Origin of the sequence: Streptomyces sp. NPDC005181, from assembly GCF_040608395.1 — a bacterium.
In the GTDB taxonomy this organism is placed as follows: domain Bacteria; phylum Actinomycetota; class Actinomycetes; order Streptomycetales; family Streptomycetaceae; genus Streptomyces.
In genome coordinates this window covers 1-57671 of record NZ_JBEXID010000009.1, presented here as the reverse complement: position 1 = coordinate 57671, position 57671 = coordinate 1, and the positions used below count along the sequence as shown (strand labels likewise).

45 protein-coding genes, 1 tRNA gene and 6 pseudogenes (1 of these 52 running past the window's edge) are annotated in these 57671 nt (G+C 70.3%); 25 read left to right on the top strand and 27 right to left on the bottom strand.

Annotated elements, in window-relative coordinates; all coding sequences use genetic code 11:
- A protein-coding gene (locus ABZV38_RS09130) for an HNH endonuclease family protein (RefSeq protein WP_356326216.1) crosses the window boundary here: on the top strand, positions 1-631 show its 3' portion. The gene continues 11 nt to the left of window position 1, outside the view; 631 of the gene's 642 nt are visible here — the last part of the coding sequence; the start codon falls outside the window, past its left edge; its stop codon occupies positions 629-631.
- A 274-nt stretch (positions 632-905) separates the two neighbouring features.
- On the opposite strand, the pseudogene ABZV38_RS09125 reads toward ABZV38_RS09130, so the two are convergent.
- Positions 906-1385: pseudogene (locus ABZV38_RS09125) on the bottom strand (HNH endonuclease); the annotation flags it as partial.
- 118 nt (positions 1386-1503) lie between these two features.
- Here ABZV38_RS09125 and ABZV38_RS09120 point away from each other — a divergent pair.
- From ABZV38_RS09120 to ABZV38_RS09110, 3 genes and pseudogenes are all read left to right on the top strand, one after another.
- Positions 1504-1674 (top strand): annotated as a pseudogene (locus ABZV38_RS09120) (helix-turn-helix domain-containing protein); the annotation flags it as partial.
- Positions 1675-1837: 163 nt separating this feature from the next.
- Entirely contained in the window at positions 1838-3505 is a 1668-nt protein-coding gene (locus ABZV38_RS09115; protein ID WP_356326119.1) for an IS200/IS605 family accessory protein TnpB-related protein, read from the top strand.
- A 12-nt stretch (positions 3506-3517) separates the two neighbouring features.
- A pseudogene (locus tag ABZV38_RS09110) lies at positions 3518-3889 on the top strand (TetR-like C-terminal domain-containing protein); the annotation flags it as partial.
- Here ABZV38_RS09110 and mfd read toward each other — a convergent pair.
- The 3 genes from mfd to ABZV38_RS09095 all read right to left on the bottom strand — a co-directional run bounded on the left by mfd (position 3867) and on the right by ABZV38_RS09095 (position 11152).
- Positions 3867-7397 (bottom strand): transcription-repair coupling factor, encoded by a 3531-nt coding sequence (gene mfd / locus ABZV38_RS09105; protein ID WP_356326118.1) that lies wholly within the window; start codon positions 7395-7397, stop codon positions 3867-3869. The pseudogene ABZV38_RS09110 and the gene mfd sit on opposite strands and share 23 nt — an antisense overlap.
- Positions 7398-7781: 384 nt before the next feature.
- Positions 7782-10367: an FtsX-like permease family protein gene (locus ABZV38_RS09100; protein WP_356326117.1), complete on the bottom strand. Its 2586-nt coding sequence runs from the start codon at positions 10365-10367 to the stop codon at positions 7782-7784.
- Positions 10364-11152: an ABC transporter ATP-binding protein gene (locus tag ABZV38_RS09095; RefSeq protein WP_356326116.1), complete on the bottom strand. Its 789-nt coding sequence runs from the start codon at positions 11150-11152 to the stop codon at positions 10364-10366. Before ABZV38_RS09095 ends, ABZV38_RS09100 begins: the two co-directional genes overlap by 4 nt.
- Positions 11153-11585: 433 nt before the next feature.
- Between ABZV38_RS09095 and ABZV38_RS09090 the strand changes: the two genes are divergently transcribed.
- The 3 genes from ABZV38_RS09090 to ABZV38_RS09080 all read left to right on the top strand — a co-directional run bounded on the left by ABZV38_RS09090 (position 11586) and on the right by ABZV38_RS09080 (position 15433).
- Positions 11586-13175: an MFS transporter gene (locus tag ABZV38_RS09090; protein ID WP_356326215.1), complete on the top strand. Its 1590-nt coding sequence runs from the start codon at positions 11586-11588 to the stop codon at positions 13173-13175.
- Positions 13176-13322: 147 nt separating this feature from the next.
- Positions 13323-13808, top strand: coding sequence for a DUF485 domain-containing protein (locus tag ABZV38_RS09085; RefSeq protein WP_356326115.1), 486 nt, complete (start codon positions 13323-13325; stop codon positions 13806-13808).
- Complete coding sequence (locus tag ABZV38_RS09080; protein ID WP_356326114.1) at positions 13805-15433, top strand: cation acetate symporter; 1629 nt, start codon at positions 13805-13807, stop codon at positions 15431-15433. The genes ABZV38_RS09085 and ABZV38_RS09080 overlap by 4 nt, the downstream gene beginning before the upstream one ends.
- 88 nt (positions 15434-15521) lie before the next feature.
- Here ABZV38_RS09080 and ABZV38_RS09075 read toward each other — a convergent pair whose 3' ends face one another.
- The 3 genes from ABZV38_RS09075 to ABZV38_RS09065 form a co-directional block, all read right to left on the bottom strand.
- Positions 15522-16415 (bottom strand): cellulose-binding protein, encoded by an 894-nt coding sequence (locus tag ABZV38_RS09075; protein ID WP_356326113.1) that lies wholly within the window; start codon positions 16413-16415, stop codon positions 15522-15524.
- Positions 16416-16607: 192 nt separating this feature from the next.
- Positions 16608-19067, bottom strand: coding sequence for an SUKH-4 family immunity protein (locus ABZV38_RS09070; protein WP_356326214.1), 2460 nt, complete (start codon positions 19065-19067; stop codon positions 16608-16610).
- A gap of 5 nt (positions 19068-19072) precedes the next feature.
- Positions 19073-20050, bottom strand: a complete 978-nt coding sequence (locus tag ABZV38_RS09065) for an SMI1/KNR4 family protein (protein WP_356326112.1) — start codon at positions 20048-20050, stop codon at positions 19073-19075.
- A 290-nt stretch (positions 20051-20340) separates the two neighbouring features.
- Here ABZV38_RS09065 and ABZV38_RS09060 point away from each other — a divergent pair, with 290 nt between their 5' ends.
- Together ABZV38_RS09060 and ABZV38_RS09055 are read left to right on the top strand one after the other, a co-directional pair.
- The gene (locus ABZV38_RS09060) at positions 20341-20862 is read left to right on the top strand and encodes a YwqJ-related putative deaminase (protein ID WP_356326111.1); all 522 of its coding nucleotides are present in this window, start codon (positions 20341-20343) and stop codon (positions 20860-20862) included.
- A gap of 10 nt (positions 20863-20872) precedes the next feature.
- Positions 20873-21427, top strand: coding sequence for an SUKH-3 domain-containing protein (locus ABZV38_RS09055; RefSeq protein ID WP_356326110.1), 555 nt, complete (start codon positions 20873-20875; stop codon positions 21425-21427).
- Between the two features lie 70 nt (positions 21428-21497).
- On the opposite strand, the gene ABZV38_RS09050 is transcribed toward ABZV38_RS09055, so the two are convergent.
- Positions 21498-22814, bottom strand: a complete 1317-nt coding sequence (locus ABZV38_RS09050; RefSeq protein WP_356326109.1) for a histidine kinase — start codon at positions 22812-22814, stop codon at positions 21498-21500.
- A gap of 155 nt (positions 22815-22969) precedes the next feature.
- On the opposite strand from ABZV38_RS09050, the gene ABZV38_RS09045 reads away from it, so the two are divergent.
- The 7 genes from ABZV38_RS09045 to ABZV38_RS09015 all read left to right on the top strand — a co-directional run bounded on the left by ABZV38_RS09045 (position 22970) and on the right by ABZV38_RS09015 (position 28042).
- On the top strand, positions 22970-23221 hold the full coding sequence (locus tag ABZV38_RS09045; protein WP_356326228.1) for a hypothetical protein: 252 nt from the start codon (positions 22970-22972) through the stop codon (positions 23219-23221).
- 52 nt (positions 23222-23273) lie between these two features.
- Positions 23274-23344: transfer RNA gene (locus tag ABZV38_RS09040), tRNA-Gln, on the top strand.
- A 109-nt stretch (positions 23345-23453) separates the two neighbouring features.
- The gene (gene glmU, locus ABZV38_RS09035) at positions 23454-24902 is read left to right on the top strand and encodes a bifunctional UDP-N-acetylglucosamine diphosphorylase/glucosamine-1-phosphate N-acetyltransferase GlmU (RefSeq protein WP_356326108.1); all 1449 of its coding nucleotides are present in this window, start codon (positions 23454-23456) and stop codon (positions 24900-24902) included.
- A gap of 120 nt (positions 24903-25022) precedes the next feature.
- The gene (locus tag ABZV38_RS09030) at positions 25023-25997 is read left to right on the top strand and encodes a ribose-phosphate diphosphokinase (RefSeq protein ID WP_356326107.1); all 975 of its coding nucleotides are present in this window, start codon (positions 25023-25025) and stop codon (positions 25995-25997) included.
- A 182-nt stretch (positions 25998-26179) separates the two neighbouring features.
- A complete protein-coding gene (locus tag ABZV38_RS09025) occupies positions 26180-26764 on the top strand; it encodes a 50S ribosomal protein L25/general stress protein Ctc (protein ID WP_356326106.1) in 585 nt (194 codons plus the stop codon).
- Positions 26765-26891: 127 nt separating this feature from the next.
- Positions 26892-27485: an aminoacyl-tRNA hydrolase gene (gene pth / locus ABZV38_RS09020; protein ID WP_356326105.1), complete on the top strand. Its 594-nt coding sequence runs from the start codon at positions 26892-26894 to the stop codon at positions 27483-27485.
- Between the two features lie 86 nt (positions 27486-27571).
- Positions 27572-28042, top strand: coding sequence for a hypothetical protein (locus tag ABZV38_RS09015; RefSeq protein WP_356326104.1), 471 nt, complete (start codon positions 27572-27574; stop codon positions 28040-28042).
- Positions 28043-28072: 30 nt separating this feature from the next.
- On the opposite strand, the gene ppc is transcribed toward ABZV38_RS09015, so the two are convergent.
- Positions 28073-30802: a phosphoenolpyruvate carboxylase gene (gene ppc, locus ABZV38_RS09010; protein ID WP_356326103.1), complete on the bottom strand. Its 2730-nt coding sequence runs from the start codon at positions 30800-30802 to the stop codon at positions 28073-28075.
- A 362-nt stretch (positions 30803-31164) separates the two neighbouring features.
- Between ppc and ABZV38_RS09005 the strand changes: the two genes are divergently transcribed.
- Positions 31165-32151: a fatty acid desaturase gene (locus tag ABZV38_RS09005; RefSeq protein ID WP_356326102.1), complete on the top strand. Its 987-nt coding sequence runs from the start codon at positions 31165-31167 to the stop codon at positions 32149-32151.
- Positions 32148-32834: a TetR/AcrR family transcriptional regulator gene (locus ABZV38_RS09000; RefSeq protein WP_356326100.1), complete on the top strand. Its 687-nt coding sequence runs from the start codon at positions 32148-32150 to the stop codon at positions 32832-32834. Before ABZV38_RS09005 ends, ABZV38_RS09000 begins: the two co-directional genes overlap by 4 nt.
- A gap of 95 nt (positions 32835-32929) precedes the next feature.
- Here ABZV38_RS09000 and ABZV38_RS08995 read toward each other — a convergent pair whose 3' ends face one another.
- Positions 32930-33295 (bottom strand): VOC family protein, encoded by a 366-nt coding sequence (locus ABZV38_RS08995; RefSeq protein WP_356326099.1) that lies wholly within the window; start codon positions 33293-33295, stop codon positions 32930-32932.
- Positions 33295-34089, bottom strand: coding sequence for a trans-aconitate 2-methyltransferase (locus tag ABZV38_RS08990; protein ID WP_356326098.1), 795 nt, complete (start codon positions 34087-34089; stop codon positions 33295-33297). The genes ABZV38_RS08995 and ABZV38_RS08990 overlap by 1 nt, the downstream gene beginning before the upstream one ends.
- 88 nt (positions 34090-34177) lie before the next feature.
- Between ABZV38_RS08990 and ABZV38_RS08985 the strand changes: the two genes are divergently transcribed.
- Positions 34178-34675 carry a MarR family transcriptional regulator gene (locus ABZV38_RS08985; RefSeq protein WP_030976849.1) on the top strand — a complete coding sequence of 166 codons (498 nt, stop codon included), beginning with the start codon at positions 34178-34180 and terminating at the stop codon, positions 34673-34675.
- On the opposite strand, the gene ABZV38_RS08980 is transcribed toward ABZV38_RS08985, so the two are convergent.
- Positions 34634-35419 carry a response regulator transcription factor gene (locus tag ABZV38_RS08980; protein ID WP_356326213.1) on the bottom strand — a complete coding sequence of 262 codons (786 nt, stop codon included), beginning with the start codon at positions 35417-35419 and terminating at the stop codon, positions 34634-34636. The genes ABZV38_RS08985 and ABZV38_RS08980 overlap by 42 nt on opposite strands.
- Before the next feature lie 277 nt (positions 35420-35696).
- Here ABZV38_RS08980 and ABZV38_RS08975 point away from each other — a divergent pair, with 277 nt between their 5' ends.
- Positions 35697-36140 carry a GNAT family N-acetyltransferase gene (locus ABZV38_RS08975; RefSeq protein ID WP_356326097.1) on the top strand — a complete coding sequence of 148 codons (444 nt, stop codon included), beginning with the start codon at positions 35697-35699 and terminating at the stop codon, positions 36138-36140.
- A 9-nt stretch (positions 36141-36149) separates the two neighbouring features.
- Here ABZV38_RS08975 and galK read toward each other — a convergent pair whose 3' ends face one another.
- The 8 genes from galK to ABZV38_RS08935 form a co-directional block, all read right to left on the bottom strand.
- The gene (galK, locus tag ABZV38_RS08970; RefSeq protein ID WP_356326096.1) at positions 36150-37316 is read right to left on the bottom strand and encodes a galactokinase; all 1167 of its coding nucleotides are present in this window, start codon (positions 37314-37316) and stop codon (positions 36150-36152) included.
- Positions 37313-38317: a UDP-glucose 4-epimerase GalE gene (gene galE / locus ABZV38_RS08965; protein WP_356326095.1), complete on the bottom strand. Its 1005-nt coding sequence runs from the start codon at positions 38315-38317 to the stop codon at positions 37313-37315. Before galE ends, galK begins: the two co-directional genes overlap by 4 nt.
- Positions 38314-39357: a galactose-1-phosphate uridylyltransferase gene (galT, locus tag ABZV38_RS08960; protein WP_356326094.1), complete on the bottom strand. Its 1044-nt coding sequence runs from the start codon at positions 39355-39357 to the stop codon at positions 38314-38316. Before galT ends, galE begins: the two co-directional genes overlap by 4 nt.
- 616 nt (positions 39358-39973) lie before the next feature.
- Complete coding sequence (locus ABZV38_RS08955; protein WP_356326093.1) at positions 39974-40669, bottom strand: LuxR C-terminal-related transcriptional regulator; 696 nt, start codon at positions 40667-40669, stop codon at positions 39974-39976.
- Between the two features lie 297 nt (positions 40670-40966).
- Positions 40967-42823, bottom strand: coding sequence for a PQQ-binding-like beta-propeller repeat protein (locus ABZV38_RS08950; RefSeq protein ID WP_356326092.1), 1857 nt, complete (start codon positions 42821-42823; stop codon positions 40967-40969).
- 85 nt (positions 42824-42908) lie between these two features.
- Positions 42909-44759: a PQQ-binding-like beta-propeller repeat protein gene (locus ABZV38_RS08945; RefSeq protein WP_356326091.1), complete on the bottom strand. Its 1851-nt coding sequence runs from the start codon at positions 44757-44759 to the stop codon at positions 42909-42911.
- Positions 44760-45077: 318 nt separating this feature from the next.
- On the bottom strand, positions 45078-46892 hold the full coding sequence (locus ABZV38_RS08940) for an ABC-F family ATP-binding cassette domain-containing protein (RefSeq protein ID WP_356326090.1): 1815 nt from the start codon (positions 46890-46892) through the stop codon (positions 45078-45080).
- A 74-nt stretch (positions 46893-46966) separates the two neighbouring features.
- Entirely contained in the window at positions 46967-47143 is a 177-nt protein-coding gene (locus ABZV38_RS08935) for a hypothetical protein (protein ID WP_356326227.1), read from the bottom strand.
- 10 nt (positions 47144-47153) lie between these two features.
- On the opposite strand from ABZV38_RS08935, the gene ABZV38_RS08930 reads away from it, so the two are divergent.
- Both ABZV38_RS08930 and ABZV38_RS08925 read left to right on the top strand, forming a co-directional pair.
- A complete protein-coding gene (locus ABZV38_RS08930) occupies positions 47154-47240 on the top strand; it encodes a lipoprotein (protein WP_356326212.1) in 87 nt (28 codons plus the stop codon).
- Between the two features lie 10 nt (positions 47241-47250).
- Positions 47251-47529 (top strand): annotated as a pseudogene (locus tag ABZV38_RS08925) (lipoprotein); the annotation flags it as partial.
- Positions 47530-47697: 168 nt separating this feature from the next.
- Here ABZV38_RS08925 and ABZV38_RS08920 read toward each other — a convergent pair.
- From ABZV38_RS08920 to rsmI, 7 genes and pseudogenes are all read right to left on the bottom strand, one after another.
- A pseudogene (locus ABZV38_RS08920) lies at positions 47698-49026 on the bottom strand (acyltransferase family protein); the annotation flags it as partial.
- Between the two features lie 73 nt (positions 49027-49099).
- A complete protein-coding gene (locus tag ABZV38_RS08915) occupies positions 49100-49993 on the bottom strand; it encodes a 4-(cytidine 5'-diphospho)-2-C-methyl-D-erythritol kinase (RefSeq protein WP_356326089.1) in 894 nt (297 codons plus the stop codon).
- Positions 49990-50955, bottom strand: a complete 966-nt coding sequence (gene rsmA, locus ABZV38_RS08910) for a 16S rRNA (adenine(1518)-N(6)/adenine(1519)-N(6))-dimethyltransferase RsmA (protein WP_356326088.1) — start codon at positions 50953-50955, stop codon at positions 49990-49992. Before rsmA ends, ABZV38_RS08915 begins: the two co-directional genes overlap by 4 nt.
- The gene (locus tag ABZV38_RS08905) at positions 50952-52136 is read right to left on the bottom strand and encodes a ubiquitin-like domain-containing protein (RefSeq protein ID WP_356326211.1); all 1185 of its coding nucleotides are present in this window, start codon (positions 52134-52136) and stop codon (positions 50952-50954) included. The genes rsmA and ABZV38_RS08905 overlap by 4 nt, the downstream gene beginning before the upstream one ends.
- Before the next feature lie 262 nt (positions 52137-52398).
- Complete coding sequence (locus ABZV38_RS08900; RefSeq protein WP_356326086.1) at positions 52399-53247, bottom strand: TatD family hydrolase; 849 nt, start codon at positions 53245-53247, stop codon at positions 52399-52401.
- 32 nt (positions 53248-53279) lie between these two features.
- Positions 53280-53690: a hypothetical protein gene (locus ABZV38_RS08895; RefSeq protein ID WP_356326084.1), complete on the bottom strand. Its 411-nt coding sequence runs from the start codon at positions 53688-53690 to the stop codon at positions 53280-53282.
- A 160-nt stretch (positions 53691-53850) separates the two neighbouring features.
- Positions 53851-54744, bottom strand: coding sequence for a 16S rRNA (cytidine(1402)-2'-O)-methyltransferase (gene rsmI, locus ABZV38_RS08890; protein WP_356326082.1), 894 nt, complete (start codon positions 54742-54744; stop codon positions 53851-53853).
- A 53-nt stretch (positions 54745-54797) separates the two neighbouring features.
- Between rsmI and ABZV38_RS08885 the strand changes: the two genes are divergently transcribed.
- From ABZV38_RS08885 to ABZV38_RS08875, 3 genes and pseudogenes are all read left to right on the top strand, one after another.
- On the top strand, positions 54798-56576 hold the full coding sequence (locus ABZV38_RS08885; protein WP_356326080.1) for a phospholipid carrier-dependent glycosyltransferase: 1779 nt from the start codon (positions 54798-54800) through the stop codon (positions 56574-56576).
- 48 nt (positions 56577-56624) lie between these two features.
- Positions 56625-56699, top strand: a pseudogene (locus ABZV38_RS08880) (2-phosphosulfolactate phosphatase); the annotation flags it as partial.
- 268 nt (positions 56700-56967) lie between these two features.
- Positions 56968-57531: an SUKH-4 family immunity protein gene (locus ABZV38_RS08875; protein ID WP_356326078.1), complete on the top strand. Its 564-nt coding sequence runs from the start codon at positions 56968-56970 to the stop codon at positions 57529-57531.
- Positions 57532-57671 lie beyond the last annotated feature (140 nt).

Here is a 57671-nt window from a genome sequence, read left to right as displayed (position 1 = left end):
TCCGGCAGGACCTTCCCTCCAAACCGGCGCAGCTGCCGACGGAGCAGCGCTGCAAGCCGTCGGAGAACTCACGGTAAAAGGGCGGGCACCCAAGACGGGATACGACCGAGAGAAGTTCGGCCCCGCCTGGGCGGACACCGATCACAACGGCTGCGGAACCCGTGACGATGTCCTCGCGCATCAGTTGACGTCCGTATCCCGGGATTCGGACGGGTGCAAAGTGCTGCGCGGAGTCCTCGATCCCGATCCCTACACCGGAACCCGTATCACCTACATACGCGGTCACAGCAAGGTCGACATAGACCACCTCGTCGCACTTTCGGACGCCTGGCAGAAGGGCGCTCAGCAGTGGAGCGACAGCAAGCGGCGGGCTTTCGCGAACGACTCACTCAATCTCGTGGCTGCCGATTCCTCCACCAACCGCCAGAAGGGGGACGGGGATACGGCAACCTGGCTACCGCCCAACAAGTCCTATCGCTGTGACTACGTGGCGGGGCAGGTCGCGGTCAAGACGAAGTACAGGCTGTGGGTGACACAGCCAGAGAAGGACGCGATGGCGAAAGTGCTCACAGCCTGCCCGAATAAGAAGCTTCCTTCGGGCGGCAATCCGACGGAAGCTGCTGTTGGTTGAGACACCGGACCTCCCTGCCGACGACCTCCATGTGAGACACCCTCGCTTGGGACACTGCTGGTAAGAACGCCCAACGGATCTTCGCCCGGCACATCCACGGCTGGACCTTCGCCACCACCCATCGCACCCTTCTGGCCACCGAAACCGCAATCGTCACGATCATTCAGCGCGTCGCGCTCAGGGTGTTCTGATTCCAGACGCCATCCGTGTCAGCGCCATACCGCTGACGTCACTACAACGGGGAACGTGAGCTCTTGGTCGTCGCGGCTACGGATACCACGTGGTCTATCTGCACCTCAGCGGCCTCTTCCTTGCGCCACTCGATGGTCGTGCCGGTGTATGGGTCCTGCAGCACCATGGCGATGACCACGCAGTCGGAGCCGGCTCGGAAGCGGAGGTTCTGGCCATCGCGACGAATGAGATCGTTTCGAGTGTCACACCCGTTCCTCGCCAGCGGCACGCCGTCGGCCGTGTCCATCCAGGCGTAGCCGAACTTGTTCCGGTCGTAACCCGTCTTGGGCCCCCGCCCCTTCGTGGACAGCTCCTCGATGAGCTTGCGGGCGGCAGCTTTGTCCGCCCCCGTCGTCACGGGCGCAAGCCCGGGCTTCGTACCGTCGGGGTTGCTCAGCGGGCCGGCACCGAAGCCGCCCGGCGACTGCCCGCCGCCCGCCGAGCCGCTGCCGCCGGCGGTCACGTCATGGGGCTCGCAGCCCGCCAGTGCCAGGACCGCCGCCGTGCCCAGGGCAGGCAACATCACTCGGTACGCGTGGGGAGGTATCACTCGAAAGCCGTCCTGACGGGGAAAGTCGAACCCGGGAATCCTACGGACGTCTTCCCCGCTGACGGACGTTCATGGCCGCGATACCCGAGGGATGCGGCCCGAATCACATTCCCCCCCGTCCGCACTCGACGTCATCCGCACCGAGGGCCCGGGCGCCCTGAGCCTGCGCGACCTGGCCCGCCGGGCTGGCGTCTCCCACGCCGCCCCCGCCCACCACTTCAAGGACCGCACGGGCCTGCTCACCGCCATCGCCGCCGAGGGGTTGTGAGCTGCTGTCGGCTAGCTGAGCTGGAGTGAGTTGTAGTGAGTCCTGTCGGTGGCTTGGTGGAGTGGGAACGGGAGTTCCGGGGTCGAATGGGTGACCTTGGTAGCTGGTGCTCGTTGGGCTGGGTGACGGATGTCCGGCCTGGGTGGGGGGTGATGTGGTGGGTGGGTTGCGGGAACCGGCGGCCTCCTTCGTGGTGCCCGGGCCTCGCGGGGCGGCGGTCCGGGACCGTCTGGGGCACCTCACGCCCCAGGACGAGAGGGTGCTGCGTGCGGTCGGTGAGCATCAGGGCGCGCTGGCTTCCCGTGATCTCAAGGCCCGCTGTGCGGAGGGTCTGGAGCACAGTGCGGACACCTGGACAGCGCGTAAGCGGGACCTGACGAAGGAATCGTCGTCGCGGATCGCGGGTGCCATCACCAAGGCCACACATGATCAGTGGGCGCTGGCCCGCCGTTGCCAGGCGGCGCATATCCGGAAGCTGGCAGCCGGGATCAAGACGTTGCGGCACCGCCTGTCCCTCCCGCTCGGTGGGCCCGGGACGAGGCGGGCCGCGGGTGGCTACCGGTCGAAGAACGAGTGGTTCCGCAAGTCCCGCCGACTCGCGGCACTGGAGGCGCGGCATGCTGCCGCTGTCGCCGACTGGCAGGCCGGACGGGTCCGGGCGGTGCGGGGCGGTAGACGTCTCCTCAACACCCGCCACCACCTCACCCAGGCTGGGCTCACCGAGGCCCAGTGGCGGGAACGGTGGGAGGCGGAACGCTGGTTCATCGCTGCCGACGGTGAGTCGGGGAAGCGGTTCGGGAACGAGACGATCCGCGTCACCCCGGACGGCGAAGTGTCCATCAAACTGCCCGTTCCGCTCGCGCACCTGGCCAACGCCAAACACGGCCGGTACATCCTCACCGCCCGTATCGGGTTCGCGCACCGGGGTGCGGAGTGGGCCGACCGCATCACCGCGAACCGGGCAGTGGCCTACCGCATCCACCTCGATACGGAGCGCGGCCGCTGGTACCTCACCGCATCCTGGCAACGCCCCGTCGTGAAGACGGTCCCACTCGTCGCCGCATGCGCCCGGGGCGTGATCGGCGTCGACACCAACGCCGATCACTTCGCCGCCTACCGGCTCGACCAGCACGGCAACCCCATCGGTGACCCGCACCGCTTCCCTTACGACCTATCCGGTTCGGCCGGCCACCGAGACGCGCAGATCCGGCACGCCCTGACCCGCCTGCTGCACTGGACCCAGCAGGTCGGTGCGAAAGCCATAGCCATCGAGGATCTGGACCTCACCGCCGAGAAGACCCGGGAGAAGCACGGGGGCCGGAAGCGGTTCCGGCAGCTCATCTCCGGCATGCCGACCGGCAAGCTCAAGGCCCGGCTGGTGTCCATGGCCGCCGAACAGGGCCTTGCGATCGTCGCGGTCGACCCGGCCTACACCAGCATGTGGGGTGGCCAGCACTGGCAGAAACCGCTGGCCGCCCCACGCCGCACCCTGTCCCGTCACGATGCCGCGGGCATCGCGATCGGACGACGCGCCCTCGGACACCCGATCCGGGATGGGGTATCCCCTGCTCGAACGGAGTTGAGAGCTTGGGGAAGGACGGCACCGCCCCCGCACGACCGGAGTGATCGTGCGGGGCATCGGACCGTCCAGGCCGGACCAGGCGCCCGAAGGCGTGAGGGATCCCGCCCGCCCACCACGGACCGGCTCCCTGGAGGGCCGTCGCCGAGCGGGAAGCGAACGCGGGGGACCAGTGCATCCAACACCGTTCGGGATGCGCCCAGCACGCAGCAGTGGGTCCAAGACTCACTTACGCACACTGGTTAGGAACGGAACGGGCTCTTCGCCGACGCCCTCGCCGACGCGCCGGACCTACGCGAGAGGGGCGTTCGGTACGTGCGGTTCGCGACCGGCCACCCCGCGCACTTCCAGGTGATGTTCCAGCCGGAGCTCCACCACCCGGACGACCCGGAACTCCTCGCGGCGAAGACCCGCGCGGCACAGGCGCTGCGCGCAGGGGCCACCGGCCTCCCCGCCGGGGGACGCGGTGACGACCCGCGGCTCGCCGGCATCGCCGCCTGGTCCCTGGCCCACGGCTACGCCACGCTGCTCCTGAGCGGCAATCTGAACGACCCGCTGGGCGACCGGAACCCCGAGGAGGTGTTCCGGTCGCTCACCGGGCTGTTGTTCACGACCCCAGAATTGTCGTGAGGAACTCCCCGGTCCAGGCCAGCAGCTCGCGGCCGACGACCGGCTTGCCGCCGATCTTGCCGGTGGTCGGCCGCGGGACCAGGATCTGGTGGAGGGCCGGCTTGATCACCGTCTTCGGGTAGAGGCGCTTCAGGCGCAGCTCCTGGGACTCGCGCAGCTCCACCGGGGCGAACCGGATGTTCGGGCCCTGGAGCACGATGTCGCCGACGCCGCAGGCGCGGGCCAGCATCCGCAGGCCCGCGACCAGGAGGAGGTTCTCGACCGGCTGCGGGAGCTTGCCGTAGCGGTCGGTGAGTTCCTCGCGGACCGCCTTGATGTCGTCCTCCGTGGTGGCGGACGCGATCGCGCGGTACGCCTGGAGGCGCAACCGCTCGCCGGGCGCGTAGTCGTGCGGGACGTGTGCGTCGACCGGAAGCTCGATCTTGACCTCCAGCGGCGGCTCCTCCTCCACGCCGCCTTCGAGCGAGGCCCGGTAGTCGGCGACGGCCTCGCCGACCATGCGTACGTACAGGTCGAAGCCGACGCCCGCGATATGGCCGGACTGTTCGCCGCCCAGAAGGTTTCCGGCGCCGCGGATCTCCAGGTCCTTCATGGCCACATACATGCCCGCACCCATCTCCGTGTGCTGGGCGATCGTGGCCAGGCGCTCGTGGGCCGTCTCGGTGAGCGGCTTCTCCGGCGGGTACAGGAAGTACGCGTAACCGCGCTCCCGGCCACGGCCGACGCGGCCGCGCAGCTGGTGGAGCTGGGAGAGGCCGAAGTTGTCGCCGCGCTCCACGATCAGCGTGTTGGCGTTGGAGATGTCGATGCCGGACTCGACGATCGTCGTGGAGACCAGGACGTCGAACTTCTTCTCCCAGAAGTCGACGACAACCTGCTCCAGAGACTGTTCCGACATCTGCCCGTGTGCGGTCGCGATCCGGGCCTCGGGGACGATCTCACGGAGGCGGGCAGCCGCGCGGTCGATGGACTCCACACGGTTGTGGATGTAGAACGCCTGCCCCTCACGCAGCAGTTCACGACGGATGGCCGCGCCGATCTGCTTCTCCTCGTACGGGCCGACGAAGGTCAGGACCGGGTGGCGCTCCTCGGGAGGGGTGGTGATCGTCGACATCTCACGGATGCCGGTGACAGCCATCTCGAGCGTACGGGGGATCGGCGTCGCGGACATGGTGAGGACGTCGACGTTGGCCCGGAGCTTCTTCAGCTGCTCCTTGTGCTCGACGCCGAAGCGCTGCTCCTCGTCGACGATGACCAGCCCCAGGTCCTTGAACTTCGTATCCGCGGAGAACAGGCGGTGCGTGCCGATGACCAGGTCGACGGAGCCCTCGCGCAAGCCCTGAAGGGTCGTCTTGGACTCGGAATCGGACTGGAAGCGGCTCAGCGCCCGCACGCTGACCGGGAATTGGGAGTAGCGCTCGGTGAACGTGCCGTAGTGCTGCTGGACCAGGAGCGTCGTCGGGACGAGAACAGCCACCTGCTTGCCGTCCTGCACCGCCTTGAACGCGGCACGCACCGCGATCTCCGTCTTGCCGTAGCCGACGTCGCCGCAGATCAGCCGGTCCATCGGGACCGACTTCTCCATGTCTTCCTTGACCTCGGCGATCGTGGTGAGCTGGTCCGGCGTCTCCGCGTACGGGAAGGCGTCCTCCAGTTCGCGCTGCCACGGGGTGTCGGGGCCGAAGACATAGCCGGGCGCCGCCATCCGTGCCGAGTACAGCTTGATGAGGTCGGCGGCGATCTCCTTGACCGCCTTCTTGGCGCGCGCCTTGGTCTTCGTCCAGTCGGCGCCGCCGAGCCGGTGCAGGGTGGGGGCCTCGCCGCCGACGTACTTGGTGACCTGCTCCAGCTGGTCGGTCGGGATGTAGAGGCGGTCGCCGGGCTGGCCGCGCTTGGCGGGCGCGTACTCGACGAGGAGGTACTCGCGAGTGGCGCCCTGCACCGTACGCTGCACCATCTCGATGTAGCGCCCCACGCCGTGCTGCTCATGGACGATGTAGTCGCCCGTCTCCAGCGTCAGCGGGTCGATGGTCTTACGGCGGCGGGCCGGCATCCGGCCCAGATCCTTGGTGGCGGTGCGCTGACCGGTCAGGTCCGTCTCGGTGAGCACGGCGAGTTTCAGCGCCGGGTCGACGAAGCCGTGGTCGATCGCACCGCACGAGACATGGACGACGGACGGCGAGATCTCCGCCAGGTCCGCGTCGAGACGGGCCGGGATGCCTTCGCCGCCGAGCACCTCGACCGTACGGGAGGCGAGCCCCTGGCCCTCGGTGACGTACACCGTGCGCCAGCCGTCGGCGAGCCAGCCCTTGGTGTCGGCGAGCGCCCGGGCGGTGTCGCCGCGGTACGACTCCGGGGCGTGCATCGTGAGCTTCAGCGTGTCTTCGTCGAGCTCGGCGTCGGCGGTGAACGGGGAGACCGACCACCACATCATGTCCAGCTCGCGGGCCCGGTCGCGGACGTCCGCGATGGCCCACAGGGAGGCGGCACCGACATCGATCGGGGCCTCGCCGCCACCGGCCGTCGCCGCCCAGGACGCCTGCAGGAACTCCTGGCTGGTGGCGACCAGGTCCGCAGCCCTGGTGCGGACCCGCTCCGGGTCGCAGACCAGCGCCATCGACCCCTTCGGCAACACGTCGAGCAGCAGCTCCATGTCGTCGACGAGGACCGGGGCGAGGGACTCCATGCCCTCCACTGCGATGCCCTCGGCGATCCTGCCGAGCAGTTCTCCCAGCTCCGGGTGGAGTGCGGCGAGCGCGGCGGCCCGTTCGCGTACCTCGTCGGTGAGCAGCAGCTCACGGCAGGGCGGCGCCCACAGCCCGTGCTCGGCGATCTCCAGCGACCGCTGGTCGGCGATCTTGAAGTAGCGGATCTCCTCGACGTCGTCGCCCCAGAACTCCACCCGGAGGGGGTGCTCCTCGGTCGGCGGGAAAACGTCCAAGATGCCACCGCGGACGGCGAACTCGCCGCGCTTCTCGACCAGTTCGACCCGGGAGTACGCGGCTGCCGCGAGCGCATCGACGGTCTTGCCGAGATCGGCGCTCTGGCCGATGCGCAGCGCCACGGGCTCCAGGTCGCCGAGTCCCTTGACCTGCGGCTGCAGCACGGAACGCACCGGTGCGACGACGACGGCGACCGGGCCGGTCTCCGGGTCGTCGGCCCTCGGGTGGGCGAGCCGGCGCAGCACGGCGAGCCGGCGGCCCACCGTGTCGGAGCGCGGGGAGAGCCGCTCGTGCGGCAGGGTCTCCCAGGACGGGAACTCGGCGACGCTGTCCGGGGGCAGCAGCGTCCGCAGGGCGGCGGCCAGGTCCTCGGCCTCCCGCCCGGTCGCGGTGACGGCAAGCACCGTCCGCCCGGCCTCGCGGGCCAGTGCGGCCACGGCGAAGGGGCGGGCGGCGGCAGGGCCGACGAGGTCGACATGCATCCGATGGCCGTCGGTGGCGGCCTTCACCGCTTCGGCGAGTGCCGGGTCACGTACGACGACATCCAGCAGACCGTGCAGGCTCATGAAGGGCTTCCGTCCGGGTTACGAGGGCGAGGTTCCGGCAGCCGGCTGCTGCCAGGGGGCAACGCGAAGGGCCCGACACGTTTCACGGGCCGGGGGTTCCCAGCGTACGACTCCCCTGTGACACCCGCGCCCGCAATCCGGCTCGGCGGGCCGGATCCGGTCGCCCTCCGGCGGAGACCGGCAACGTCCGGCGGCACGTCGTACCCCAGCCGTACCCCAGGCACACCGTGGCGGTACCCCCTGAGGGTGAACACGTTCTCCGGCGTCTTCTCCCGGCGGCCCAGGGGCGCCACACCGGGTGCAGCGGCAACGCATCCAGCCCCGGGGTGTTTGGAGGAACACCCCGGGGCCGGACCCGTCATCCTACGTGGATCTCCGCGGCCGCTATTCGGTGGCGATCGCGTTCAGCACGTTCATCCGGCCTGCCCGGAACGCCGGGACCAGGGCCGCGAACAGGCCGACGAAGGCCGAGCCGACGAAGACCGTGAGGATCGTCGGCCACGGGATCTCCAGCACACCGAGGCCCTCCAGGGCCAGCAGCTTCTGGGCGGCCGTGCCCCAGCCCATGCCCAGGCCGAGGCCGAGCAGGGCGCCGAAGAGGGCGATGACCACCGACTCCAGGCAGATCATGCAGCGCAGCTGGCGGCGCGAGAGACCGATGGCACGCATCAGGCCGATCTCCCGGGTCCGCTCGACCACCGACAGGGCCAGGGTGTTCACCACTCCGAGCACCGCGACGATGATCGCGAGCGCCAGCAGACCGTAGACGATGTTCAGCAGCTGGCCGATCTGGTCCTTCAGGTCCTGCTTGAAGTCGGCCTGGTTCTGAACGGTGTACTGCGGGTACGCGGCGAGGGCGTCCTTGAGGGCGGCGTACGCCTCCTTCTCCTTGCCGTCCTGCGCCTCGGCGAACATGAGCATGTTCTTCGGCATCTTGTCGGCGGGGACGTACTTCTCGGCGGTCGTGATGTTGGTGTACATCGCGCCCTTGTCGACGTTCGTGTCGTCCGAGGTGATCGCGGCAACCTTCAGCTTCGCCGTCTCTCCGTCCTTGAACGCGACGGTGATCCGGTCACCGACCTTGACCTTGTGCCGGGTGGCGTACGCATCGCCGACCGACATGGCGTCCTCGCCGTAGGCGTCGGCCAGGTTCCCGGAGACCGTCTCGCGGCGCAGGTCCTCCCTGTACGTCGGGTCCGCGGCGACGACACCATCGTCCTCGACCGCACCGTCGGGGGCGGTGAGCTCGGCGCTGACCGACTTGTAGTGGGTGATGTGCTCGATACCCGGGACGGCCTCCAGGGCCTTCGCGGCCTGCGGCACGATCGGCTGGGGCGGATTGCCGCTCGGCTGGACGATGAAGTCCACGCCGACCGACCTGTCGAGCTCCTCGGTCGCCGAGGCGACCATCGACGAGCCGACGACAGAGAGGCCGGCGACCAGCGCGAGGCCGATCATCAGGGCCGCTCCGGTCGCTCCGGTTCGCCGCGGGTTGCGCAGCGCGTTGCGCTCCGCCAGCCGTCCGACCGGGCCGAACATCCGCAGCACCACCGTGCTGAGCGCCCGGACCACGAAGCCGGCCAGCAACGGGCCGATCACGATGAAGCCGATCAGGGTGAGGACCACACCCGCACCGAGGAAGAGCGATCCGCTGCTCGCCTCGGCGGCCTGCGCCGCGGTGTACAGGGCGGCGCCACCGGCGGCCGTGAGGACCAGACCGATCAGGGCCCGTACCCGGCCGGCGCGGCCGTCCGCCGGGGTTCCGGCGTCGCGCAGGGCAGCCATCGGGGAGATCTTCCCGGCCCGGCGGGCCGGGACGTACGCGGCGACGACGGTGACGACCACGCCGAGCGACAGTCCGAGCATCGGAGTCGTCCAGGCGATCGTGAGGTCCTCGGTGGACAGGTTCATGCCCATGGAGTTCATGAGCTTCATCAGGCCGACGGCGACACCGATTCCGGCACCGACACCGAGGACGGAGCCGACGATGCCGAGGAACAGCGCCTCGACCAGCACGGACCGGTTGACCTGCCCGCGGCTGGAGCCGATGGCGCGCATCAGGCCGATCTCGCGGGTGCGCTGGGCCACCAGCATCGAGAAGGTGTTGACGATGAGGAAGATGCCGACGAGGAACGCGATTCCGGCGAAGCCGAGCATCGCGTACTTCATCACGTCGAGGAAGGAGCCCATCGAGTCCTTGTTGGCGTCCGCGGCCTCCTGCTGGGTCTGGAGCTTGTACGCGGCGCCGTCACCGAGGGCGGTGGCGACGTTCTGCTTCAACTGCGTGTCACTGACACCGGGTTCGGCGGTGACGGAGATGTGGGTGAAGACACCGGGCTTGCCGAGCAGCTTGGCCTGCGCGGTGGCGGTGTCGAGGTAGACGACGGCCGCACCCGGGTTGGTGACCTTGAAGGAGGCGATACCGCTGATCTTCGCCTTGATGTCGCCGGTGACGGCGATGGTGCGCAGCTCGTCACCGATCTTCAGGTGGTGCTTGGCCGCGGTGTCGGCGTCGACCATGACCTCGGCCGGTCCGCGCGGTGCGTGTCCGGAGGTGATCTCCATCGAACGCAGGTCGTTCTGCGTCCAGTTGCCCGCGATCGTCGGGGCGCCGGTCGAGGAGCCCATGTTCTTGTTGTGGCTGTCGACGACGGTGACGGACATGCTGGTGACCGCGCCCTCGGCGGTCTTCGCCCCGTCCGCCTTCCCGGCCTGCTCGACAGCGGCGGCGGGCAGCGAGACGGGCCTGCCGTTCTGCGGCATTTCGTCGGCGTTCCGTGCGGTCCTGGGGCTGACGGTGACATCGGCCGAGGTCGCCGCGAACAGCTTGTCGAACGTGGTGTTCATCGTGTCGGTGAAGACGAGCGTGCCGCACACGAACGCCACCGACAGCAGGACCGCCACGGCGGAGAGCGCCATCCGTCCCTTGTGCGCAAAGAAGTTGCGCACCGAGGTCTTCCAGATGGTCATGACGTCCGCCCGCGCGCGTCGAAGTCCTTCATGCGGTCGAGGACCTGGTCGGCCGTCGGGTTGTGCATCTCGTCGACGATGCGGCCGTCCGCGAGGTACAGCACCCGGTCCGCGTAGGAGGCGGCCACCGGGTCGTGGGTGACCATGACGATGGTCTGGCCCAGCGCGTCGACCGACTTGCGCAGGAAGGTCAGCACCTCGGCGCCGGCCCGCGAGTCCAGGTTCCCGGTGGGCTCGTCGCCGAAGATGATCTCCGGGCGGGCGGCGAGCGCCCGGGCCACCGCGACGCGCTGCTGCTGGCCGCCGGAGAGCTCGGCGGGCCGGTGCTTCAACCGATCGGCGAGACCGACCGTCTCCACGACCTGCTGCAGCCAGCCGGCGTCCGGCTTACGGCCCGCGATGTCCATCGGCAGTGTGATGTTCTCCAGGGCGTTGAGCGTCGGGAGCAGATTGAACGCCTGGAAGATGAAGCCGATCCGGTCCCGCCGGAGCTGGGTGAGCTTCTTGTCCTTGAGCTTCGTGATCTCGGTTTCGTCGAGGTGGATCTCGCCCGAGGTCACCGTGTCCAGACCGGCCAGGCAGTGCATCAGCGTCGACTTGCCGGAGCCGGACGGGCCCATGATCGCCGTGAACTGTCCGCGGGCGATGTCCACATCGACATGGTCGAGCGCGACGACCCGGGTCTCCTCCGCCCCGTACGCCTTGACGACCTGCCGCGCTCGCGCAGCGACGGCCGTACGCCCTCCAGTGCCCCCGTGCCTGGGAATGGTTACAGCCGTTGTCACGGTAATTCTCCTCATGTCGGTCGATGACAGGACGTCGTTGTGCACGTACCGAGTACGTCGTTGTGCACGTACTGAGTCTGGGGCCCGGAAGCGGCCGGCGCGCTGGTGCCCAGCGCAGTCTTCAGGTGGGGTTTTCCCCACCCCGCCCCCTGCGGTCAGCCGCAATCGCGTTGTAGGACCACGCTAAGGAACGGGCGCCCTCCGCCACGTCCTCCGCCGGGAGGAACCACCCCTGGCCGGAAGTAAGGAGCTACCCCTAGGGGTCTCCGCCCTTGGGTGGAGCCGGATCTCAGGGGGCTCCACCCAAGGGCGGCCGCGGGCGGCCATGAGCGTTCCGGTGTCCCGGCACGGCAGCGGGTGAGACAGTGTCCCCGGGAAAGTACATGCATAGGGAAGGGATCTTGTGAGCGGCGTGGGCGGCGACACCGAAGCAATGTCCGGGTCCGGACTGGACCCCGCACCCTCCCCCACCGCACCCCGCGGCCGCGGCCCCGTCGTGGCCGCGCTGATGCTGGGCATGGCCCTGTCCGCGATCGACGGCACCATCGTCTCCACCGCGGTCCCGCAGATCGTCGGCGATCTCGGCGGGTTCTCCGTCTTCTCCTGGCTCTTCTCCGGCTATCTGCTGGCCGTGACGGTCACCCTGCCGGTCTACGGCAAGCTCTCCGACACCTTCGGCCGCAAGCCGGTCCTGATCGCCGGCATCATCCTCTTCCTCGCCGGATCGGTCCTCTGCGCCGCCGCCTGGAGCATGACCGCCCTGATCGCCTTCCGTGTCGTCCAGGGGCTCGGCGGCGGCGCACTGCAGGGCACGGTGCAGACCATCGCCGCCGACCTCTATCCGCTCAGGGAACGCCCCAGGATCCAGGCCAGGCTGTCCACCGTCTGGGCCACGTCCGCCGTCGCAGGACCGGTGGTCGGCGGCCTGCTCGCGACGTACGCCGACTGGCGCTGGATCTTCCTGATCAATCTGCCGGTCGGGGCGGTAGCGCTCTGGCTGGTCGTACGCCACCTGCATGAACCGTCCCGCGCCCGCCGCACCGCCGGCGCACCCCGGCTCCGTATCGACTGGGCGGGCGCCCTCGCCGTCTTCGCGACCGGCACCCTGTTGCTGACCGCGCTCGTTCAGGGTGGTGTCGCCTGGCCCTGGCTGTCGGCGCCATCGCTCGGCCTGCTGGGCGCGAGCGCCGCTCTCGCCGCGCTGACCGTCGTCATCGAGCGACGCGCCGCCGACCCGATCATCCTCGGCTGGGTGTGGCGGCGCCGGACCATCGCCTCGGTCAACCTGGCCCTGGGCGCGATGGGGCTGCTGATGGTCGCCCCGACCGTCTTCCTGCCGACGTACGCCCAGTCGGTCCTCGGCCTCGGCCCGATCGCCGCCGGTTTCGTGCTCTCCGTGATGACGCTGAGCTGGCCGGTGTCGGCGGCCCTGTCCAACCGGGTCTACAACCGCATCGGGTTCCGCCGCACCGCGATCATCGGCATGAGCGGCGCCCTGTTGATCCTGCTCTCCTTCCCGCTGCTGCCGTATCCCGGCGAGCCGTGGCAGCCGGCCCTGATCATGCTGCTGCTGGGTGCGGCGCTGGGACTGTTCCAACTCCCGTTGATCGTGGGCGTCCAGTCGACGGTCGGCTGGTCCGAACGCGGCACGACGACCGCCTCGGTCCTCTTTTGCCGGCAGGTCGGCCAGAGTCTGGGCGCCGCACTCTTCGGGGCTGTCGCCAACGGCGTCCTCGCGTCCCGGCTCACCGCCGCGCCCGTCCCCGGGCTGCCCGGCGACCTGGATGCGATCTCGCATGCACTGGACGACCGGGGTGCGCTCTCCGCCGCCGCAACGGACCATCTGCGGCGGGCCGTCGACGCGGCCGTCGACCAGGTGTACCTCGGAGCCGCGGTGGCCGCTGCGGTGGCGCTGCTGGTGCTGGTCTTCGTGGCGCCACGCCGCTTCCCGATCCTCGCCGAGGACACCGATGCCGCCGTCGGAACCGCCGCCGCGAGCACCACCGAAGCGCCACGGGACTAGACAACTGAAGGGTTACCGTAGGTAGTTTCGGCCAACCCCTCCCCAGCGGAGATACTCACTAGTAACGTACGCGCTTCCACCAGCGCACACGCGCTTCTGCCTTGCAGTCCGTCCCCCGGGCCCGAGCCATGCAAGGAGCAGCACCACATGCCGTACGAGCCTCCGCACACCTCTCCCTCCCAGCCGCCGCACCGTCCCCGTTACCAGCCCCGCCACCAACGGCCGCAGCCCTCCCACCGGCCCCAGTACCCGCCTCCCCAGGACCCCGACTTCCTGCTGCCCTGGCAGAGTTCGGCGCCCGCGACCCCACCCCGGTGGCCGAGTCCGCCCGTCACCCCGGTCACCGCCCCCGGCCACCACAGCGATCTGCGCAGACTGCGCGCCGCCTACCGCATACTGCGGCGCGGCGCGACGCTGACCGCACTCGGCTTCTTCACGGTCTTCCTCCTGCTGTCCGGCTTCGCACCGGGCCTCATGACCCACCCCCTCGGCAGCGGCCTCACCACCGGCCTGGCACTCGGTCTGTGCCAACTCCCGGTGACCCTGCTCGCGATCGCCCTGTACGAGCGGACCGCCCGGCGCACGGTCGATCCGCTCGCCGCCGAACTCCGCAGAACAGGAGCGGTCCGATGAACGGATTCGACGAGTCCGCACAGACGATGTCCCTGGTGGCCTTCATCGCCGTGGCCACCGTCACCCTGCTGCTCTGCGTGATGACCGGCCCGGACCGCGACGACCTGGACGAGTTCTACACCGGCTACCGCTCGCTCTCCCCGGTGCGCAACGGCCTCGCCATCGCCGGCGACTACTTGTCCGCCGCGACGCTCCTCAGCACCACCGGAATCATCGCCCTCACCGGCTACGACGGACTCGTCCTCGCGCTGAGCACCGCCCTCTCGCTGGTCCTGCTGATGTTCCTGCTGGCCGAACCGCTGCGCAACGCAGGCCGGTTCACCATGGGCGACATGCTCACCCGCCGCGCCCCCGGCCGCGCGGTCCGCATCACCGCCTGCGGAGTCACTCTGGCAGCGCTCGTTCCGCTGATGGTCGTCCAGCTGGCAGGCAGTGGCGATCTGCTCGCGTTCATCCTCGGGTTCGACAGCTCCGGATTCCGCACCGGTTCGATCATCGTCCTCGGCATCGTGATGATCAGCTATGCGGCGATCGGCGGGATGAAGGGCACCGCCCTGATCCAGATCGTCAAGACGGTCGTCCTCGTGGCCGCCTGCCTCACCATCTCCGCACTGGTCATGAACCGCTTCGACTGGTCCGCCGGCGCCCTGCTCACAGCCGCCCAGCAGGGCAGCGGCGCCGGCGTGGCGTATCTGCACTCCGGCCTGCAGTTCGGCGGCAGCGGGCTCGACATGGTCAGCTCCCAACTGACCGTGGTGCTCGGCGCCGCCTGTCTGCCGCACATCACCATGCGGATGTCGAGCGCCCGCAGCGCACAGGCCGTCCGCCGCTCGCTCTCCTGGGCGGTCTCGGTGGTCGTGGGCCTCTGCCTGCTGCTCACCGTGATCGGTTTCGGCGCGGCGGCACTGGTCGGCCATCAGCTCATCGTGGCCGCCGGAGCACAGGGCAACAGCTCGATCCTGCAGGTCAGCGGCGTGGTCGCGGGCAGCGGCGAGCTCGGTGCACTGGTGGTCACCATGATGACGACGGCCATCTTCCTGACGCTGCTCGCCTCGGTCGCCGGAATGATCCTGGCCTGCGCGAACTCTCTCGCCCACGACCTGTTCGCCCACGGGCTGCACGGGATCCGCGACCGGGACAAGGAGCCGGTCGCGGGCCGCATCGAGATGGGCACGGCGCAGGCAGCCGCAGTCGGTGTCGGCCTGGTCGCGATCACGCTCGCCGTGCTGGCCAGGCACTGGAACGTCCAGGCTCTGGTGACGCTCTCCTTCTGCATCGGGGCGTCTGCGCTGGCCCCGGCGCTCGTCTACAGCATGTTCTGGCGGCGCTTCACCCGTACGGGACTGCTGTGCACCCTCATCGGCGGCACCGTTGCCGTGCTGGTGCTGATCACCGGCACCAATCTGGTCTCGGGCTCGCCCGGGTCGGTCTTCCCCGGCCGCGACTTCAACTGGTTCCCGTTCACCACGACGGGACTCGTGTCGATCCCGGTCGGTTTCCTGGCGGGCTGGCTGGGAACGGTGCTCGGCGGGCGCACGGCAGACGAAGAACGCAGGCTGTACGAGGCCGAGGAGCCGTGGATCCTCGCGGGCGCACCCCCGGCGACAGCACGCCGGTCGGGGTAGGACCGGACCGCACCCGCTCAGGGGCACGGACCACGCCGCCGCTCGGACCTGCAACACCCGGTCCGGCGACGCCCGGGTCCTGCGACGCTCAGCCCTCCGCCGTAGCCCCACGCCCGGTGAGCGCCGCGAGCGAGTTCCGTACGTGCATCATGTGCGCCTGGACCTCCTCGCGGCCCTCGGCGTGCTCCCGCAGGATCCGCTCCGTCTCCCGGACCACCCGCTCCTCGCGCATCCGCGCCGCCGCGATCAGCTCCGCGCCCTGCGCCTCCGCGTCCTCCTGACTGTGCCGCGCGGCCTCCTCCGCCTCGGCCAGCGCCCGCCGCGCCTCGGCCAGGCGGGTCTCCGCCTGCTCGGTCAGCGCGTCGTGATGCGCGGCCTGCGCCGCTTCGGCGTCGGCCAGCTCCAGCTCGGCCGCCTTCCACCGCTCGGCATGCTCCTGCTCCTGGTGGGCCAGCACGCCCGTGGTGCGCCGGCTCGTCTCGGCCATCGCGGCCGCCGCCTCGGATCGCACCTCCCCGGCCTCCTTGCGGGCCGCGGCGAGCGTCTCATCGGCGCTCCGCTGCGCCCTGGACAGCGTTTCGCCGGCGTACGCCTCAGCGGCCGTCCGCATGGCGTCGGAGTCCGCGCGGGCCGTGTCGCGGAACGCACGGGATGCCGCGTCCGCCGCGTCCCGCAGCGCCTGCGCCTCCTCCTGTGCGGCACCGCGTACGGAACCCGCCTCCTCCTCGGCGAGCGCCAGCATCTGCTGCGCCCGCTCGCCGAGCGAGGCGTACGTCTGCGGGGCGAGCGTGGCAACGACCTCGGCAAGCCGGGCCGCCTCGGCCTCCAGCTCCTCGGCCAGCGCGGTCAGCCGGGCCAGCATCTCCCAGGCCTTGTCCCGCTCCGCCGACAGATCGGTCAACGTCCCGTCCACCTGCTCCGGGCGGTAGCCACGCCCGCGCACCACGACAAAGCCGTGCGCGGACACCGGTGCAGCGCTCATCCTGAAGCCTCTCTCCGACTCTCCGACCACCAAGCAATACGTCAAGGATGCGGCAATTGGCAGAGAAGTCGGAATCGTTTCGGTATTTTCCGGACGGAAGCGACGGGTGTCACAGGGCGGTCGTCACAGACGCAGAGACGCCCGGGCCCCTGTCGGGGTCCGGGCGCCTCGTACGCGGCAGGTCGGATCAGGTCAGATCAGCCCGTCCCACATCTGCTCGAGCAGCACCGACCACCAGCTCTCCGGCGACGCCAGCGCCGCCGCGTCCAGCGCCACCAGCTGTGCCTGGAAATCGACGGTCCAGCGGCCCGCCTGCTCCGGGTTGAGACCGAAGCGGAGCCGCCACATCCGGCCCAGGAGCGCCATCGAACGTGTGAACTCCGGCAGCCCGGTGTTCACGAACTGCGGCGGCACCGGCTGCCCGCCCGGACCGGCCTCGACCGGCACGGCCACGATGTTCGCCGTGCCGTACTGGACACAGATGGCCCGCCCGAAGTCGGACCCCATCACGAGGTACGCCCCCGCGTCGGCAGCCGACTGCACCTGCCGCTGCGCGGCCAGCTCGGCCAGCGTCGGCACCACCGGCTGACCCGGCTGCGCCCAGAAGAACGGCCCGAAATCGGCGGGCAGCCCCGCCCACACCAGCGTCCGCGCCACGATCTCGGGCACCCCCTGCCGGGACACCGCGCGCTGGTCGAAACGGAGCACACCCTGCGGCCCGAAGGCCTGCAGCAGCTCCTCCGCCATGGCCTCCGGCGGGACCGGCATCGCGGGCGGCATCTGCGGCAGCGGAGCCCGCACCGGAGCCGGACGCGCCGGACCGTCCGCGACCTGGTGCAGCTCACCCTGGTGCGTGAGCAGATGCTGCATGCCCTGCTGGCGGCTGGCGTGATCGGTGCCGTACGGGGCGACGCTGGTGATCCGTACCTGCGGCCAGGTCTCCCGGATCATGCGCGCACAGTAGCCACCGGGCAGCTCGCACGACTCCAGCTCGGTGTGCAGCTCGATGACCTGCTGCGGCGGCACATTCATGGCCCGCAGCTCGTGCAGCATCTGCCACTCGGGGTGCGGGGTGCCGGGCGCCGAGCGGCGGATCAGCTGCTGCTCGCTGCCATCGGGCGCACGGTAGCGCAGGACGGCCTGGTAGCCGGGGCCGACGGTCGGCTGACCGGCCGGCGCCTGCGGATAGCCGTACGCCGGAGGCGGCGGGGTGTGCGGATTCGGCGGTACGAGCCCGGGGGCGCCGCCCGGCGGCATACCGGGGGCACCGGGCGGACCGGGCGGCTGCGGCGCGGACGGCCCGACCTGGCCGGGTCCCGCGAGCATCGTGGCGGCATGGTGCGCACCGCCACCGGGCGGCGCCAGAGGCGGCGGCGTGGCACCGGGAGCACCGGGCGGGCCAGGAGGCTGCGGAACACCAGGAACACCAGGTGCCCCGGGCGGGCCCGGAGGCCGAGGCGCGCTCGGGCCACCCATGCTGCTCGGGTCGGCGAGCATGGTCGCGGCGTGGTCGAAGCCGCCACCGGGTGGCGGCGTCGAACCAGGAGGACCGGGAGGCGCGGGAGGCGCGGGTGGTCCAGGCGGACCGGGCGGCTGGGGTGCGCCGGGCGGGCCGACCTGGGAGACGAGCTGCGTCGGCAGGTAACCGCCCGCCGGAACGCCGGGCGTGCCCGGGCCCGAGGGCGGCGGCACCGGCGCACCCGGCCTGACACCCGGCGTACCGGGGGCGCCGGGCGGCGGCGGAGTCGTCGAACCGCCCCCGCGCGCACCGCGCGGAGGCATCACGGCCTTACTGGTGGCGGCGTCCGCGATGTCACCGCTCCCCGGAACACCAGGAACACCCGCAACCGGAGCTCCGGGGCCGGGCGCACCCGGCCCCTGCGGGTTCAGCCCCGGAACGACCTCCGTCCGCGGCAGCCGGCTGCCGCCGGACATCAGCGCGGTCGGCGCCTCCGCCGACACCGCCGGCGACGGGGTGCCGTCGTCATCGGCGCCCGAGAGCGGCGGCGCGAACACGGTGGCCGGCAGTGCGACCGCCCCGTCGTCGGAGTCCGCGTTGGTGTCGGTCCCGGCCCACGGGGTGGCCCCGGACGGCGCGTTCGGCGCAGAGGCCGGAACGCCGTCCTGAGCGGTGGGCTCGTACGCGACCTGCCCACCGGCACCGGACCACGGCGCCCCGCCGGACCGCAGCCCGGACCCGCTCACAGCCTCAGAAGAAGAAGGAGCGGGGGAAGAGGGACGGGGCGCGTCCCCGGACCGCCGCTCCGCCCGCTGATCCGGAATCCCCAGCTTGTCCGCCGCCTCCTGGAGCCACTCCGGCGGGCTCAACAGGAACGACGTCTGGTTCAGATCGATGCGCTGTGGCGGCTCCGGCGCGGCCGGGACCGCGCCGAGTGCGCCGTACTCCTCCTCGTACCGCCGGATCACCTCACCCACCGGCAGCCCGGGCCACAGCGTGGCCTCACCGCTGTCCCGGGCGATCACCAGCCGCTGACGGCCGCCGTCCGAGACGGGACCCTCCGCACGATCCTCGGCCCACACCACGAAACCCAGCTCGAACTCGCGGACCCGCACCTCGCGATGCTGGTACGCGGGCACGTCCCCGTTGACCCACTCTTCCGCGCGCTCCTGCGCCTGCGCGAAGGTCACCATCGCGCTCACCCCTCCACCGGGACGGCGTACGCGAAGCCACCGTCCACCATCAGGTTTGCCACGGTCTCCAGCTCCGGCGGGTTGCCCGCCAGCCGCTGCAGGAAGGCGTCGAAGTCCGCACCGCAGGGCAGCAACAGCCGGTCCACGCGCTCCTGCACACCCCAGCCGTCCCGGTCCCTGGCATCGTCGTACGCGCAGAACCAGACCGAGCCGACGCCGTCGCCCCGCACCTTCACCGCGAGAATGCCGCCCTGGACGAAACCGACGCCCAGGTAGTCCTTCGTGAGATGGTCCCGCAGGCACTTGTTGACGTACACCAGGTCGTTCACGGCGGCCTCCTCGCGCACCGTGAAGAACGGCTGGTCGACCAGGAGACCCAACTCCGCGTCGAGCGCCGCACCCACCGGGGCCGAACCGCCCGCCGCCTTCAGGAACGAGCGGTACGCACCCGGCAGCCGGTAACCGAGGTCCTCCTCGACACCCAGGATCTGCTGCTCGCTGACCGCCACCGCACCCTTCGGGAGCCGGAAGTGCGCGGGCCGGGTCTCCTGCAGCGGACGCGTGCCCCGCTTGTTCTGGTCGACCGCAGTGGTGGCGAGACCGCCATGGTGCCGGAGCAGCGCCTTGACCTCGACCGGGACCAGCTCCATCCGTCGGCCGCCCGGCACGTGGTGCCAGGTCCAGCCGTGCGGAGTGGCGACCGCCGGAATCGTGTCCCACAGCTCATGGCCGGTCGCCGCCAACGCCGCGTTCGCCGAAACATAGTCGGTGAGCCGCAGCTCATCGACACCGAAGCCCTGCGGAGGCTCCGCTATCTCGGCGGCGGCGCGTGCGTACGGCGTGAATACCGGACAGCCGTTCTCGTCCACGCGCACACCCCTGGGGTGGCGGGATGCCCGGACCGGATCCGGGAAGTGCACGACCTGCCCGGCGTAGGCCGCGTTCGGTGGCGCGGCTTGCTGCCCGAGCCGACCTGTCGTCATGGCGGTTGCCCCCTGCTGCGTCTGTCTGGTGAGGACCGACCTGCCCATGGGGGCGGTCCAGGCACAGCCTATGCGGTGGCGCAACAAGGGGTCCCGCCCCTCCACTTCACCATCCGCTCCACCCACCGCTTCGATCACGAACCGTCACAACTGGGTGACGGACGAGCGTCGGTCAGGCCACCTTCCGCGACACGCAGACACGTTTCACCGACCCAGCTTCCCCACCACCTGGCACATTTGGCAGGCTGTCACCGCAACTCGGGGGATTGCACGGGAGGGACATCCACACCATGCACACAGCACAAACAGTCACATCCGGGGATCCGCGCCTCAGCTGGAGCAGCACCGAGACCAGCCGCACACCTCGTCTGCTCCACCGCCGCGACGGCATCCTGCCGGCCGTGGCCGCAGCGCTGTCCGTCCGCGGCGAGACACTGACCTGCACGGCCGGCAAAGGCGACCAACCGCCCGTACTGCACCCGCTGGTACAGGACTTCCTCGACACCCTCACCAGCGGCCAGCGCGAACGCTTCACCGGCCGCTGCCCCGAAGCAATACTGCTCTCCCGTCAACTCACCGCCGCCGAAGCCGACCGATCCAAACGAGCCCGGCGCAAACCGCTGACCAGCGGCGAGGCCCGGCGCGCACTGAAACACTCACGGCTCACCGCACGGCGGATCCGCGAGGACGGCGACCCGATGCACGGCAGTTACGCACCGCCCTGCCGCTCCTGCACGGCGATGCTCGCCCATTTCGGCGTAAGCCCCGTCGACCTCACCACCAGCGCGGCGACCACCGCCGAGAAGGGCTGACCGCGCGCCGATGCACGACCGAACCGACGACCTCCCCGTTCCCGGCCTTCCCGAACAGGCCGACCGTACGGCCCACGCGGACCGCGCCACCGCCACCCGCTTCCCCGTCGCCGTCGACGCCGCCCTGCGCTCCGCGGGCTGGCAGCCGGGCCGCTGGGACATCCGGCAGGCAGAGGAATGGGCCGACGCACTGCGCGCCCACACCTCACCTGCCGGACATCAGCACGCAGTCTTCCCAGCGGCCGTGGAGGCGTGGGCGGAATTCGGCGGGCTGCACATCACCGCGTCCGCACCGGGCCGGCAGATCGCACCGGCGTCGGTGCGCATCGACCCCCTGAGCGGACTCCACCTGGCCCGCACCCTCGGCGACCTGGGGCGGGCGCTGGAGACCGAAGTCAGCCCACTCGGCGAGGAGGACGACGGGCAGGCCGTCCTCGCGATCGACACCGAAGGACGGGTGTACAGCATCGACCACACCGGCGACTGGTACCTGGGCGCGAGCATCGACCAGGCGCTGGCAACGCTGGTCGGGGGGGGCCAGCCGGGACGGCTGACTTCGGGCTGAGGGGCTTCCGCACCATCACACCCGTCCTGCTGATGAGGACCGGTCAGGCCGCAGGGCCGAGCCGGCCGAGTCACCCGGCACGCTGGTCCGGCAGCACCGCCGAAACCCGGAAGCCCCCCGCATCCGTCGGGCCCGACACGAACACGCCCCCCAGACCCAGCACCCGCTCCCGCATCCCCACCAGACCGTTGCCCCCGCTCGGCAACCCCGCGTCCGCCGTGGCGCCGTCCGTCGGACCGTTCTCCACCTGCATCGCGACTTCCGAACCTCGGTGCGCCAGCCGCACCCACGTCTTCGCACCCGCCGCATGCTTGTGGACATTCGTCAGAGCTTCCTGCACCACCCGGTACGCCGTCTGCTCCACCTCGGCGGCATACGGACGCGCCTCACCGTCCACCGACAGCTCCACCGTCATCCCGGCCGCCCGGGACTGCCCGACCAGCGCCTCCACCTCATGCAGCCGAGGCCCGTCCTCCACGGCCGCCGCAGCAGCCGCGGCCGCCGCCTGGCCCACCGCGGCCAGCGGCACCTTCGCGACCCGGGCCGTCATCGGATCACCCGTGCGCAGCACGCCGAGCATCTCGCGCAGCTCGGTCAGGGCCTGCCTGCCCATGTCACCGACCAGTGCCGCGTTCCGTACCGCCTTCGCCGGGTCCTTCGGGGCGACGGCCTGCAGGGCCGCGGCATGCACCACCATCAGGCTGACCCGGTGCGCAACCACGTCATGCATCTCCCGCGCGATCCGGGTCCGCTCCTCCGTACGCGCCCACTCGGCCCGCTCCTCGGCCCGGTCGGCAAGCAGCGACAGCTCCCGCTCCAGCGAGTCCGCCCGCTCCCGCAAGCTCTCCATCAGCCGGCGCCGCGCCCCGATGTACAGGCCGAACAGCACGGGCGGGGCCGTCAGCCCCAGCGACATCAAGAGGGACAGCACCGGCACGTACCAGTCGCCGGGACCGAAGTCCCCGGCGTGCACCGAGACGCTCTGCCGCAGCCGTACGTACGTGACGATGAACGTCCCGACCAGGGACATACCCATCAGCACCGCGGTGATTCTGCGCGGTATGTCGGACGCGGCCAGCGTGTAGAGGCCGACCAGGCCCATCAGGAAGCCCATCTCGGCGGGCGTAGTCGCGATCGAGACCAGCACCACGGCGATCGGCCAGCGCCGCCGCACCACCAGCACGGAGCCCGCCAGCAGCCCGAAGACGATCCCCAGCGGCACCGGCAGCCCGGCGTCCTCCGCGAAATTCACCCCTTCCAACGCACATTCCAGCGCGGACAGGAGCGCCAGCCCCACGTCCAGCGCGACACTGCGCCGTCGTTCCCACCACCCATAGCCGCGAGTGGTCGATCCCGCGCCTTCCCGGTGTTCCCCCGTTGCGGTCATGGCATCCAGACTACGGGCGGCCGCATCCCATTTTCGGGCGACCGGGACAGCACGTCCCACGTTCGAACAGGGATGAAATGATCGACGATCGCCCGAAATGGCGAATCGACCACCCTTTCGAACCGGACGTCCGCATTCCGGACAACGCTTGACCCGTGACGGAAATCACCAGCAAATACGCCGACTTCGAGGGCCTCCGCACGCAGGCCCTCACCCTCCGCCGCGCAGGCCTCAGCCGCCGCCAGATCCGCGACCGGCTGCTCATGGACAACAACGACATCCTCAACAGCCTCCTGGAGGGCGAGCCCGCTCCGGAGTGGACGAGGACTACCGGGGCTGTCTGGTCGTACGCGTTCTCAAAAGCGCCGACCTGTACCGTCGCATCGAAGGCTGATGGTGCGGCATAGTAGGGGCTGCAAAACGAGCCGATCATCAAAATCGGACATAAAGGGTGAACCATCCCGGGTCGTCTAATGGCAGGACAAATGGTTTTGGTCCATTGAATGAGGGTTCGATTCCTTCCCCGGGAGCCCATGAGTGCGGGCCCCGACCACCACGGTCGGGGCCCGCACTCATGTCCGCCCCGTACGCCCCCGGTATCCTGCGAATGTCCACCACCCGAAGCCGAGGGGCATATCTGTGAGCGTCAACAGCCCGGCAGCCGTCGTCGTCCTCGCAGCGGGTGAAGGCACCCGCATGAAGTCGAAGACTCCCAAGGTTCTGCACGAGATCTCCGGGCGCTCGCTCGTCGGACATGTCGTCACCGCCGCCCGCGAGCTGGCCCCCGAGCACCTCGTCGTGGTCGTAGGTCATGCGAGCGAGCAGGTCAGCGCGCATCTCGCCACCGTCGACAGCCAGGTGCGGACCGCCTACCAGGCCGTCCAGGGCGGCACCGGCCATGCCGTGCGCGTCGGTCTCGAGGAGCTGGGCGGCACCGTCGAGGGCACCGTGATCGTCGTCTGCGGCGACACCCCGCTGCTCTCCGGCGCGACGCTCACCGCGCTCGCAGCCACCCACACGGCCGACGGCAACGCCGTCACCGTGCTGACCGCCGAGGTCCCGGACGCCACGGGTTACGGCCGGATCGTCCGCGATGCCACCAGCGGTGCGGTCACCGAGATCGTCGAGCACAAGGACGCCACCGACGCCCAGCGCGCGATCCGTGAGATCAACTCCGGCGTCTTCGCGTTCGACGGACGACTGCTCGCGGACGCCCTCGGCAAGGTCCGTACCGACAACAGCCAGGGCGAGGAGTACCTCACCGATGTGCTGTCCATCCTGCGCGAGGCCGGGCACCGCGTCGGCGCCTCGGTCGCGGGCGACCACCGCGAGATCCTCGGGATCAACAACCGGGTGCAGCTCGCCCAGGCCCGCACCCTGCTGAACCAGCGGCTGCTGGAGCGGGCGATGCTGGCCGGGGTGACCGTCGTGGAGCCGGCGACGACGGTGATCGACGCCACGGTGACGTACGTGCCGGATGCGATCGTGCACCCCGGCACCCAACTGCTCGGCACCACGCACCTCGCCGAGGACGCCGAGGTCGGCCCGAACACCCGGCTGACGGACACCACCGTCCACGCGGGTGCGCGCGTCGACAACTCGGTCGCGGACCGGGCGGAGATCGGCGCGGGCTCGACGGTCGGCCCGTACGCGTATCTGCGCCCCGGCACCAGGCTCGGCGCGAACGCCAAGGCCGGTACGTACGTGGAGATGAAGAACGCCACGATCGGCGAGGGCACGAAGGTGCCGCACCTGAGCTATGTCGGCGACGCGACCATCGGCGATCACACCAACATCGGTGCCGCGAGCGTCTTTGTGAACTACGACGGTGTGGCGAAGCACCACACGACGATCGGCTCACACTGCCGGACCGGTTCGGACAATATGTTTGTGGCACCCGTCACGATCGGGGACGGCGTGTACACCGCCGCCGGTTCGGTGATCACCAAGGATGTGCCGCCCGGCTCACTGGCCGTCGCCCGCGGTCAGCAAAGGAATATCGCGGGTTGGGTGGCCCGTAAGCGTCCGGGCAGCGCTGCCGCGCAGGCGGCTCAGACCGCTGCGCAGGAGGCCGACAGCGAAAGCTGACCGGAAACAGGTGCGCCGCGCACGGCGTACCGTGATAGATACTCACCCCATTTCGGCTGGCTCGTTGCACATCGGGACACATGCGTGCAGCGCCAGGAACACGTCTGAGGAGACTGTGCTGTGACCGGGATCAAGACGACCGGCGAGAAGAAGCTGATGTTCTTCTCCGGCCGCGCCCACCCCGAGCTGGCCGAGGAGGTTGCGCACCAACTGGGTGTCGGCCTCGTGCCGACGAAGGCCTTCGATTTCGCCAACGGTGAGATCTACGTTCGCTTCCAGGAGTCCGCCCGCGGCGCCGACTGCTTCCTGATCCAGAGCCACACGGCTCCCATCAACAAGTGGATCATGGAGCAGCTGATCATGCTGGACGCGCTGAAGCGCGCGTCGGCCCGTTCGATCACGGTGATCGTGCCGTTCTACGGCTACGCCCGTCAGGACAAGAAGCACCGCGGCCGCGAGCCGATCTCGGCCCGTCTGGTCGCCGACCTGATGGCGACCGCGGGTGCCGACCGCATCCTCACCGTCGACCTGCACACCGACCAGATCCAGGGCTTCTTCGACGGCCCGGTCGACCACCTCTTCGCGCTGCCGATCCTCGCCGACTACGTCGGTGCCAAGGTCGACCGCTCGAAGCTGACGATCGTCTCCCCGGACGCCGGCCGTGTGCGGGTCGCCGACCGCTGGTGCGACCGTCTGGACGCCCCGCTGGCGATCGTGCACAAGCGCCGTGACAAGGACGTCGCGAACCAGGTGACCGTCCACGAGGTCGTCGGCAACGTCAAGGGCCGGGTCTGTGTCCTGGTCGACGACATGATCGACACCGGTGGCACCATCTGCGCCGCCGCCGACGCCCTGTTCGCGCACGGCGCCGAGGACGTCATAGTGACGGCGACGCACGGTGTGCTCTCCGGCCCGGCTGCGGACCGGCTGAAGAACTCCAAGGTCAGCGAGTTCGTCTTCACGGACACGCTGCCGACCCCGGGCGAGCTGGAGCTCGACAAGATCACGGTGCTCTCGATCGCGCCGACGATCGCGCGCGCGGTGCGCGAGGTCTTTGAGGACGGTTCGGTGACGAGCCTCTTCGAGGAGCAGTAAGCAGCGCTGCGGAAAAGATCCACTTTGGGCGCGGCCTCCCCGCCGGGTAGACTCAGCGAGTTGCTCGGCGAGGGAGGCCGTACTCATGGGTACGGCGGTCCGTTATCGACGCGCTCTTCGTAGCAGGCCTGTCGTGGGCCGGGTGACCGTCCAGTTTTCGTCACCCCACGAGGAGTGCAGTCATGGCCGAGATCAAGCTCGCCGCCCAGCCCCGTACCGAGTTCGGCAAGGGTGCCGCCCGTCGCGCCCGTCGTGACAACCAGGTCCCCGCGGTCGTCTACGGCCACGGCGCGGAGTCGGTCCACGTCACCCTGCCGGCCCACGACCTGCTCCTTGCGCTCCGCACCGCCAACGTCCTGATCGGTCTGGAGATCGAGGGCAAGGACGCGCTGGTCATTCCGAAGGCCGTGCAGCGCAACCCGCTCAAGGGCAACATCGAGCACGTCGACCTGCTGACCGTCAAGCGCGGCGAGAAGGTCAACGTCGAGATCGCCGTGCACGTCGAGGGCGAGCTGGCCCCGGGCGGCAACCTCCTCGAGTACGTGCAGAACACCCTGCTCGTCGAGGCCGAGGCCACCCACATCCCCGAGTCCGTCACGGTCTCCGTCGCGGGCCTCGACGCCGGTGACTCCATCCTCGCCAAGGACATCCCGCTGCCCTCCGGCTCTGTGCTGGCCGGCGACGAGGACGCTGTCGTCCTGCAGGTCGTCTCCGCGCAGGCCGAGGAGCCGGCCGCCGAGGCCGAGGCCGAGGGCACCCAGGCCTGAGCCTCGCCCTCCCCGCTTCACCTGCTTCACTGACGGGGCGGCGGTCCCTTTTTCGGGGACCCGCCGCCCCGTCCGCCTGTATCCGGGCCATCCGGAACCATCCGTACGCGAAGGAGACCGAGCGCAGATGTCCGAAGCCACCGACCCCTGGCTCATCGTGGGCCTCGGCAATCCCGGTCCCGAGTACGCGACGAACCGGCACAATGTCGGCTTCATGGTCGCCGACCTTCTCGCGGAGCGGATCGGCGGGAGGTTCAAGCGGGCGCAGAAGGCCCAGGCGCAGGTCGTCGAGGGCCGTATCGGCTCGCCCGGACCGGCGAACCGCCGCGTGATCCTGGCCAAGCCGATGTCGTACATGAATCTTTCCGGTGGCCCGGTCACGGCGCTGCGCGACTTCTACAAGGTGCCGACCGACCACATCGTGGCGATCCATGACGAGCTGGACATCGACTACGGGATGCTGCGGCTGAAGCTGGGCGGCGGCGACAACGGGCACAACGGGCTGAAGTCGATGACGAAGTCGATGGGCTCCGACTACCACCGGATCCGGTTCGGGATCGGCCGACCGCCGGGCCGGATGCAGGTTGCGGACTTCGTGCTGAAGGACTTCTCGTCCACCGAGCGCAAGGAGCTCGGTTATCTGGTGGACCGGGCGGCGGACTCGGTGGAGTGCCTGCTCGCGGAGGGTCTGGAGCGCGCGCAGAGCGCGTACAACTCATGAGTTAGCCGCGCAATTCGGGGCCATTTCCGGTGCTGGGCCGGCTCTGAGTTGACCGAAAGCGTTCGCTTGGCCAAGGATCGCTCCCCATGAAGCGGAGCCCCTCCCACCGCGCCCTCCTGTACGGCCGCAGCGCAGCCATGGGCTGTATCACGCTGCTGCTGCTCGTCGCGGGCTTCCTGTCGTCCTGGGACTCGGCGCAGCACATCGTCCTCGCCAAGGGCCGTGAGCACGGCACGATGACCGTCACCGGCTGCGGTGCCGACGTCTGTACGGGTCGGTTCGCTCCGGCCGACGGCGCCACCGCCCGTTCGCGCGTGACGACAGGGAAGTCCGTCGCGGTGCGGAAGGGCGGCAGTTTCCCGGTTGTCGTGAAGCCCGGGACGGACGATGTCGTGCGCACGGGGCTTCCTGGTTTTCTGCATGCCTGGGTGCCGCTGGGCGGTGCGCTGCTGCTGGCTGCCCTGGTCATCGGCGGTGGTCTGCGGCTGACCCGGGTTGCCTGGTCCACCGGGATCGCGGGCGCGGCTCTGCTGGTGGCGACGTTCATCGCCCTGTGACAGAACCGCGCCCGCGCAGTGGCCCGGGTGTCAGCCGGTGTTGCGCAGGCCCGCGGCGACACCGTTCACGGTGAGCAGCAGGGCCCGGGCGAGCAGCGGGTCGGTTTCCTCGCCGCGCTCTGCGGCCGCGCGCTGGCGGGCCAGGAGCGAGACCTGGAGGTAGGAGATCGGGTCCAGGTAGGCGTCGCGGATGGAGAAGGTCTGCTGGAGCACCGGGCTGGTGCCGAGCAGTTCGGTCCCGCCGGTGACCTTGAGGACTTCCCGTACGGTCAGCGCGTGCTCGGCCTCGATGTCGGCGAAGACATGCTTCAGCTCGTCGGGGACGAGTGTGTCGACGTAGTGGCGGGCGATCCGCAGGTCGGTCTTGGCGAGTGTCATCTCCACGTTCGAGATGAAGTTCCGGAAGAAGTGCCATTGCTCGTGCATCTCGTCCAGAACGGTGTCCGGGCCGGCTTCGCGCAGCGCCTTGAGTCCTGAGCCGACGCCGTACCAGCCGGGCACGATCTGCCGGGACTGGGTCCAGCCGAAGACCCATGGGATGGCCCGCAGGCCGTCGAGTCCGGCGCCGGAGTCCGGGCGGCGCGAGGGGCGCGAGCCGAGGTGGAGTTCGGCGAGCTGGTCGACGGGGGTGGATGCGAAGAAGTACGCGGGCAGGTCGGGGTCCTCGACCAGCTTGCGGTAGGCGTCGTGCGCGGCGTCGGAGACGGTGTCCATCGCCGCGTCCCAGCGTGCGAGGGCCTCGTCGGACTGGCGGGGCGCGGTGTGCAGCGCGGACGCCTGGAGGGTGGCCGCGACGGTCAGCTCCAGGTTCTCCCGGGCGAGCGCGGGGATGAGGTACTTGTCGGAGATGACCTCACCCTGTTCGGTCACCTTGATCTCGCCCTCCAGCGTGCCCCACGGCTGCGCGAGGATCGCGTCGTGCGAGGGGCCGCCGCCGCGGCCGACGGTGCCGCCGCGGCCGTGGAAGAGCCGCAGCCGTACGCCGTAGCGGTGGGCGACGTCGCGGAGCCGGCGCTGCGCGCGGTGGATCTCCCACTGGGAGGTGGTGATGCCGCCGAACTTGGAGGAGTCGGAGTATCCGAGCATGACCTCCTGGACGTCGCCGCGGAGGGAGACGAGCCGCCGGTAGGACGGGTCGGCGAGCATTTCGTCGAGGATCACGTCGGCGGCGCGCAGTTCGTCGGTGGTCTCCAGGAGCGGCACGATGCCGATCTTGGCCCAGCCGCCGTGCAGGTCGAGCAGCCCGGCCTCGCGGGCGAGTACGGCGGCGGCGAAGACGTCGTCGGCGCCCTGGCACATCGAGATGATGTACGACTCGATGACCTCGGGGCCGAAGCGTTCGAAGGCTTCCCTGATGGTGTGGAAGACGCCGAGGGTCTTCTCGCCCGCGGCGTCCAGCGGGGCCGGGGTCGGGGCGAGCGGGCGGCGCGAGCGGAGCTCCTTGGCCAGGAGCTTCTGCCGGTAGTCGCGCGGCATGTCGGCGTAGCGCCAGGATTCCTCGCCGAGCCGGTCGAAGAGCTGGCCGAGGGCGTGGTGGTGGGCGTCGGCGTGTTCGCGTACGTCCATGGTGGCGAGCTGCAGGCCGAATGCGGCGAGCGTGCGGATGGTGCGGTTCATCCGCCCGTCGGCGAAGAGGCCGCAGCGGTGTTCGCGCAGGGAGGTCTGGATGAGGTCCAGGTCGGCGATGAGTTCGGCGGTGCCGAGGTAGTCGCAGCCGGGACGGTGCGCGGTGCCGCCGGCGAGGCGCTCGCGGGTGTTGACGAGCTTCTGCCGGATGCAGGTGGCCTTGAGGCGGTACGGCTCCTCGGCGTTCAGCCGCTTGTAGCGCGGGCTGATCTCGGGGAGCCGTTCCAGGTCGGCCTCCAGGGAGGTCAGCAGCTCGTCGGTGGCGCCGGTGTAGCGGATGGAGTTGGAGAGCTGACCGCGCAGGTGGTCGACGAGTTCCAGTGCGTCGGTGATGCCGTGTTCGTGCTGGAGGATCAGTACTTCCCAGGTGACGGCGGGCGTCACGTTGGGGTTGCCGTCGCGGTCGCCGCCGATCCAGGTGCCGAAGGTCAGCGGGCGGGTTCCGGCGGGCAGTTCGACGCCGACGCGCTCCAGCTCGGCCGCGAGGTCCTCGAGTACGTCCCCGACGGCGTTGGCGTGCAGCTCGTCGAGGTAGTAGATGGCGTTGCGGGCCTCGTCGGCCGGTTCGGGGCGGACCACGCGCAGTTCGTCGGTCTGCCAGATGAGGTCGATGTTCTCGGCGAGCCGCAGGTCGTGGCGGCGCCGGTCGGCCTCGATGACGGGGGTGTCGAGCAGCTCGGCGATGCGGCGCAGCTTGTTCAGTACGGAGCGCCGTGCGGCCTCGGTGGGATGTGCGGTGAAGACGGGCCGTACGTTGAGGTTCTTGACGGTCTCGCGCAGGTGCTCGGGGTCCGCGTCCTTCAGCCGGTCGGCGGTACGGGCCAGCAGCCCGCCCTGGGCGGCGCGCCGGTCGCGCATCTCGTGGGCGCGGTGGACCTGCTCGGTCACGTTGGCCAGGTGGAAGTAGGTGGAGAAGGCGCGCACGAGCTGTGCGGCGGTCTCCAGGTCCGTGTCGCCGAGGAGTTCGGCGGCGGCCTCGCCGTCGGTACGGGTCAGGGCGCGGACGCGCTCGACGAGGTCGAGGAGCTCCTGGCCCTCCTGGCGTACGAGGGTCTCGCCCAGCAGGTCGCCGAGGCGGCGGATGTCGGCGCGCAGCTCGGGGCTGGCGGCGGGGGTCTGGTCGGCACTGCTCACAGTGTGCGGCTCCTTGCAGTGATTGAGGAGGTGCGTCGCGAAGCGTCTCCCTGCAAGGGTGGCGGCGGGAGACGGGTGGGCACTTCTGTCAGGGGGTCCGGGAGGGTCCGCGACTGCAGTGATGCTGTCACCCGCCCCGGGAAAGCAGAGTGCGGACCGCGCTGTCCGACAGTTCCAGGATAGGTGTCCACGCCGTCGGCGCTGCCCGCGGCCCGGTCGGTGTCCTGTGGGGCCGGGGGCCCACACCCGTCCGGTCCGGCTCTCGTGCTGCGGGCCTCGGCGCTGCCATACTTACGAAGGCGTAGGTTACGGATGCGTAGCCAGAGCTGTCCGTCGTACTCCTCACCCTCCAGGGGCTCCCCATGAACACCACCCCCGATGTGATCGGCGACGCCCGGACACCGGCGGCCGACGGTCCGGTCCTCCCCTCCGCCACGCTCGGCGGCGACAACAAGCGTTCGATCGAGCAGATCGCGCTGCTGCTGTTCATCGTGGTGCCGTTCGTGGCGCTGGTCGCGGCCGTGCCGCTGGCCTGGGGCCGCGGTGTGAGCTGGCTCGATGTGGGTCTGCTGGTCGCCATGTACTTCACCGGCGTCCACGGCATCACGATCGGCTTCCACCGCTACTTCACCCATGGTTCCTTCAAGGCGAAACGCCCGCTCCGTATCGCCCTGGCCGTCGCCGGGTCGCTCGCTGTGGAGGGCCCGCTGGTGCGCTGGGTGGCCGATCACCGCAAGCATCACCGCTTCTCGGATGCCGAGGGCGACCCGCATTCGCCGTGGCGGTTCGGCGAGACGTTCCCCGCCCTGGTGAAGGGCCTGTGGTGGGCGCACATCGGCTGGATGTTCGACGAGGAGCAGACGCCGCAGCACAAGTACGCCCCGGACCTGGTCAAGGACCCGGCGATCCGTGGGATCTCCCGCCACTTCCTCACGTTCACGATCGTCTCGCTGGCGATCCCGCCGCTGGTCGGCGGTCTGGTGACGATGTCGTGGTGGGGTGCGGCGACGGCGTTCTTCTGGGGCTCGCTTGTGCGGGTGGCTCTCCTGCATCACGTCACGTGGTCGATCAACTCCATCTGCCACGCGGTCGGCAAGCGCCCGTTCAAGTCCCGTGACAGGTCCGGCAATGTGTGGTGGCTGGCGGTCCTGTCCTGCGGCGAGTCCTGGCACAATCTGCACCACGCGGACCCGACGAGCGCCCGGCACGGAGTCATGAAGGGCCAGGTGGACTCCAGCGCCCGGCTGATCCGCTGGTTCGAGAAGCTCGGCTGGGCGTACGACGTGCGCTGGCCGGACGCGTCCCGGATCGACTCCCGGCGCGAGACCGCGCGTGCCGACGCGGCATGATTGATGACGTGGCGACCGACGGCAGCACGAGCAGCGAGAAGAACCGTCCCTCCTCCACCCGGCGGACCCGCCGCGTGCGGATGACGGGCAAGGAGCGCCGCGAACAGCTGCTGGACATCGGCCGCATACTCTTCGCCGACAAGGGCTTCGAGGGCACCTCGGTCGAGGAGATCGCGGCCCGGGCCGGCGTCTCCAAGCCGGTCGTCTACGAACACTTCGGCGGCAAGGAGGGCCTGTACGCCGTTGTGGTGGACCGCGAGATGCGCCAGCTCCTCGACATGGTGACCAGCGCACTGACCGCGGGCCACCCGCGCGAGCTCCTAGAGCAGGCCGCGTTCGCGCTGCTCGACTACATCGAGACGTATACGGACGGCTTCCGCATCCTGGTCCGCGACTCCCCCGTCGCCCAGTCGACGGGCACCTTCGCGTCCCTGATCAGTGACATCGCCACCCAGGTGGAGGACATCCTGGGGCTGGAGTTCAAGGCCCGCGGCTTCGACGCGAAGCTGGCCCCGCTGTACGCGCAGGCGCTGGTCGGCATGGTGGCGCTGACGGGTCAGTGGTGGCTGAACGTACGCAAGCCGAAGAAGGCGGAGGTAGCGGCGCATCTGGTGAACCTGGCCTGGCACGGCCTGGAGAATCTGGAGTCGAAGCCTCGGCTGATCGGCCACCGGAAGAACTGACGCGCCGACACGGTGCGTGAACGGGCCCGCCCTGCCGTCAGGGGTTGGGCCCGCTGTGCTGGTGCCTGTGTCCCGTCTCGAACCCGCTCCGACGCTCAGCCGTCCACCGGCTCCAGGAACTCCAGCCGGTTGCCGACCGGGTCGTGACTGAAGAACCGGCGGTGCCCCGGCAGGTCGCCGTCCCAGTGCACCTGTGCGCCGTGCGCCTCCAGCCGCGCCGCGAACGCCTCGATGTCCGTGACGCGCAGCCCCGGGTGTGCTTTCTTCGCCGGGCGGAAATCGGCTTCGATACCCAGGTGCAGCTGCACGGGGCCCGCCTGGAACCAGCAGCCGCCGCGGGTGGCGAGGACGGGGGGCTTCGGGATCTCCGTCATGCCGAGCGTGTCCACGTAGTACGTGCGCAGGGCGTTCTCCGAGCCGTCCGGGGTGGCCAGCTGGACATGGTCCACTGCGGCGATCATCACTTCTCCTTGTGGGCCACGGCGAAGATGCGGCGGAACGGGAAGACCGTGCCGTGCGGGCCCTTCGGGTAGGCGGTGCGCAGTGCCTCGCGGTATTCGGCGAGGAAGGCGTTCTTGGCCTGCGGGTCGTCCGCGAGCGCCGTCAGGATCGGGCGCAGGCCGGTGCCCTTGACCCAGTCCAGGGCGGCGTCCTCGCCCTGGAGGAGGTGGAGGTAGGTGGTTTCCCAGACGTCCGCCGTGACGCCCGGGGCTGTGAGCGCGTCCAGGTAGGCGGTGGGGGTCAGGACGGCGTCGGCGTGGCGCAGGATGCCGCTCAGGCGGGAGCGCCAGCGCGGGGACTCGGCCAGTTCGCGCATCAGGACGTGCGTGGGCTGGTCGAAGTTGCCGGGGACCTGGAAGGCGAACGTGCCGCCGGGGGTGATGGCGTCCAGCCAGGCCGGGAAGCGGTCGGCATGTCCGGGGACCCACTGGAGCAGGGCGTTGGAGACGATCAGGTCGTACGGCTCGGCCGGCGTCCAGGTCGTGGCGTCCGCCTCGGCGAAGTCCAGGGAGGGGGTGGCGTGGGCGCGGGCCTGTTCCAGCATCTGGGGGGAGTTGTCGTAGCCGGTGATGCGGGCCGCGGGCCAGCGGTCGGCGAGGAGGGCCGTCACGTTGCCCGCCCCGCAGCCGAGGTCCGCGATGCGGGGTGCGGGGGCCGGGAGCTCGGGGATGCGGGCCAGGAGGTCGTGGAACGGGCGGGTGCGGTGGTCGGCGTGGCGCAGGTACTGCTGCGGGTCCCAGGTGGGTGTCGTCATGCAGTCAGGATCACCATTCAAGTATCTTGATGTCAAGACACTTGAATTCAAGAGACTTCATGTCGACAGACCCTTTACACTGATCCACATGGAGGACGAGGTCGACCGTCTGGTCGCTGCATGGCGCCGCGAGCGCCCCGACCTCGACGTGGAACCGCTCGAGGTGCTCAGCCGCGTCTCGCGCCTCGCCCGCCACCTCGACCGGGCCCGCCGGATCGCATTCTCCGAACACAATCTTGAGCCATGGGAGTTCGACGTGCTGACGTCGCTGCGCCGCGCCGGCGCCCCGTATCAGCTCTCCCCCGGCCAGTTGCTGACCCAGACGCTGGTCACTTCGGGCACGATGACCAACCGCATCGACCGGCTGACCAAGAAGAACCTCGTCGAGCGGCTCCCCGACCCCAGCGACCGGCGGGGCGTGCTGGTCCGGCTCACCCCCGAGGGGCGCGACAAGGCCGACCAGTCGCTGGCCGGTCTGCTCGCCCAGGAGCGCGCCATCCTGGGCGAACTCTCCCGCCACCAGCGTGGTGAACTGGCCTCGCTGCTACGCCAGCTGACCGCCCCGTTCGACAACATCCCCGGCTAGCTCGGCCGGTCCGACACCCGCCCGTCGGGCCAGCGCGACGGCGGCCAGCGTGGAGTGCACGCCCAGCTTCCCCAGCACGTTCTGCATATGCGTACGCACCGTGTGCGGGGAGAGGAAGAGCCGCTCCGCCACCGCCTTGCGGCCCAGCCCCGCCACCATGCAGCGCAGCACCTCGCGCTCGCGCGGGGTCAGCGACTCGACCAGCCGCTCGCTCTCCGTGCGGTGCTTGCGGGCCGCCGTCAGCTCCCGCAGCACGCCGGTGAGCAGCGCGGGAGGCAGATGCGTCTCGTCGCGGAGCACGCCCCGGATGACCGTGAGCAGCCGTTGCAGCGAACAGTCCTTGGTGACCCAGCCCGACGCCCCGGCCTGCAGCGCGAGCGCGGCCCGGCGCGGATCGTCCTTCTCGGCGAGCACCACCGTACGGGCGGACGGCTGACCCGAACGGACGCCGGCGACCAGCGAGATCCCGTCGACCGGCGCGATCTCGCCGCTGTTCGGTGCGGGGACCGGGACCGGGCGCGAGGCCATGCGTCCGCCGTTCGACGACAGGGTGCCGAGTTCGGCGTCGACGAGTATCACGTCGTACTTACGGCCTTCGGCGGCCGCCCGCTCCAGACAACGCAGCGCGGCGGGGCCACTGCCCGCCGCCGCCACGTCGACGTCCGGCTCGGCCGCGAGGGCTGCCGCGAGCGACTCGGCGAAAATGCGGTGGTCGTCCACCACGAGAACCCGGATACGAACCACAGGCACCCCCATGCTGCGTCTGGTGCGGGGCCACCCCCGGCCCCCCGACGGGGACGGACCGGTGCGGGCACGACGCCCGGAGCGATGGGGTGGGTCTCAGCCCTACGGCCGCCGCCGTCTGCCGACTGCCACCCCGCCCCGGGCGTCGCACCCGACTGTCTCGTACCCCTGAATCAGCACCGGCCCCCACCGGTGCTGTGCATCAGCGTACGGCTGAGGGCCCGGAGCGGAAGGCAATTCACAGAACTGATGGACCTCGGTGTTTAGGGTGTGGTTCATGTTCCGTCTTGAGACAGAAGTAGACAAAGATCGTCGTCTTCTGCTGGGTGAACGGCTGCACCACAGCAACAGGGAGCGCTCCCCGGAGCTCCGCGCCCTGCTCGCCACGCCCGCCGAGCACGAACTCCCGCTGGAGGTATGGGCGATGGACGACCGGGACGGCCTGGCCGGTGGGCTGACCGGCCGCACCTGGGCGTACTGGCTCCATGTGGATCTGCTCTGGGTCGATGACCGGCATCGCGGCTCCGGCCTCGGCTCGCGGCTCCTCGCCGAGGCGGAACGGGTGGCCGTGACGGACCGCGCGTGCACCCGCTCCCGGCTGGAGACCTGGGGATTCCAGGCTCCCGACTTCTACCGGAAGCGGGGGTACGAGGTGATCGGGCAGGTCGACAACTACCCGCCAGGAGTCACCGAGTTCATCCTGACGAAGACCTTCGCCTGACCGACCGGCTCAGCCGGTGCGGCGCGCGCCTGCCGACGGGACCGCCGGGAAGACCCCTGGCGTCGCGCATCCCGCCGAAGTGAACGCCTCCAGCACCGACTTGGTGACCGCGTCCGCGTCCGCCTCCTCCACCAGCACGATCGCCGAACCGCCGAAGCCGCCACCGGTCATCCGCGCACCGAGCGCCCCGGCCGCGTTCGCCGCGGAGACCACCAGGTCCAGTTCGGGGCAGGAGACCCGCAGATCGTCGCGGAGCGAGACATGGCCCGCCGTGAGGACGGGGCCCGCGGACCGCACATCGCCCGCGTCGAGCAGCGCGATGACCTGCTCCACCCGCGCGTTGTCGCTGACCACATGGCGTACGTACCGCACGACCGACTCGTCCGCACCGGACTCGGCAAGGGTGTCGAGCGCGGCGCCGAGACCGTCGTACGGAAGATCGCGCAGCGTCCCGATGCCGAGCGCCCGCGCGCCTGCCTCGCAGCCGGCCCGCCGCTCCGCGTACGCGCCGTCGCCCAGCGCGTGCTTGACGCGGGTGTCGACGACCAGCAACCGCAGACCGTGCGCGGCCAGGTCGAACGGGACCTGGCGCTGGGTGAGGTCGCGGGTGTCGAGGTGCAGGGCGTGGCCCGCGGTGCAGCAGGCCGACGCCATCTGGTCCATGACCCCGCACGGCACGCCGACGAACGCGTTCTCCGCGCGCTGCGCGAGAACCGCCAGTTCGGACGCGGACAGGCCGAGCTCGAAGAGGTCGTTCAGCGCAAGCGCGGTGACCACTTCGAGGGCGGCGGACGAGGAGAGCCCGGCGCCCGTGGGGACGGTCGAGGTCAGCTGGATGTCCGCGCCTGTGACCTGGTGGCCCGCCTCGCGCAGCGCCCAGACGACGCCGGCCGGGTAGGCCGCCCAGCCGTGCCCGGAGTGCGGGGCCAGCTCGTCGACGCGGAGCCGGACGACGCCGCCCGGCACGTCGGTGGAGTGCAGCCGCAGCTCACCGTCGGTGCGCCGGGCGACGGCCGCGCGCGCGGTGTGCGGCAGCGCGAGCGGCATCACGAAGCCGTCGTTGAAGTCGGTGTACTCGCCGATCAGGTTGACCCGGCCGGGCGCCGCCCAGACTCCTTCGGGGGCGGTGCCGTACAGCTCGGTGAAAGCGGTGACCAGCTCAGCGTTGTCGGTCATGGCGTGGTGGGCTCCTCTCGGCGGGCGAACGTCCAGGCGTCGGAGACGATTCCGGCCAGGTCGGCGCGGGACGGCTGCCAGCCGAGCCGCTCCCTGGCAGTGGCGGCGGAGGCGACCAGCACGGCCGGGTCACCGGCGCGGCGCGGGGCCGCGGTCTCGGGGACCGGGTGGCCGGTGACCTTGCGGACGGTCTCGATGACCTCGCGTACCGAGAAGCCGTTGCCGTTGCCGAGATTGCAGATCAGGTGTTCGCCCGCGGTGGCCGCGTCCAGGGCCAGGAGGTGGGCCTCGGCGAGGTCCGCGACGTGGATGTAGTCGCGTACGCAGGTGCCGTCGGGGGTCGGGTAGTCGTCGCCGTAGACGGAGATCGACTCGCGCTGACCGAGCGCGACCTGGAGGACGAGCGGGATCAGATGCGACTCGGGGCTGTGCCGCTCCCCCTGGCTGCCGTACGCCCCGGCCACATTGAAGTAGCGCAGCGAGACCGCGGCCAGTCCGTGCGCGGCCGCCTCGCCGGTGATCATGTGGTCGACGGCCAGCTTCGTCGCGCCGTACGGGTTGGTGGGGGCGGTCGGGTCGGACTCCGTGATCGGGCTGGAGACCGGTTCGCCGTAGGTCGCGGCCGTGGAGGAGAAGACCAGGGTGCGGACGCCCGCGTCACGCATCGCGGCGAGCAGGGCGGTGGATCCGCCGACGTTGTTGACCCAGTACTTCTCCGGGTCGGTGACGGACTCGCCGACCTGGGAGTACGCGGCGAAGTGCAGCACCCCGTCGTAGGAGGAGTCCAGCCAGCGCGCGGCGTCCTGGATGCGGCCCTCGATGAACTCCGCCCCGGCCGGGACGCCCTCGCGGAATCCGGTGGACAGGTCGTCGAGGACGGTCACCTCATGACCGGCTTCGACCAGATGCGCGGCGACCACGCTGCCGACATATCCGGCGCCACCTGTGACGAGGTACTTCTTCCGGGGGCTGAGCCGGGGGTCGCTCTGGGGCTTGCTCACTCGCTCGCTACCTCTCGTAGTCGCTGGGCCGCGGCCTCCGGCGGCACATCGTTGATGAACACGCTCATGCCGGACTCGGAACCCGCGAGGAACTTCAGCTTGCCGGAGGTACGTCGGATGGTGAAAAGCTCGAGGTGGAGCCCGAACTCCTCCCGCCCGGGGACCCCGAACGGCGCCTGGTGCCAGGCCGCGATGTACGGGGTCGGCGGCTCACCGGGGCCGAAGATCCGGTCGAATCGCCTCAAGAGTTCCAGATAGATCTGTGCGAACTCTGTGCGCGCCCCTTCGTCGAGTTCCCGCAGGTCGGGGGCGCGCCGACGCGGGTGCAGATGTACCTCGTACGGCCAGTGCGCCGCGTACGGGACGAAGGCCACCCAGTGCTCGCCGGCCAGCACCACGCGATCCCCGTCGGCCAGCTCGCGGGCCACGATGTCGTCGAAGAGGTTGCCGCCGGTCCGCTCGCGGTGCGCCTCCATCGAGCGGAGCATCAGCTCGGTGCGCGGGGTGACGAAGGGGTACGCGTAGATCTGCCCGTGCGGATGGCCGAGCGTCACCCCTGTCTCGGCGCCCCGGTTCTCGAAGCAGAACACCTGCTTGACCTGCGCGAGCTCGGCGAGTTCGGCGGTCCGGTCGGTCCAGGCGTCGAGGACCAGAGCCGCCTGCTCCTCGGTGAGGTCGGCGAACGACGCGTCGTGGTCGGAGGTGAAGCAGACGACCTCGCAGCGGCCGGAGTCACCGGCGAGCGAGGGGAAGCGGTTCTCGAAGACGACCACGTCGTACTGGTCGTCGGGGATCTCGCTGTGCCGCCCGTCCCGGGACGGGCAGAGCGGGCACTCATCGGCCGGCGGGTGGTACGTACGGCCCTGGCGGTGCGAGGCGATGGCGACGCTGTCCCCGAGGAGGGGGTCGCGGCGGACTTCGGAGGAGGTCGATACGGCGCCGAGCGGCCGCTTGTCGACGGTGTCCCGGACCACGTCGTCGCGGCTGTCGTAGTAGAGCAGCTCCCGGCCGTCGGCGAGCGTCGTAACCGTCTTCTTCACCAGGTTCCTCCAAACATAACCGCACACAACAAACCACAACTCAACACAAGCGTCAATGAGTGGGCCCATGCGGCCGCGCACGTCGACGCGTACGCACGTTCCAGACCCGAACACTCAGGAGTGAGCTGGACCCGATCCACTGGTAATCGCCGAGCAGCCGGCCTTGCGTTCCCCGGCGTGAAGGCAGACATGGGGCGCCGATACCGGCTGTATCCCAACCGCGCGCAGGAACGGGTCCTGGCCCATGGGGGCATGCGGCACGCACCCTGTGGAACATCGCGCTCGAGCAGCGCACCTACGTGTTTGAGCAGCGAGGGAGCACCCTGTTCCCGGCGTTCAAGAAGCGCGGGGCACGGCTCTCGGTCCCACCACCGGGTCAGGCAGCAGAGATCCGCAAAACAGGCAGAAAGGCCGGGCTCACCGAAGTCCCGGGATCAACCCGTCCGACGCGGACCTGAAGAAGGCCGAGGGCGTCCACTTCAGCCTCTGGACCGGGCTGGCCATGCTGACCCTGGGGCTGTTCTTCCTGCTGTGGCTGAAGCCGCGTCCGGCACCGGCGCCGGACGGCGGCCCGGACGCCCGAGCAGTCTCCGCACCGCCCCGCAGGGGCCGGACGTCACCCGGCGTCCGGCCCCTGCGGCGTTCCGCCCACCGCCGCCCGGTCCAGCAGCCCGGTCCGGGCCGCCAGCGCCGCGGCCTCCAGCCGTGAGCCGACCCCCAGCTTCATCAGCACCCGCTGCACATGCGTACGCGCGGTGCTCGGCGCGATCCGCATCCCGGAGGCGATCAGCCGGGTGTCCTCGCCCTCCGCGACCCGCACCAGGACCTCGACCTCGCGCGGGGTGAGCATCTGCAGCAGGCGCTGCCCCTCGTCGTCCGGCTGGACGGCCGGGTTGAGCAGCTCGGCGAAAGCACCCTGGAGCAGTTGCGGCGCGACCGCCGCCTCTCCGGCGCGCGCCTTGACCATCGCCCGCTCGACACCCTCTATCCGCTCGTCGTGCCTGACATATCCGGCGGCGCCGGCCGCGAAGGCCGCCGCGATCCCGCGCGGACTCGGCACCGGCCCGAGCACCACCACCGCCACCTGCGGGCGCTCCTGTTTGATCCGGGCGATCGGGTCGAACGTCCCGGGTTCGGCGGGTGTCGCCGTACCGAACAGACAGACCTCCGGGGCTCTGCTCACCACGAGTTCCGCCGCACCGCTGGTCGGCGCAGCCGCCGCGAGCACCCGGTGACCCCGCAATTTCAGTGCCGAGGCCAGCGCCTCGGCGAGCAGTCTGTGGTCATCGACCACCATGAGCCGCACGCCCATCGAGTTACCCCCCACAGCAATGGAGCCACACCCAGGCGTCGCGCGGCAGACGCCAGTTCGACGACAGGGCCCGGGCCCCCCGGCCCCTTTGACCCGGCAAGCTACACGCTTGTTCGACGTGGCGCGCCCCTTACCAGGCAGAAGGCCCCCGGAATGCCGAATTATGTGCTGTTCGGGTCCGGTTGACTGACAGGAGGCGGGCAGAAGTGGACCGGCGACGGGGCAGAAAACGACCGGCCCTGCCGGTCGAGTGATCGACCGGCAGGGCCGTGGTGCGTCCGTGTACCCGCGCCGGGGTCAGCTGGTGGCGAACGAGACCGCGAGGTACTGCTTGTCGTCGAGCGAGCTCTCGCGCGGCTTGCTCACCATCACCTCGGAGATGTACATCCGGCCGTCCGAGTAGAGGATCTCCGCGTAGTCCATGGAGAAGCTGGTCTCCGCGTCCCGGATGGACTCGTCGCCCGGGTTCTCCATCAGCACCGTCTGCTTGAAGGTGGACCCGTCGATGGAGACGATCTGGCCGCCCTTGTCGTACGGAGGGACCTTGTACGCGATGATGTTGGAGCCGTCCATGCGGATCGGGAACATCGTGTACCGGTCGCCGGCGTCCGCCTTGTCGCTGGTCGGCTTGCCGGTGGTGAGGTCGAACGAGACGATCTCGTTGGTGTCGCCGTACTCGCCGGTGCCCTCGTGCTCCTCGGTCGGCAGGTACAGCCGGTTGTTGCCGACGGTCACCTGCTGGCAGGTCTCGACCTCGGTGGAGCCGCAGCGGGCGGCGTACTTCTCGCCGTCCGCGGCAATCTTGGTGAGGAGCTTGCCGGTCGACGCGTCGATCGAGAAGAAGTCCGAGATCCCGCTGCCGTCACCGGCGGTGTCGCCGACATCGGCCGCGACGACCAGCGGCTTGGTGGAGACGATGCTCGCGTAGTCGACACCGGGCGGCATCTTGAACGACGAGAGCGGGGCGCCCGTCGTCGGGTTCAGCGCCTGGATGACGAGCTGCGGGCTGTCGTACGTACCGCACTTGCGGACCACCGCGAGCGCGTCGCCGCCGCCGTACCCCTTGTCGTAGCAGCCGTCGGTGCCGGCCTTCGGCTTCCAGCGCTCGGCACCGGTGTTCAGGTCGAAGGCGGCGCCGCCCTCGGTGCCGCCCGCGGCGACCGTGGTGCCGCTGAGCGTGATCTCGTCGAACCTGACCGGCTCGTCGCCGCTGGTCGCGGCGGTCACCGACTTGCTCCACATCAGCTTGCCGGTGCTCAGGTCGATCGCGCCGACCTGGTTGCACGGCGGGTACTTCTTCGCCTTGGTCGGCTTGCTCTCCGCGAAGGCGATGGCCGTCTTGTAGTCCTTCGACATGTGCCGGGAGGCGGCGCAGAGCTGGCCCTCCAGCGGGATGGACCAGAGCTTGGTGCCCTTGACCTTGTCGTAGCCGACGATCTCGTCCACGCCGGTCTTCACATACGCCTTGTCGGTCAGCCAGGAGCCGTCGACCGTCGTGACGTCGCCGACCTTCGGCTCCGGCAGCTGGAAGGCGACGGTGGACTTGGTGTTGGCCGGCACCTTCTCCTTGCCGCCGCCACCGATGCCGCCGCCCTCGCCGCCCTTGCCCTCACCGGTGGTACCGGCGGAGTCGGACGCCTCGTTCTTCTTGTCGTCGCCACCGGAGGCGAGGAAGATGCCGGCGCCGATGATCACCGCAACGGCGACCACCGCGGCAACGATGATCTGCATCTGCGTGGTGAACTTCTTGCCACCCTTCCCGCCCTGCTGCGGCGGCGCGTACTGCGGCTGCATCGGGGCGGTCGGGTAGCCGTATCCGTAGCCCTGCTGCGGCGGCTGACCGGGCGGCAGGCCCTGCCCGGCCGGCGGACCCGACGGGTAGCCGTAACCGGGCTGCTGCGGCGGCGTCTGCGGATAGCCGTAACCCGGCTGCTGCGGCGGACCGGCCGGCGGGGTCCGTGGAGCACCGAAACCACCGGCGGGAGGCGGCGTCTGCGGGGCGCCGAACCCGCCCGCGGGCGGGGTGGCCGGCTGCTTGCCGAACGGGTCGGCGGGCGGCGGGGCCGGTGCCCCGAACCCACCGGGCGGGGGATCCTGCGGGGCGCCGAACCCGCCCTGGGGCGGCTCGTTGGGCGGCTGGGGCGGCTGAGTCATCGCGTACGTACCTCGAAGAAAGGGGAGTCGGTCGGTCGGGACCTGTCGCGGTCGGTCAGGGACCGTCGGGTGCCTGCGTGAGCCATCACTTGCCGAAGGCCATCATGGTCTTCGTCTCCAGCTCTTCCTTGTCGTTGCTCGCGCTGACCCGCCCGCTCGCGATGAAGGAACGTCCGTCCGCGTAGACGATCTTCGCGTTGTAGAACGAACTCTCGATCTGGGACGTCGACTCCGGGTGCCGGAGCAGCATCTGCGGGGTGCCACCGGTCGGGGCGAGGGTGGCGATCCCGCCGCCCTTGTTGTATCCGGCCTCCACGTAGAGCAGCACATTGCCGCCCTCCATCCGCAGCGGCTTCACGGTCTGCTCGGCCGGGGCCGCGGCCTTCCACTTCGGCTTGCCGGTGTTCAGGTTGAACGCGACGACCTTGTTCGTACGGGCGGTGCCGCTGGAGTCGGGTTCGGTCGACATGTAGAAGGTGTTGGCGTCGGCGGCGACACCGACACAACCGTCCAGCGACTTGCCGAAAATGGCGAACGTGCTGCCGCAGTCGGGGGCGAACTTGTCGCCCTTGTCGCCGACCAGCTGGGAACGGAGCGTGCCGTTCTCCTTGACGGCGAGGATGCTCCACTTCTTCTTCTCGCTCTGGGTCAGCGAGACGACGAGCGGGCTCACCGAGTAGACCCGGTCGATCTCCCAGCCACGGGCCGGCCGGTACGTCCACTTGGGCTTGCCGGTGGTGGGGTCGACCTCCTGGATCTGGTGCTGGGGGTTGTCGATGTCATCGGTGCGGCAGCTGGAGGCGGCAATCAGCTTGGGGCCGCCGGCGAAGGCGAACGGCTGGCAGTTGCCCGCCTGCTTGCCGAACAGTTCCTTGCCGTCGCTGACCCGGAAGGCGTTGGAATTGCCGGTCCGGCCGACCGTGACGGTGTCTGCGCTGATGGCGAGAGAGATGTCCGACATCAGGTCGAAGAGGCCGCTCTTCTTGATCGACTTCTTCCAGCCGGCCTTGCCGGTGTTGAGGTCGATCATCTGGAGGTCCGAGCAGTCCGCCTTGTCGGTGGTGCCGTTCTTGACCCCGATGACGATCTTGCCGTCGGTGGTGGTCTGCGAAGGCGCGGCGCACATGTCGGCGGGCAGCTTCAGCGTCCACTTCTGCTTGCCGTCGGCGGCCGAGTAGCCGGAGACCGCGCGGTACATGCCCTTGACGACGGTGTCGCCGACGACCCAGGGGCCGTACACGTCCGCGCCGTTGCGCGGCAGGTCGACGTCGTTCTTCTGCAGCCAGAGGACCTTCGCCTCGCCCGGCTTGCGCCCGGCGTTGAAGTCGTCATCGGCCGCTCGTCCGTCGCCGTTGCCGTCGCCCTCGTCGACGGAGGGCGAACCGCTCGGCGCCTTACCGTCGTTGCTGGCCTGTGCAACGGGCTTCTTGTCGCCGTCACCGCCGCTGGTCGCGAGGAAGACGCCACCGGCGATGACGATCGCGGCGGCGACCGCGGCACCGATGATCACTGCGGGCTTGCCCTTGAAGGGGTTGCCACCGCCCGTACCGCCGGGAACCGGGGCGCCGGGGTACTGCTGCTGCGGGTAGCCGTAACCGGGCGGCGGCTGCTGGCCGTACGGTCCGGGCTGCTGACCGTAGGGGCCCGGCTGTTGGGCGTACGGTCCGGGCTGCTGGGCGTACGGGCCCGGCTGGTTGTACGGACTGGGCTGCTGCGGGTAGCCGTAACCGGGGGGCTGTCCCGGCGCCTGCGGGTAGCCGTAACCCGGCTGGGCGGGCGGCGGCGTCGGCGGCGCTGCCGGCATCTGCGGCGGCTGGGCCGGCGGCTGACTCTGCGGCGGCTGCCCGGGCGCCGCCCGCTGAGGACTCCCCTGCGGCGGCTCCTGTGGAGCGCCGAAGCCTCCCTGCGGCGGTTGCTGGCTGGGCGGCTGGGTCATCAGCACGTCCCCCTTCGTGCGGTCCGGTGCCCGTTCCGGTCTCCCCCGCGATTCCGCTGGGCTGAATTCCCCTCGGAAAGGAGCGAATCGGGCATGGGTTCCGCGGCGTTACGACAGTCGAGCGGGGCTTCTTTGTACCACCCGCAGCACGTCGAACACCGGGTCGGTCGCTCCCCTGTTCCCAAGGGAGAACCGGCCCGTGATGCCGCCGTTACGCGGCCGATTCAACTCCTCGCGGACGGCTGCCGGTTCGGCCGGCGGGTGACGGCTGTTGCGGACACCCGCGCCTGTACACCCGCACCGAACACACCGGCCGCATCAGGCGTCTTCGGCCAGCTCCAGCCAGCGCATCTCCAACTCGTCGCGTTCCGCCACCAGTTCCCGCAGTTCCGCGTCGAGCTTCGCCACCTTCTCGAAGTCCGTGGCGTTGTCGGCGATCTGCGCGTGCAGGGTCGTCTCCCTGCTCGACATCTTGTCGAGCTGCCGCTCGATCTTCTGCAGTTCCTTCTTGGCGGCGCGGGCGGCCTGGGGCGAGACCGCGGCGGCGGCCGGGGTCTCCTTCGCCGCGGTGGGTGCCGAGGCGGGCACGGCCGCCTCCTCCATCCGTCGCCTGCGCTCGATGTACTCGTCGATGCCGCGCGGCAGCATCCGCAGCGCGGCGTCACCGAGCAGCGCCATCACCCGGTCCGTGGTCCGCTCGATGAAGAACCGGTCGTGGGAGATCACGATCATCGATCCCGGCCAGCCGTCGAGGAGGTCCTCCAGCTGGGTCAGGGTCTCGATGTCGAGGTCGTTGGTGGGCTCGTCGAGGAAGAGGACGTTCGGCTCGTCCATCAGCAGTCGCAGGATCTGCAGCCGGCGCCGCTCACCGCCCGACAGGTCGCCGACGGGGGTCCACTGCTTCTCCTTCGAGAAGCCGAACTGCTCGCAGAGCTGGCCCGCGGTCATCTCCCGGCCCTTGCCGAGGTCGACCCGGTCGCGCACCTGCTGCACGGCCTCCAGCACCCGCAGGTTCGGGTTGAGCTCGGTGACCTCCTGGGAGAGGTAGGCGAGCTTGACGGTCTTGCCGACGACGATCTTCCCGGCCGCGGGCTGCGCCTCACCCTGGGTGCGGGCTGCCTCGGCGAGCGCCCGCAGCAGCGAGGTCTTGCCCGCGCCGTTGATCCCGATCAGGCCGATCCGGTCGCCGGGGCCGAGGTGCCAGGTGAGGTGGGTGAGCAGCGTCTTGGGTCCGGCCTGGACGGTCACGTTCTCCAGGTCGAAGACGGTCTTGCCCAGCCGGGCGTTGGCGAACTTCATCAGCTCGCTGGTGTCGCGCGGCGGCGGCACATCGGCGATCAGCTCGTTGGCCGCCTCGATGCGGTAGCGCGGCTTCGACGTGCGGGCGGGGGCGCCGCGCCGCAGCCAGGCCAGCTCCTTGCGCATCAGGTTCTGCCGCTTGGACTCCTCGGTCGCGGCGATCCGCTCCCGCTCGGCCCGGGCGAACACGTAGTCGCTGTAGCCGCCCTCGTACTCGTGGACCGTGCCGCGCTGGACGTCCCACATGCGCGTACAGACCTGGTCGAGGAACCACCGGTCGTGGGTGACGCAGACCAGCGCCGAGCGCCGGCTCTGCAGGTGCCGGGCCAGCCAGGAGATGCCCTCGACGTCGAGGTGGTTGGTCGGCTCGTCGAGGACGATCAGGTCCTGTTCGGCGATGAGCAGTTTGGCGAGCGCGATCCGGCGCCGCTCGCCGCCGGAGAGCGGGGCGATGACGGTGTCCAGGCCGTGCTCGAAGCCGGGCAGGTCCAGCCCGCCGAAGAGCCCGGTCAGCACGTCACGGATCTTGGCGTTGCCCGCCCACTCGTGGTCGGCGAGATCGCCGATGACCTCGTGGCGGACCGTCGCCTTCGGGTCGAGCGAATCGTGCTGCGTGAGGACACCGAGACGCAGGCCACCGTTGTGGGTGACGCGGCCGGTGTCCGCCTCCTCCAGCTTGGCGAGCATCCGGATGAGGGTCGTCTTGCCGTCGCCGTTACGGCCGACGACACCGATCCGGTCCCCCTCGGACACACCGAGGGACACACCGTCGAGCAGGGCACGGGTGCCGTACACCTTGCTGACCTGCTCGACATTGACCAGATTGACGGCCATTTCACTCCTGACTGGGGGATCGATCGACCTCCCAGGGTAATCGCCACGCGAGTGGGTTAGCGTGCGGCGATCGATCAAGGGCGGGGACAGGGGACTTCCATGGTGCGCAATGCGGTGCGGGGCACGGTCACGGCCGTGCTGGCGGTGGTGTCGGTGGCGGTGACCGGCTGCTCGTCGGCCGCCCCGGACGACGGCGGAAACGGCCGGAAGACGGCGTCGAAGCCGAGGTCCGCGGCACAGAGCGCGGTCAAGGGCGGCAGCATCGGAGGCTCCGGTTCGGCCTGCGCGCTGCCCGTCGCCTTCGACCTCGCGGCCTCCTGGAAGCCGGAGGCCGTACAGCTTCGGTGAGGACGACGCGCTGAGCGAACTGGGCAAGCAGGGCCCGGTCACGCTCGTCTGCGAGATCGACGCGAAGCCCGCCGGGAACATCGGCTTCCTGCGGGTGTGGACCGGCGAGCGTACCGACCGCACCCCGCGCCAGGTCCTGGAGGCGTTCCTGGCCGCCGAGCCGAACGCCGGCAAGGCCACCTACACCGAGGTGAAGGCCGGCTCCCTGACCGCGGCCGAGGTCGGCTACACCGTCAGCGGCGAGCTGCTGGACGAGCCGAAGAAGGTGCGGGCCTTCGCCGTCTCCACCCCGAGCGGACCGGTCGTGGTGCACCTCGGCGGGCTGGACTCGCAGGAGCACGAGGAGATGCGGCGTACGAGCTCGCGAAGAAGAGCGTGCGGCTCGGCTGAGGCGGGCGTGGGCCCAGCGGGACGAGCGCGAACCGGTCAGCGGCGCCCGCGGTCGGTTCGGCCGCCGCCGTCCCGCCCGTTCCACCAGCAGCCAGCCGCCCAGCGCCATCGCGACGGCCGCCGGGGCGCTGACCCGTACGGCGACCAGCATCGCCGTACGCCCTTCCAGCAGCCCGCCGAACCCGACCATCGACACCCCGAGCACCCCGAACAGGCAGAGCGTCACACCGAGCACGGACACCGGCCCGGATCCCGTCCCCGGCACCGCGGGGACCGGCCGCTCGACCATGCGGAAGACGGCGACCAGCCCCGCCGTGACGGCTGTCGCCGCCGCGATCCGCACCGGCACCTGCGCCCACCAGGCACCGGTCGCCGGCTCGGGCAGCGGGACGTCCAGGGCGAGCATCGCCCCGTACACCCCGAGCATCGCGGTGAGGTGCCAGAGGAACGCGGTCATCGCCACCCCGTTCGCCGCGACGACACCGCGCCACACCCGCGGGCGGGCGACCAGCCGGGCACCGGGGCCGCGCAGCAGCTCGACCGCGCCGACCAGCCACAGGCCGTGGCAGAGCAGGGCGAGCGTCGGCGGTGCCATGTTGCTGATCTTCTCGCCGGGCATCCCGACCATGGAGAGCGGATACGGGCCGAACGCGACCAGCGCGGCCGCGGCGGCCAGGCCCGGGCCGGCCGGCAGCGCGGGGCGGCGGATGCGGCCGTCGGCGCGCAGGAAGCCCAGCTGGTGCACGGCGAGCCAGACGAACGCGAAGTTGAGGAACGCGACGTACGGGACACCGGCGGCGAACCGCAGGACGTCGACCGCGACCGCCGCCGCGGCGAGCCCGGCGAAGGCGCCCCAGCCGTACCGGTCGTGCAGCTTCAGCAACGGCGGGGTGAACGCCACCATGGCGAGATAGATCCCGATGAACCAGAGCGGCTGGGCCACCAGCCGCAGCGTGACCCCGGTCAGCCCGCCGCCCCCGCCGAGCAGCTGGACGATCAGCGCGGCCGTCCCCCAGACCAGGATGAAGACCATGGTGGGGCGCAGCAGCCGCTGCAGTCTGGCCCGGAGAAAGGCCGAGTAGACGGAGTCCGTCGAGCCGGCGGGCTGCTTGCGGCAGAGGGAGCGGTACGACAGGGCGTGCGAGAAGCCGCCGACGAAGAAGAAGAAGAAGAAGAAGAAGAAGAAGAAGAACACCGGCATGATCTGGAGCGCCCAGGTCAGCAGCTGGAGACCGGGGACCACGGCGAGGAGGTTGCCGACACCGTCGGTGGTGACGGCGGCCATCAGCCAGTGCCCGAGGACGACCGTCCCGAGCGAGGCGACGCGCAGCAGGTCGATGTAACGGTCCCGGGTGGCTGGGGTGGCCCCGGCCAGTTCACGAACGCTTGATCCCATACGGGTACGGTCGCGCCTGACGCCCCGGGGGCGGCAGCGCGACCGTACTCACTTCCCGTCTGAGTACCCGCGGTCAGACGATCGTGGCACCCGGTGCCGGGGACACCGCGACCCGCGCGGTCCGGCAGGTTCCCGACGCCAGCAGCGTGTCCGCGACCTCGCGCGCCGCCTCCGCGTCCGCCGCCAGGAACGCGGTGGTCGGCCCGGAGCCCGAGACCAGCGCGGCCAGGGCGCCCGCCCCGGTGCCCGCGGCGAGGGTGCCGGCGAGCGAGGGCCGCAGGGAGAGCGCGGCAGGCTGCAGGTCGTTGGAGAGGGCCTTCGCGAGCGCATCGGTGCTGCCGGAGCCCAGGGCGTCGAGGATCGCCGGGGAGGCTTCCGGTGCGGGGACGTCGGTGCCCGCGGTGAGCCGGTCGAACTCCCCGTAGACAGCCGGGGTGGAGAGCCCGCCGTCGGCGACCGCGAACACCCAGTGGAACGTGCCACCGACGTCGATCGGAGAGAGCTGCTCGCCGCGGCCGGTACCGAGGGCGGCGCCGCCGACCAGGGAGAACGGCACATCGCTGCCGAGCTCCGCGCAGATGGCGAGCAGCTCGTCCCGGGTGGCACCGGTGGCCCAGAGGGCGTCGCAGGCCACCAGGGCGGCCGCGCCGTCGGCGCTGCCGCCCGCCATGCCGCCCGCGACGGGGATGTCCTTGGAGATGTGAATGTGCACGGCGGGGGTGATGCCGTGGCGTTCGGCGAGCGCGATCGCGGCGCGGGCGGCGAGGTTGCCGGTGTCCAGCGGGACCTGGGCGGCGTCCGGGCCCGAGCAGGTGACGGTCAGCGCGTCGGCGGGGGTGACGGTGACTTCGTCGTAGAGGCCGACAGCGAGGAAGACGTTCGCCAGGTCGTGGAAGCCGTCGGGGCGCGGGGCGCCGACGGCGAGCTGCACATTGACCTTGGCGGGGACGCGAACGGTGATGCTCACTCGCCGCTCCCGGTGGACTCGTTCCCGTGGGACGTGTCCCCGGCGGGCTCGTCCGCGACGGGCTTGCTCTTGCTCGGCTTGTTCGCCGCCGCCTCGTCCACCGCCGGCTTGTTCTCGGCGATGGCCGCGAACTCCTCGACCGTCAGTGCTTCACCCCGCGTCTTCGGCGAGATCCCGGCCGCGACCAGGGCCGCCTCGGCGGCGGGCGCGGAGCCCGCCCAGCCGGACAGCGCCGCCCGCAGCGTTTTGCGGCGCTGGGCGAACGCCGCGTCGACGACCGCGAAGACCTCGGCCCGGCTCGCGGTCGTCGCGATCGGCTCGGTGCGCCGGACCAGCGACACCAGACCGGAGTCGACGTTCGGGGCGGGCCAGAACACCGTGCGGCCGATGGACCCGGCCCGCTTGACGTGCGCGTACCAGTTGGCCTTCACCGACGGCACGCCGTAGACCTTGTTGCCCGGCCGGGCGGCCAGCCGGTCGGCAACCTCGGCCTGCACCATGACCAGGGTCCGCTCGATGGTCGGGAACCGCTCCAGCATCGTCAGCAGGACCGGCACGGCCACGTTGTACGGCAGGTTGGCGACCAGGGCGGTGGGCGGCGGGCCGGGCAGCTCCGTGACCAGCATCGCGTCGGAATGGACCAGCGAGAACCGGTCGGCGCGGCCCGGCATCCGGGCCGCGACGGTGGCCGGCAGCGCCGCCGCCAGCACATCGTCGATCTCGACGGCGACGACACGGTCCGCCGCCTCCAGCAGCGCCAGGGTCAGCGAGCCCAGACCGGGTCCGATCTCGACCACCACGTCGTCCGGACGGACCTCCGCGGTCCGTACGATCCTGCGGACCGTGTTGGCGTCGATGACGAAGTTCTGGCCGCGCTGCTTCGTGGGGCGTACCCCCAGCTTCGCGGCCAGCTCGCGGATGTCTGCGGGGCCCAGGAGGGCGTCGGGCTCTGTGGTGCTCACCCGGTAAGCCTACGGCCGCAGTGCGGCCACGGGCTCGCCCCCCGTTGCAGGTACAGCTTCTTCGCCCGGTACGTCTGCTCGGACGCCGGGGCGTCCTGCGGGCGCCCGCTGCCGCCGAGGGAGCGCCAGGTCTGCGTGTCGAACTGGTACAGCCCGCCGTACGTGCCGCTGGTGTCGACCGCGTCGGGCCGGCCGCCGGACTCGCAGGCCGCGAGCGCGGCCCAGTTGAGCCCGTCCGCGCCCGCCACGGACTGCGGGCGGGCCCTGGTGCCGACCTTCACGATCCGGTCGACCGGCGTACGGACGACTTCGGCGTCCAGCGCCCGTGGCCGCTGCCGGACGCCGTTGACGGTCCGCACCGCGTACGTGATCCGGCGGGCGCCCGGTCTGCCCTCGCGCTCGACCACCTCCGTACCGGCGAAGAGCGAATCGTCCTCGGAACGTTGTTCGGCGTACGGAATGGGCTCTTCGCGCACCTCGCGGGAATCGGTGATCCGCATCACGGAGACCGTCTGGCCGTCGCGCGGGAAGCTGTGCGGGTCCGCGGAGGTGGTGTCCTCGCCGTGCAGGGTGATGCCCGCCTCGGCGACGGCCTCGCGGACGGTCGCGGCATTGGTGCGGACGGTGTGCTCCCGGCCGTCGGCCATGAAGGTCACGGTGCGTTCGGTACGGACGTCCAGGGCGAGCCCGGTGCGTCCGATCGAGGAGGAGCGGGCGGCGGAGAGGTACGCCCCCTCGGCGCGTACCCCGAGCTGGCGCAGGGCGCCGTCGACCGTGCCTGCGGTGGTCCACACCCGGCGTCGCACCCCGTCGAGGGTGAGGGTCACCGGGCGTCCGTGGCGGACGGTGATCTCGTCGCCGTTGTCGAGGTCGCCGGTGGGGGCCGGGGTGACGACGTCGTGGGTGCCGACGATGATGCCCTCGTCGCCGAGGAGTTCGTCGATGTCGTCGGCGAAGGTGTGCAGGGTGCGCGGCTGCCCGTCGACGGTGAGCTTCACCGCCTTGTCGTGGGCGACGAACGCGGTGGTGCCGCCGGCCAGAAAGGCGACGACCAGAGCCTGCGGGACAAGGCGGCGCAGGTTCTCCGGACGGACCGCGGCCTTGCGGCGGCGCGCGGCCCGCCGTGCATCCGCCCGGCCCCCGGTGCGGGGGCCTTGCGGCGGCGCGGGTGTGTCGACCACGGTCGGATCGTGGACCGGCCAGGGGGCGACGAGCGTCTGCTCCTCGTGGAGCGACAGGGGCGCGGGGATGGCCGGCGGTGTCGCCACCGCCGCACCTCCCGCATGTCCCCTGCCCGGTGCCGCACGGTGACTGCCCTGTGCATTGATCACGACGCTCCAGAAGGTCCGTTCGTCCCGGTCGCCCGATGGGCCTCCGGGACGATAGTGGAGCTTCGGTCACTCTCCAAAGCGGCGCGACTACACACCGTCGCGGCGTGATCCGTCAGTAATCGAACGCGCGAGCCGTGTTGTCGTTGATCGCCGATGCCAGGGTGTCCTCGTCGAGCCCCTTCACCTCCGCCATGGCACGGAGCGTGACGGGAATGAGGTACGGCGCGTTGGGCCGTCCGCGGTACGGAGCCGGGGTGAGGAACGGCGCGTCCGTCTCGACCAGGACCAGTTCGATCGGCGCGACGGCCAGCGCGTCCCGCAGCGGCTGGGCGTTCTTGAACGTCACGTTGCCCGCGAAGGACATGAAGTACCCGGCGTCCGCGCAGATCCGGGCCATCTCGGCGTCACCGGAGTAGCAGTGGAACACGGTCCGTTCGGGGGCGCCCGCGTCGGCGAGGATGCGCAGCACATCGGCGTGCGCCTCGCGGTCGTGGATGACGAGCGCCTTGCCGTGCCGTTTGGCGATCTCGATATGGGCCCGGAAGGACTCCTCCTGGGCGGCGATGCCCTCGGGGCCCGTACGGAAGTGGTCGAGGCCGGTCTCGCCGACGCCGCGCACCCGGTCGAGGGCGGCCAGCTTGTCGATCTCGGCGAGCGCCTCGTCGAGGGCCGCCTTCCCGCCCGGCTCCCGCGCCCCCTGGTCGCCGTGCACGATGCGCGGCGCCTCGTTGGGGTGCAGGGCCACCGCCGCGTACACACCCGCGTGCGCGGCCGCGGTCTCGGCGGCCCAGCGCGAGCCCCGCACGTCGCAGCCCACCTGGATCACGGTGGTGACGTTGACCGCCGCGGCCCTGGCCAGGCCCTCCTCGACGGTGGCGTCCTGCATGTCCAGATGGGTGTGCGAATCGGCGACCGGTACCCGCAGGGGTTCGGGCAGCGGCGGGGCTTCCGTACGGCTCATGCCACGATCGTACGAGGACCGTGGCGCCGCTCTCACTTGCGGTGGAAGGGGTGCAGCAGGTCGGAGAGATGCCAGTGGTGCTCCGCGGCCGTCGGGGCGGCTGCGGACGCGGCGACCGCCTTGCGTTCGCGGGCGTCATCGCCCTCGGTGTGTCCGGTGTCCTCGCTGGGCCCGACGGTCTCGTACTGCGACTCGAGCAGGTGCTGCACGGTCGAGACCCGGCCGGACCGCATGATCCGGACCACATGGCCGCCGCAGTTCGTGCAGGTGGGCCTGGACAGGGGTGACGGGACCCGCTCCCCGTCCGCCTTGTAGATGACGAAGTCGTTATTGGAACCGTCGACGTGGTGCTCAATCTGGTAGGCCTGTTCCCAGCCGTATCCGCACCTCATGCAGGCGAAGGCGTACGCCTCATGCACGGTGGTTGCTGCGATCTCGCTCATGCCTGCTCCTCTTGTCCGCCGGACAAGCACTCCGGAGAATGCGTCCCTGATTCAGTGGACGCCTTTACCGGCGGGAGCGCACCATGCCCTGTCGAGTATTGGAGCGGTCTTGGGCTTCTCGTGGCAAAAGGGGGCACATGCGCGGCTCGCGCTTTGCCTTTTACGATAGTCCTTTGCCATCCACAGGGCCGGTCTTCGACGCGTTCTTTGCCGCGACGACCGCATCGAAGACGTCGCGTTTGGGCAGCCCCGCGGCCGCGGCGACAGCGGCGATCGCCTCCTTGCGGCGCTCCCCCGCCTCCTCGCGCACCTGCACCCTGCGGACCAGCTCGGCGGCGTCCAGCTCCTCGGCCACGTCCGCCGCGCCCTCGACGACGACGGTGATCTCGCCGCGTACTCCTTCGGCCGCCCAGACCGCCAGTTCGGCCAGCGGGCCGCGCTTCACTTCCTCATACGTCTTGGTCAGCTCCCGGCACACGGCGGCCCTGCGGTCGCCGCCGAACACCTCGGCCATCGCGGCGAGGGTGTCGTCGAGCCGGTGCGGGGCCTCGAAGAAGACCATGGTGCGGCGCTCGTCGGCGACCTCGCGGAGCCGGCCGAGCCGTTCGCCCGCCTTGCGCGGCAGGAAGCCTTCGAAGCAGAACCGGTCGACGGGCAGGCCGGACAGGGCGAGCGCGGTGAGCACGGCGGACGGGCCGGGGACCGCGGTGACCTTGATGCCCTTCTCCACGGCTGCGGCGACGAGCCGGTAGCCGGGGTCGGAGACGGACGGCATCCCGGCGTCCGTGACGAGCAGGACCCGGGCGCCACCGGTCAGCGCCTCGACGAGTTCGGGCGTACGCGCCGACTCGTTGCCCTCGAAGTAGGAGACGACACGCCCCGTGGTGTGGATGCCGAGCGCCTGTGTCAGCCGGCGCAGCCGGCGGGTGTCCTCGGCGGCGACGACGTCCGCCGTCTCCAGTTCTGCGGCGAGGCGTGGCGGGGCGTCCGCCACATCGCCGATGGGGGTCCCTGCGAGTACCAGCGTTCCAGTCGTTCCAGTCACATCAGCCATCCTCCCAGCACGGGCGAGAGCAGTCGCACAGATGCGTTCCCTACGATGGCGCGGTGACGAGTACTGCGCCCGAAGCCCAGCAGGGTCAAGACGCCGGGGAACACCACGGTGAAGAGCCGCCTTCCTGGCAGCAGCGGCTGCGCCGCTTCGGCCATTCGACGCGGCCCGATATCGGGCTGCGGGAACGGCTGGTCCCGCCGTACACCCGGCCGGGACCGCAGCTGTGGGCGGTGCTGGGGGTGTCGCCGCCGACCGCCGAGCGGCTGGCGCGGTGGTCGGCCTGGGGCGGTCCGCTGCTGGTGACGCTGGTCGCGGGGGTGCTCCGGTTCTGGCATCTGGGCAGCCCGAAGGCGGTGATATTCGATGAGACGTACTACGCCAAGGACTCCTGGGCGCTGATCAAGCAGGGGTACGAGGGGTCCTGGCCGAAGGACGTCGACAAGTCGATCCTGGCCGATCCTTCGCTGGTGACGGTGCCGACGGCGCCCGGCTATGTGGTGCATCCGCCGGTCGGCAAGTGGATCATCGGGTTCGGGGAGCAGCTCTTCGGGTTCACACCGTTCGGCTGGCGGTTCATGGTGGCGGTGCTCGGCACACTGTCGGTGCTGATGCTCTGCCGGATCGGGCGGCGGCTGTTCCGCTCGACGTTCCTGGGGTGTCTGGCGGGCGCGCTGCTCGCCGTCGACGGACTGCATTTCGTGATGAGCCGCACGGCGCTGCTCGACCTGGTGCTGATGTTCTTCGTCATGGCGGCGTTCGGCTGTCTGCTGATCGACCGGGACTGGGCGCGGCGCAGGCTCGCCGCGGCGCTGCCGGTCGACGCGGAGGGGGTGCTGCGCCCGGACGCGCGGATCGCCCGGACGCTGCGGCTGGGGTGGCGGCCGTGGCGGATCGCGGCGGGGCTCTCGCTGGGGCTGGCGTTCGGCACGAAGTGGAACGGCCTGTACATCCTGGTCGCGTTCGGTCTGATGACGGTGATGTGGGACGTCGGTGCGCGCCGGACGGCAGGTGCGGTCCAGCCGTACCGGGCGGTGATCCTGCGGGATCTGGTGCCCGCGTTCGTCTCGACGGTGCCGGTCGCGATCCTGACGTACGTCGCTTCGTGGACCGGCTGGATCATCAGGAACGATCCCGACCACCGCGGCTACTACCGGGACTGGGCCACCACCGACGGCAGGGGCGGCAGCTGGACCTGGCTTCCGGACTGGCTGCGCAGCCTGTGGCATTACGAGTACCAGGTCTTTGAGTTCCATGTGAACCTGACGTCCGGCCACACCTACCAGTCGAACCCCTGGAGCTGGATCGTCCTGGGCCGCCCCGTCTCGTACTTCTACGAGGAGCAGAACGGCTGCACGGTCTCGGAGACCGGCAAGTGCGCCCGTGAGGTGCTGGCGATCGGCACACCGCTGCTGTGGTGGGCCGCGTGCTTCGCCCTGGTGTACGTCCTGTGGCGGTGGCTCTTCCGGCGCGACTGGCGGGCGGGCGCGATCGCCTGCGGTGTGGCGGCGGGCTGGCTGCCGTGGTTCCTCTACCAGGAACGGACGATCTTCCTCTTCTACGCGGTCGTGTTCGTGCCGTTCCTCTGCCTCGCGGTGACGATGATGATCGGCGCAATGATCGGGCCCGCGGCGGGCACCGGGGCCAGGCGGGAAGTGGGCCTGGTGGCGGGCGATTCGTCCGGCGAACGGCGGCGGACATTGGGGGCAGTCGCGGTCGGCGTACTCGTCCTGCTGATCATCTGGAATTTCATCTATTTCTGGCCGCTGTATACAGGCATGTCCCTTCCGGAGAATTCCTGGCGCAACCGTATGTGGCTGGATACCTGGATTTAGCTGTGCGGGAGCACTAAGAGGGCGTGGCCGGCGGCCACGCCCTCTTAGTTGACCGGCGTTCCCCGTGTTGCAGTCGTCATCGACGTCATGCGCGCCTTCACCGTGGCTGCCTGGGCCTTCTCGGAAGAGTCTCTAACGGTGCTCCGTCCCGTTACGGTGCCTGACATCCCGTCCAGTATCCGCTGACCTGCTGGAACTTTGGACTTTCAGGCGGCAGAGCTCACCCGATCAGGGCGGGCTCTGCCGCCCGCGCCATTCGCATGGAGTCGAGCCTAAGGGCTGTCCCGTAAAGCCGATCGACGCCGAGCTGGATGCTCTCAGCGTTGCCCGTTCGGCGGTCCTGCCAGGCGGATAGGGTCTGAGGCTCAACCCGACGGCGGAGGACTCTCCTATGGTGACGTATGACCAGCTCGCCGGATGGGCCGGCGGGCATGTCACGCGAGCTGATCCCGCGGTTGTGTCCAGCTGGCGGATCCCTGAGAGCATGAAGGTCCTGCTGGTCGAGGTCGGTGTTCCCGTGACCCCACGCGTGATCGAGGAAGTCGCGTTTCAGGGTGAGGCGGAACCCGTCCTGGAAACGTCATCAGGTACCGCGCTCTACCACCTGACAAATCACAGCGACCGCGACTTTCCGGCCGAGCAGCCGTCATCGTTCGGCGTCGAACCAGGTAGCGGTGTCGTCTACTTCGTCATGCCGACCGGAGAGGCCTGGTTCGCTAACACCTCCATCGAGCTGTGGCTGCGCACGCTGCATTGTTACGGCCGCCACGTCACCGCCTCGCAGCTCCTCAGCGAGCCGGACGAACCAGACCAGTGTCTGTCTGAGGACGACGAAGAGAGGGCTCTCGCGGAGCTGGCCGGACTTGCCGAGAGGCTAAAGGACATCGATCCAGCATCTTTCGAGGGCTACATCGGGTTCATCTGGCCGGAGCACCTCGACCGCTGGCTCTGCTAAAGGCTTGTCCCGTTAAGCAGGCCGTAGGTCTGTCGCTGGATACTGGTACTACAGCAGCAGATCTTGTGACGGTTGATCGGTGCTGTCGTTGAGTGGTCATGCTGGTGGATGTGACGGAGGAGCATCTCAGCCTGTGGGCT

Bases quoted from the DNA above. Each gene is read 5' to 3' on its own strand.
- ABZV38_RS08950 (WP_356326092.1), bottom strand. From the start codon at position 42,823: ATGACTCAGCCGCCCCAGCCGCCCAACGAGCCGCCCCAGGGCGGGTTC.
- rsmI (WP_356326082.1), bottom strand. From the start codon at position 54,744: ATGGCTGATGTGACTGGAACGACTGGAACGCTGGTACTCGCAGGGACC.
- ABZV38_RS09085 (WP_356326115.1), top strand. From the start codon at position 13,323: ATGCCGTACGAGCCTCCGCACACCTCTCCCTCCCAGCCGCCGCACCGT.
- ABZV38_RS08985 (WP_030976849.1), top strand. From the start codon at position 34,178: ATGGAGGACGAGGTCGACCGTCTGGTCGCTGCATGGCGCCGCGAGCGC.
- ABZV38_RS08945 (WP_356326091.1), bottom strand. From the start codon at position 44,759: ATGACCCAGCCGCCCAGCCAGCAACCGCCGCAGGGAGGCTTCGGCGCT.
- ABZV38_RS08875 (WP_356326078.1), top strand. From the start codon at position 56,968: ATGGTGACGTATGACCAGCTCGCCGGATGGGCCGGCGGGCATGTCACG.
- ABZV38_RS09015 (WP_356326104.1), top strand. From the start codon at position 27,572: ATGAAGCGGAGCCCCTCCCACCGCGCCCTCCTGTACGGCCGCAGCGCA.
- ABZV38_RS09005 (WP_356326102.1), top strand. From the start codon at position 31,165: ATGAACACCACCCCCGATGTGATCGGCGACGCCCGGACACCGGCGGCC.
- ABZV38_RS09070 (WP_356326214.1), bottom strand. From the start codon at position 19,067: ATGGTGACCTTCGCGCAGGCGCAGGAGCGCGCGGAAGAGTGGGTCAAC.
- ABZV38_RS08940 (WP_356326090.1), bottom strand. From the start codon at position 46,892: ATGGCCGTCAATCTGGTCAATGTCGAGCAGGTCAGCAAGGTGTACGGC.
- ABZV38_RS09075 (WP_356326113.1), bottom strand. From the start codon at position 16,415: ATGAGCGCTGCACCGGTGTCCGCGCACGGCTTTGTCGTGGTGCGCGGG.
- mfd (WP_356326118.1), bottom strand. From the start codon at position 7,397: ATGAGCCTGCACGGTCTGCTGGATGTCGTCGTACGTGACCCGGCACTC.
- ABZV38_RS09065 (WP_356326112.1), bottom strand. From the start codon at position 20,050: ATGACGACAGGTCGGCTCGGGCAGCAAGCCGCGCCACCGAACGCGGCC.
- pth (WP_356326105.1), top strand. From the start codon at position 26,892: ATGTCCGAAGCCACCGACCCCTGGCTCATCGTGGGCCTCGGCAATCCC.
- ABZV38_RS09080 (WP_356326114.1), top strand. From the start codon at position 13,805: ATGAACGGATTCGACGAGTCCGCACAGACGATGTCCCTGGTGGCCTTC.
- galK (WP_356326096.1), bottom strand. From the start codon at position 37,316: ATGACCGACAACGCTGAGCTGGTCACCGCTTTCACCGAGCTGTACGGC.
- ABZV38_RS09090 (WP_356326215.1), top strand. From the start codon at position 11,586: ATGTCCGGGTCCGGACTGGACCCCGCACCCTCCCCCACCGCACCCCGC.
- ABZV38_RS08975 (WP_356326097.1), top strand. From the start codon at position 35,697: ATGTTCCGTCTTGAGACAGAAGTAGACAAAGATCGTCGTCTTCTGCTG.
- ABZV38_RS08990 (WP_356326098.1), bottom strand. From the start codon at position 34,089: ATGACGACACCCACCTGGGACCCGCAGCAGTACCTGCGCCACGCCGAC.
- ABZV38_RS08895 (WP_356326084.1), bottom strand. From the start codon at position 53,690: ATGAGCGAGATCGCAGCAACCACCGTGCATGAGGCGTACGCCTTCGCC.
- ABZV38_RS09055 (WP_356326110.1), top strand. From the start codon at position 20,873: ATGCACGACCGAACCGACGACCTCCCCGTTCCCGGCCTTCCCGAACAG.
- ABZV38_RS09050 (WP_356326109.1), bottom strand. From the start codon at position 22,814: ATGACCGCAACGGGGGAACACCGGGAAGGCGCGGGATCGACCACTCGC.
- ABZV38_RS09000 (WP_356326100.1), top strand. From the start codon at position 32,148: ATGATTGATGACGTGGCGACCGACGGCAGCACGAGCAGCGAGAAGAAC.
- ABZV38_RS09100 (WP_356326117.1), bottom strand. From the start codon at position 10,367: ATGACCATCTGGAAGACCTCGGTGCGCAACTTCTTTGCGCACAAGGGA.
- ABZV38_RS08995 (WP_356326099.1), bottom strand. From the start codon at position 33,295: ATGATCGCCGCAGTGGACCATGTCCAGCTGGCCACCCCGGACGGCTCG.
- ABZV38_RS08900 (WP_356326086.1), bottom strand. From the start codon at position 53,247: ATGAGCCGTACGGAAGCCCCGCCGCTGCCCGAACCCCTGCGGGTACCG.
- ABZV38_RS09060 (WP_356326111.1), top strand. From the start codon at position 20,341: ATGCACACAGCACAAACAGTCACATCCGGGGATCCGCGCCTCAGCTGG.
- ABZV38_RS08955 (WP_356326093.1), bottom strand. From the start codon at position 40,669: ATGGGCGTGCGGCTCATGGTGGTCGATGACCACAGACTGCTCGCCGAG.
- ABZV38_RS09025 (WP_356326106.1), top strand. From the start codon at position 26,180: ATGGCCGAGATCAAGCTCGCCGCCCAGCCCCGTACCGAGTTCGGCAAG.